Annotated in this window: 36 protein-coding genes, 1 pseudogene and 1 other annotated feature; all 37 genes and pseudogenes read left to right on the forward strand. The window is 28.4% G+C overall.

Going from position 1 to position 44,053, the window contains the following annotated elements; translation table 11 throughout:
• The first annotated feature begins 144 nt into the window (after positions 1–144).
• Complete coding sequence (locus tag KGF48_RS16005; RefSeq protein WP_227829854.1) at positions 145–1,635, forward strand: 4Fe-4S dicluster domain-containing protein; 1,491 nt, start codon at positions 145–147, stop codon at positions 1,633–1,635.
• Between the two features lie 262 nt (positions 1,636–1,897).
• A complete protein-coding gene (locus tag KGF48_RS16010) occupies positions 1,898–3,394 on the forward strand; it encodes a 4Fe-4S dicluster domain-containing protein (protein WP_227841404.1) in 1,497 nt (498 codons plus the stop codon).
• Between the two features lie 170 nt (positions 3,395–3,564).
• The gene (locus KGF48_RS16015; RefSeq protein WP_227841405.1) at positions 3,565–4,479 is read left to right on the forward strand and encodes an MBL fold metallo-hydrolase; all 915 of its coding nucleotides are present in this window, start codon (positions 3,565–3,567) and stop codon (positions 4,477–4,479) included.
• Positions 4,480–4,599: 120 nt separating this feature from the next.
• Entirely contained in the window at positions 4,600–4,791 is a 192-nt protein-coding gene (locus KGF48_RS16020) for a hypothetical protein (RefSeq protein ID WP_003418667.1), read from the forward strand.
• Positions 4,792–5,013: 222 nt separating this feature from the next.
• A complete protein-coding gene (locus KGF48_RS16025) occupies positions 5,014–5,364 on the forward strand; it encodes a DUF6483 family protein (RefSeq protein ID WP_227436740.1) in 351 nt (116 codons plus the stop codon).
• Between the two features lie 261 nt (positions 5,365–5,625).
• On the forward strand, positions 5,626–7,131 hold the full coding sequence (locus tag KGF48_RS16030; RefSeq protein WP_227840885.1) for a DUF1846 domain-containing protein: 1,506 nt from the start codon (positions 5,626–5,628) through the stop codon (positions 7,129–7,131).
• A 396-nt stretch (positions 7,132–7,527) separates the two neighbouring features.
• Positions 7,528–8,625: a DNA polymerase IV gene (gene dinB, locus KGF48_RS16035; RefSeq protein ID WP_227840886.1), complete on the forward strand. Its 1,098-nt coding sequence runs from the start codon at positions 7,528–7,530 to the stop codon at positions 8,623–8,625.
• A 271-nt stretch (positions 8,626–8,896) separates the two neighbouring features.
• Complete coding sequence (locus tag KGF48_RS16040) at positions 8,897–10,033, forward strand: ABC transporter ATP-binding protein (protein WP_227829848.1); 1,137 nt, start codon at positions 8,897–8,899, stop codon at positions 10,031–10,033.
• The gene (locus tag KGF48_RS16045; RefSeq protein ID WP_227829847.1) at positions 10,026–11,573 is read left to right on the forward strand and encodes a glycine betaine ABC transporter substrate-binding protein; all 1,548 of its coding nucleotides are present in this window, start codon (positions 10,026–10,028) and stop codon (positions 11,571–11,573) included. Before KGF48_RS16040 ends, KGF48_RS16045 begins: the two co-directional genes overlap by 8 nt.
• 252 nt (positions 11,574–11,825) lie before the next feature.
• Positions 11,826–12,692: a cation diffusion facilitator family transporter gene (locus tag KGF48_RS16050; RefSeq protein WP_227868245.1), complete on the forward strand. Its 867-nt coding sequence runs from the start codon at positions 11,826–11,828 to the stop codon at positions 12,690–12,692.
• 139 nt (positions 12,693–12,831) lie between these two features.
• Entirely contained in the window at positions 12,832–13,974 is a 1,143-nt protein-coding gene (locus KGF48_RS16055; protein WP_227840887.1) for an aldo/keto reductase, read from the forward strand.
• A 483-nt stretch (positions 13,975–14,457) separates the two neighbouring features.
• Positions 14,458–15,681, forward strand: coding sequence for a DUF6080 domain-containing protein (locus KGF48_RS16060; protein ID WP_227840888.1), 1,224 nt, complete (start codon positions 14,458–14,460; stop codon positions 15,679–15,681).
• 28 nt (positions 15,682–15,709) lie between these two features.
• The gene (locus tag KGF48_RS16065; RefSeq protein WP_227840889.1) at positions 15,710–16,597 is read left to right on the forward strand and encodes a decaprenyl-phosphate phosphoribosyltransferase; all 888 of its coding nucleotides are present in this window, start codon (positions 15,710–15,712) and stop codon (positions 16,595–16,597) included.
• 21 nt (positions 16,598–16,618) lie between these two features.
• Positions 16,619–17,248 carry an HAD family hydrolase gene (locus KGF48_RS16070; protein WP_227840890.1) on the forward strand — a complete coding sequence of 210 codons (630 nt, stop codon included), beginning with the start codon at positions 16,619–16,621 and terminating at the stop codon, positions 17,246–17,248.
• Between the two features lie 31 nt (positions 17,249–17,279).
• On the forward strand, positions 17,280–17,717 hold the full coding sequence (locus KGF48_RS16075) for a COG2426 family protein (RefSeq protein WP_227829841.1): 438 nt from the start codon (positions 17,280–17,282) through the stop codon (positions 17,715–17,717).
• A 242-nt stretch (positions 17,718–17,959) separates the two neighbouring features.
• Positions 17,960–19,327 (forward strand): MATE family efflux transporter, encoded by a 1,368-nt coding sequence (locus tag KGF48_RS16080; protein WP_227840891.1) that lies wholly within the window; start codon positions 17,960–17,962, stop codon positions 19,325–19,327.
• Positions 19,328–19,539: 212 nt separating this feature from the next.
• On the forward strand, positions 19,540–20,805 hold the full coding sequence (locus KGF48_RS16085) for a S1 RNA-binding domain-containing protein (protein ID WP_227868246.1): 1,266 nt from the start codon (positions 19,540–19,542) through the stop codon (positions 20,803–20,805).
• A 117-nt stretch (positions 20,806–20,922) separates the two neighbouring features.
• Positions 20,923–21,642, forward strand: coding sequence for a phosphatase (locus KGF48_RS16090; protein ID WP_227840893.1), 720 nt, complete (start codon positions 20,923–20,925; stop codon positions 21,640–21,642).
• A 20-nt stretch (positions 21,643–21,662) separates the two neighbouring features.
• Positions 21,663–22,109, forward strand: a complete 447-nt coding sequence (locus KGF48_RS16095) for a hypothetical protein (RefSeq protein WP_227868247.1) — start codon at positions 21,663–21,665, stop codon at positions 22,107–22,109.
• 156 nt (positions 22,110–22,265) lie between these two features.
• Positions 22,266–22,510: a binding site (T-box leader), on the forward strand.
• A 129-nt stretch (positions 22,511–22,639) separates the two neighbouring features.
• Complete coding sequence (gene leuA / locus KGF48_RS16100) at positions 22,640–24,382, forward strand: 2-isopropylmalate synthase (RefSeq protein ID WP_227829836.1); 1,743 nt, start codon at positions 22,640–22,642, stop codon at positions 24,380–24,382.
• Positions 24,339–25,616 (forward strand): 3-isopropylmalate dehydratase large subunit, encoded by a 1,278-nt coding sequence (gene leuC / locus KGF48_RS16105; RefSeq protein ID WP_227829835.1) that lies wholly within the window; start codon positions 24,339–24,341, stop codon positions 25,614–25,616. The genes leuA and leuC overlap by 44 nt, the downstream gene beginning before the upstream one ends.
• Before the next feature lie 14 nt (positions 25,617–25,630).
• The gene (leuD, locus tag KGF48_RS16110; protein WP_227829834.1) at positions 25,631–26,122 is read left to right on the forward strand and encodes a 3-isopropylmalate dehydratase small subunit; all 492 of its coding nucleotides are present in this window, start codon (positions 25,631–25,633) and stop codon (positions 26,120–26,122) included.
• 6 nt (positions 26,123–26,128) lie between these two features.
• Positions 26,129–27,199, forward strand: coding sequence for a 3-isopropylmalate dehydrogenase (gene leuB, locus KGF48_RS16115; protein WP_227829833.1), 1,071 nt, complete (start codon positions 26,129–26,131; stop codon positions 27,197–27,199).
• A gap of 308 nt (positions 27,200–27,507) precedes the next feature.
• On the forward strand, positions 27,508–28,023 hold the full coding sequence (locus KGF48_RS16120) for a PaaI family thioesterase (protein WP_227829832.1): 516 nt from the start codon (positions 27,508–27,510) through the stop codon (positions 28,021–28,023).
• A 355-nt stretch (positions 28,024–28,378) separates the two neighbouring features.
• Entirely contained in the window at positions 28,379–29,455 is a 1,077-nt protein-coding gene (locus tag KGF48_RS16125) for a pyridoxal-phosphate-dependent aminotransferase family protein (protein WP_227829831.1), read from the forward strand.
• 239 nt (positions 29,456–29,694) lie between these two features.
• Positions 29,695–30,636, forward strand: coding sequence for a D-2-hydroxyacid dehydrogenase (locus KGF48_RS16130; RefSeq protein WP_227841220.1), 942 nt, complete (start codon positions 29,695–29,697; stop codon positions 30,634–30,636).
• Positions 30,637–30,667: 31 nt separating this feature from the next.
• The gene (locus tag KGF48_RS16135; RefSeq protein ID WP_227841219.1) at positions 30,668–31,918 is read left to right on the forward strand and encodes a DUF1015 family protein; all 1,251 of its coding nucleotides are present in this window, start codon (positions 30,668–30,670) and stop codon (positions 31,916–31,918) included.
• A gap of 720 nt (positions 31,919–32,638) precedes the next feature.
• The gene (locus KGF48_RS16140) at positions 32,639–36,181 is read left to right on the forward strand and encodes a diguanylate cyclase domain-containing protein (protein ID WP_227868248.1); all 3,543 of its coding nucleotides are present in this window, start codon (positions 32,639–32,641) and stop codon (positions 36,179–36,181) included.
• A 262-nt stretch (positions 36,182–36,443) separates the two neighbouring features.
• The gene (locus KGF48_RS16145) at positions 36,444–38,378 is read left to right on the forward strand and encodes a YgiQ family radical SAM protein (protein ID WP_227841204.1); all 1,935 of its coding nucleotides are present in this window, start codon (positions 36,444–36,446) and stop codon (positions 38,376–38,378) included.
• 115 nt (positions 38,379–38,493) lie between these two features.
• The gene (locus tag KGF48_RS16150) at positions 38,494–39,489 is read left to right on the forward strand and encodes an MqnA/MqnD/SBP family protein (RefSeq protein WP_227841203.1); all 996 of its coding nucleotides are present in this window, start codon (positions 38,494–38,496) and stop codon (positions 39,487–39,489) included.
• Positions 39,461–40,246, forward strand: a complete 786-nt coding sequence (locus KGF48_RS16155; RefSeq protein WP_227841202.1) for an ABC transporter permease subunit — start codon at positions 39,461–39,463, stop codon at positions 40,244–40,246. The genes KGF48_RS16150 and KGF48_RS16155 overlap by 29 nt, the downstream gene beginning before the upstream one ends.
• Entirely contained in the window at positions 40,234–40,932 is a 699-nt protein-coding gene (locus tag KGF48_RS16160) for an ABC transporter ATP-binding protein (protein WP_227868249.1), read from the forward strand. The genes KGF48_RS16155 and KGF48_RS16160 overlap by 13 nt, the downstream gene beginning before the upstream one ends.
• A gap of 120 nt (positions 40,933–41,052) precedes the next feature.
• Positions 41,053–41,532 (forward strand): Cys-tRNA(Pro) deacylase, encoded by a 480-nt coding sequence (gene ybaK, locus KGF48_RS16165; RefSeq protein ID WP_227829823.1) that lies wholly within the window; start codon positions 41,053–41,055, stop codon positions 41,530–41,532.
• A 184-nt stretch (positions 41,533–41,716) separates the two neighbouring features.
• Positions 41,717–42,556 carry a fumarate hydratase gene (locus KGF48_RS16170; RefSeq protein ID WP_227841200.1) on the forward strand — a complete coding sequence of 280 codons (840 nt, stop codon included), beginning with the start codon at positions 41,717–41,719 and terminating at the stop codon, positions 42,554–42,556.
• A gap of 13 nt (positions 42,557–42,569) precedes the next feature.
• Complete coding sequence (locus KGF48_RS16175) at positions 42,570–43,118, forward strand: Fe-S-containing hydro-lyase (protein ID WP_227841199.1); 549 nt, start codon at positions 42,570–42,572, stop codon at positions 43,116–43,118.
• Between the two features lie 87 nt (positions 43,119–43,205).
• Positions 43,206–43,367: pseudogene (locus KGF48_RS16180) on the forward strand (recombinase family protein); the annotation flags it as partial.
• Between the two features lie 39 nt (positions 43,368–43,406).
• Positions 43,407–44,053 (forward strand): RNA-guided endonuclease InsQ/TnpB family protein (locus KGF48_RS16185; protein WP_413894816.1); only part of this gene is annotated, 647 nt, incomplete at its 3' end.

Raw genomic sequence — 44,053 nt, forward strand, 5'->3', positions numbered from 1 at the left:
ATTATTATATAATAAAACAAAAAAACAGTATATAAATTCGATAAAATAAAAATTAAATATATAATGTTTTACATATATATTAATAAAAGGAAATATTATGCTATAATAGTACCGTATAAAATTATTTACGGGGGTGGTATTAACATGTTTCAATTTGAAACACAAATACACAAATTAAGACATGATGTTTTAACTGCAATAGCTAGGCTTGGAAAAGAAGATAACCTTACAAGAGAAGCAATGGATAATATTCAATATGAAATAATAAAAGGCGAGAAACCTACATACAGATGTTGTGTTTATAAAGAAAGAGCTATAATATCTGAAAGAGTAAATGTAAGTATGGGACTATTGCCAGGTCAAGATAAAATAGATTTAGATACAATGGATGTAGGAGAAGATGAACAAATAATATATATTTTAGAAGCAGCATGTGATAGTTGCCCAATAAACGAATTTACAGTAACTGATATATGTAGAGGTTGTTTAGCACATAGATGTAAAGAAGCTTGTAAATTTGGTGCTATTACACATGTTGGGGGAATGGCTTATATAAATCATGAATTATGTAAGGCTTGTGGAATGTGTAAAAAAGCTTGCCAATATGATGCCATCTCAGAGGTTGTAAGACCATGTAAGAGCGTATGCCCAACTAATGCTTTAGGGTTTGATAGAGAAAATATGAAAGCTATGATACATGAAGATAAATGTTTAAACTGTGGTGCGTGTATGTCAGCATGCCCATTTGGAGCGATATCTGATAAGAGTTTGATAGCTCCAGTAGCTAGAAAATTAGTACAAAAAGAAAAAATGTACGCAGTAGTAGCTCCAGCTATAACAGGTCAAGTTGAAGCAAATGTTACATATGGTCAAATAAAAAATGCTATAAAATCATTAGGTTTTGTCGATGTACTAGAGGCTGCTTGTGGAGCAGATGCAGTTACAGTTCATGAAAGTTTAGAGTTTGCTGAAAGAATGGAAGAAGGAGACTCTTTTATGACAAACTCTTGTTGTCCAGGATTTGTTGGTTACATAGAAAAGACATTCCCAGACCTTGTAGGAAAAATATCTTCTACTGTATCTCCTATGATAGCTAGTGGAAGATTTATAAAAAATTATGAACCTGATGCAAAAGTAGTATTTATAGGTCCTTGTACAGCTAAAAAGAATGAAGCGGCTAAAAAGGAATTAAAAGGAGCTGTTGATTATGTACTAACTTTTGAAGAAATAATGGCACTATTTGAAGCATTTGATATAGACTTAGCTAAGTGTTCAAATGAAGATATAGATGATGCATCAATATTTGGAAGAGGCTTTGGTGCTGCTGGTGGACTTACAAAAGCTATAGAAAATTATCTTGCTGAAAAAGGTATTGGAGTTAATTTCGAACCTGTAAAAATTTCTGGTTCAAGAGAGATTAAGAAGACAATGACTATGGCTAATTTAGGAAAATTAGAAGGAAACTTTATAGAAGGTATGATGTGCGAAGGTGGATGTATAAATGGTTCTGGTAAGTTCTTATCAGGTGCAAAGGTTAAAACCACTTTTGATAGAAAAAATTCTCAATCAACTAAGAAAAGTATTTTAGCAAATACAAAAATAAAAGATTTTAGTGATATAAATCTAGAAAAATAGATTTATAGATAATCATAAAAAATATAGATGAAGAATAGAGTTGTTCTAAGTTGTAATTTAACATTAGGATAACTCTATTTTTATTTAGACTTATATTAATATATTTAAGTACTTAAAATAAAAATTAGATATATAATATTTTGTATATAACTTAACAAAGACCATGCCTATGTTATAATAATTTATGGAAATAAATAAAAAATACAAGATACATAAGAGTATAAATATAGGTGAAATAGGTGGTTTATAGGGAGGAGTACTTATGTTTGAGTTTGAAACACAGCTAAAAAGATTGAAACATGAGATTTTAACAGTTGTAGCAAAACTATCAATTGAGGAAAATTTAACAAAAGAGAACATAGAAAAAATTCCATATGAAATAATTAAAGGAGAGAAAGCAAGATATAGATGCTGCGTTTATAAAGAGAGAGAGGTAGTTCTTGAACGAGCACAACTTGCACTGAGTTTGACACCAAATACTAAATATGAAAATATAAATCCAGATTCAGTAAATTTAGGCTCCAATGAGCAAATTATGTATATAGTGGAAGCTGCATGTGATAGATGTCCAATAAATGAATTTACAGTAACAGAACTTTGTAGAGGGTGTTTGGCACATAGATGTAAAGAAGCTTGTAAGTTTGGAGCAATTTCTTATATAAATGGAAGAGCTTATATAAACCATGATTTATGCAAAGCTTGTGGAATGTGTAAAAGTTCATGTCAATATGATGCTATCTCAGAGGTTATAAGACCATGTAAAAGTGTATGCCCAACTGGTGCGTTAGATTTTAATAGAGATACTATGAAAGCTATGATACATGAAGATAATTGTATAAATTGTGGCGCATGCATGTCAGCTTGTCCATTTGGAGCAATATCTGACAAGAGTTTGATAGTACCAGTTGCAAAAAAACTTGCAAGAAAAGAAAATATGTATGCGATAGTAGCTCCAGCAATAACAGGTCAAATTGATAGTAACATTACATATGGACAATTAAAAAATGCTGTAAAATCACTAGGATTTATAGATATGATAGAAGCTTCTTGTGGAGCAGATGCAGTTACAGTTCGTGAAAGTAATGAATTCATTGAAAGAATAAAATCTGGAGATAAGTATATGACAAATTCATGCTGTCCTGGGTTCTTTAAATATATAGAGAAAATGTTCCCAGATGAAGTTGATAAAATATCTTCTACAGTATCACCTATGGTAGCCACAGGAAGATTCGTAAAAAAATTTGATTCTGATGCTAAGGTAGTATTTATAGGTCCATGTACTGCAAAAAAGAGTGAGGCAACTGAGGAATGTTTAAAAGATGCAGTGGATTATGTACTAACTTTTGAAGAACTAATGGCATTATTTGAAGCTTTTAATGTAGATTTGTCAAAATGCTCAAATGATGATATAAATGATGGTTCAATTTTTGGAAGGGGATTTGGAGCGTCTGGTGGGCTCACAAAATCAATACAGAATTATATTGCTGAAAAAGGTATCAGTTTTGATTTTGAGCCTATAAAAGTTTCTGGACCAAGACAAATTAAGAAAACAATGACAATGGCTAAATTAGGTAGATTAGAAGGTAATTTTATAGAAGGAATGATGTGCGAAGAAGGCTGTATTAATGGAGCTGGTAAATTCTTATCAGGTGTAAAAGCTAAAAATACTTTTGATAGAAAAAATGGACAATCAACTAAGAAGAGTGTTTTATCTAATGATAAAATAAAAGAGTTTGAAGATTTAAATTTAGAAAGATAGTATTAATTGATATTTTAAAAAATACTTAGTTACAATTATAAAACTAAACTATTTGTTATATTTAATGCCACAAATATGCCTAGAATTTGCCCTTTTTCTAGGTGTATTTTATTATGTCAGCATTGCTATACTATAAATATGTAATAAATAAAATTTATAGGAGCTTTTGGATGAAGAAAATAATATTAAAAGACATCATGTTTTTAATTACAACGGTATCTTTGATTGCAGTGCTATTGATTGTAGTAAATGTAACTGCTAATGGTAAGACAGAATCAACAAGTAAATCTTATTTAGATAGTGAGAAAAATAGTATGAGTCAAAATAATATTCAAAATGATATAGAAAATACTGCATTTAAAACTACTATACTAAATACTGGAAAGTCAGATTGCATATTAATTGAGATAGGCAAGAAAGCTATAATGATTGATACAGGAGAAGATAAAGATGGTGAACAAATAGTTAATAATTTAAAAGAAAAAGGTATAAATACGCTTGATTATCTAATTTTAACTCATTTAGATAAAGACCACATAGGTGGAGTTGATAGTGTGTTGTCCAGTGTTAAAGTGAATAATTTAATACAAGCAAATTATAAAAAAGATAGTAAACAATATGATGAATATATTAACTCGCTTAAAAAAACTGGTATAGAGCCTACAGTATTGAAAGAAAAAATGAATATTGTAATCAATAAAGCAAAAATAAGCATACAGCCAGCTTTAAAAAGTAATTATGAGAGTTCAAACGATTACTCGATAATCACTAGTATAAATTATGGAACACATAACTTTTTGTTTGCAGGAGATGCAGAAGAAGAACGTTTAGCTGAATTTATAAGTAAAAATACTTTAAAATACGATTTTGCGAAAATTCCTCATCATGGAAGGTATGATAAATTAAGTGAAGCATTTTTAAAATCTATTTCACCAAAATATGCTGCTATTACTTGCTCACAGAAAAAAGAACCTGATGAAGAAGTATTAGAAATATTAAAAAAATTAGATATAAAAACTTTTCTTACTTCTAATGGAGACATAGTTATAGATAGTGACGGAAATAAGTTAAGTGTAAGTCAATAGTGTTTTCTGAAAAATTGTATAAAAAAATTTAAAAAAATCATTAGCAAATATGAGACCTTAAACATAGTATATTTTAGGAGCTGAAACTCCACATACAAAATAACTAGGAGGTAACATATTATGTTGGATAGATTTTTTGGTGAAGGCGGATTTGGCGGATGTGCTTGGTGGATAATAATATTATTTTTCTTATTCTTAGCATTCCAAGACTGTTGGGCTGAAATGGACTTATGTGCATGGATACCTTTCTTAATATTATTATTAATACTTTGCGAATGTGGTGATGTTTTTGATGGAGGATGTGGATGCTAAAAAAATCAATTTAAATGATTTAAAGAAGCTTATGGTGGGTATAAACAAAATACCAAACCAATCACAATCTAGTGTTTGAAGGTAGTCGGATATCCCCCGCTACCTTCTTTTTTTATTATTCAAAAATTATTTATTCATTATTTTATTTACATACAATAATTTTCTCTAGAAAGTTTGGTATAATTAAAAAGAAAATAAATTTTATTTATAGGAGATGTAAATATGGCTATAGTGGATAAGATTTTCAATGAGATAAAACTTATGGTTGCAAGATTCTTATTGGGGAAAAAATACAGTGAATATGAAGAAAAAGATTTAGTATATAATACTGAAGAAGAAGTTATATTAATAACTTTAAAAAGATTAGTTTTCCAGGGAAATGTGAATGAAGCAGAAGAAATTTTATTTGATAAAGCTAAAACTGTAAATAGTGAAAATATGCAGTATATAGCAATAGAATTTTATACTATGCTTATGGAAAAAACTGATGAAGAATTAGAGGCTATGAATTTTTCTAAACAAGAAGTTTATCAAGGTATAGAAGATATTAGGAAGGTTTTAAATTTAGAATAAAGTATGTATAAAAATATTAAAATAAATTAATGTTAAGATGAGAATATTATATTTAAATATATAAAATATAATATTCTTATTTTATTAATAATATAAGTATATCTTATTTACCATAAAACTATCTTGAAAAAAATTAATCTTAAATGTATAATATTACTTTGAGTGAAAAAGTATTAACATTTTTTTATAAGATGTTTTACTAAAAAAATATATATAAACATACTGTTATCAAAAAGAAATTTAATTTAGTGAGGTGTTAAGATGAAAATAGGATTTGACCACAAAAAATATTTAGAAGAGCAGTCTAAATATATCTTAGAGAGAGTAAATAATTTTGACAAGCTTTATTTGGAGTTTGGAGGAAAATTAATGGGAGACCTTCATGCAAAAAGAGTACTTCCAGGTTTTGATGAAAATGCAAAGATAAAAGTATTACAACATATGAAAGAAAAAGTTGAAGTTGTAATTTGCGTGTATGCAGGAGATATAGAAAGAAATAAAATAAGAGGTGACTTTGGTATCACTTATGATATGGAAGTTTTAAGATTAATAGATGATTTAAGAGGTTATGAACTAGATGTAAATAGTGTAGTAATCACTAGATTTGAGGGACAACCTGCAACGACTGTATTTATAAATAAGTTAGAGCGTAGAGGAATCAAAGTTTATAAACATTATCCAACAAAGGGATATCCTTCAGATGTTGAAACTATAGTTAGTGATGAAGGATATGGAGCAAATGATTATATAGAAACTACAAAGCCAATTGTAGTAGTAACAGCACCAGGACCTAATAGTGGAAAACTTGGTACTTGCTTAAGTCAGTTATACCATGAAAATAAAAGAGGAAATGTAGTTGGATATTCTAAATTTGAAACATTCCCAGTTTGGAATATACCTGTGAAACATCCTTTAAATATAGCTTATGAGGCAGCTACAGTAGATTTAAAAGACGTAAATATGATAGATTCATTCCATCTTGAAACTTATGGTGAAATGTCAGTAAACTATAATAGAGATTTAGAGTTATTCCCAGTGCTTAAAAAAATAATAGAAAAAATAACTGGAAAAGAATCAATTTTCCAATCTCCAACTGACATGGGTGTTAATAGAGTTGGTTTTGGAATAATAGATGATGAAGTAATAAGAAAAGCTTCTATAGAAGAAATTATAAGAAGATACTTTAAAACTGCCTGTGAGTATAAAAAGGGACAAGTTGATAAAGGTGCTTATGATAGAATGAAAATGATTATGGAAGAACTTAACTTAAAGCCAGAAGATAGAAACGTTGTTTTACCTGCTAGAAATTACAGTAATAAGTTAAAAGAAAATGCTGATAAAAATGATACTTGTCCTGTAGTGTCACTAGAATTAGAAGATGGGACAATATTAACTGGTAAAGGTTCTGACTTAATGAATGGAACAGCAGCAGCAGTACTAAATGCAATTAAACATTTAGCCAATATATCTGATGATATGCATTTAATATCACCTGTAATATTAGAGCCTATTATAAATTTAAAAACAAAAACTTTAGCAAGTAGAAATGTTTCACTTAGCTGTCAAGAGGTTTTAACTGCTCTTAGTATTTGCGCTGTAACTAATCCAACTGCACAATTTGCTATGGAAAAGTTAGCTTTATTAAAAGGGTGTCAAGCTCATTCTACTACTATATTAAATAGAGATGATGAACAAACATTTAGAAAGCTTGGTATAGATGTAACTTGTGACCCAGAGTATCCTTCACAAAATCTTTACTATAGCTAAAAATATAATTATACAAAAAAATATGGGCTGTTTTAAAGTAATAGTTTGAGCAGTCCATTACAATTATAATAAAATCAGTAGACTGTCTTGTATAAGGCAGTCTTTTATTTTTAAAACATCCCATTTAAATTAATATATATACTGTTATCCATAAGGAATTTTAATTTAGTTCCTTGGAATACCTATTGTAAAGCTTTTACCTAGTTTTTGCAAGTGTTTTTTATGATTTTTTATAAATTATATTGAATTAGTTGATTATAAACTATTTTAGTAAGAGAAAATATTGATATATAAATAAAATAAATGAAAAAATAGCATAAAGAAACATAAGTTTGGTATAATTAAAACAGTGATGTAAATAAATTTAATCTACTTATACTTTAAAAGGTGATAATAATGGAGCTTCATAGAAAAATAATTCATATAGATATGGATGCTTTTTATGCGTCTATAGAACAAAGAGACAATAAAAAATTAAAAGGTAGACCTGTGGTTGTTGGTGGAAATCCACAAAGCAGAGGAGTAGTTGCAACGTGTTCTTACGAGGCTAGAAAATTTGGCATACATTCAGCTATGCCATCCGCTGTAGCTTATAATAGGTGCCCATATGCAGTTTTTGTAAGACCTAGATTTGAGGTCTATAAAAGTGTATCAAATCAAATAAGAAATATATTTTATAGATACACAGATTTAGTAGAGCCACTATCTTTAGATGAAGCATATTTAGATGTAACGAAAAATAAAAAGAATATTGATTCATCAATTGAAATAGCAAAGCAAATTAAAAGAGATATATTTAAGGAAGTTGGACTTACCTCTTCAGCAGGTATCTCATATAATAAATTTCTTGCTAAGATAGCATCAGATTTAAAAAAGCCTAATGGACTGACTGTAATAAATGAAGAAAATATTCAGGATTTTTTAGATAAATTGCCTGTAAGTAAATTTTTTGGTGTTGGAAAAGTCACTTCAAATACTCTTAAAAATTTAGGTATAAAAACAGGATATGATTTAAGATGTTTAGATTTATTTGAACTTGAGAGTATATTTAAGAAGAGAGGATATGACTTATATAAATTTGCGAGGGGTATAGATGACAGACCAGTAGAGCCAAATAGAGTTAGAAAATCTGTTGGAGCAGAGACCACACTAAGTCATAACTTAGATATTGACGAAGAGGAAACACGTAATATCCTTGATGAACTTTGTGAGGAAGTATGCCATAGATTAAGAAACTCTGAGAAATTTGGAAAGACGTTGACATTAAAAATTAAGTATGAGGATTTTACACAGATAACTAGAAGTCTTAGTTTAGAACATTATATTGATGAATATAATGATATAAGAAGTGGTGTTGACAATTTATTGAGAAATGTTGAAATGAATGGAAAACAAATTAGACTATTAGGAGTCACAATATCAAACTTAAGTGATAAAAAAGAAACTTATAAAGACATTACTTTATTTGAGTATATGGATAGTATTCAACTATAACTATTTGTTTAAATGAATGAATTAACACTAGTTTTAATTATATATAATTAAGGCTAGTGTTGTATTATTTTATAGAGATTTTTTTATTATTTTTTATATTTTTTGATTTTGAATATTGTATACACATGCTTGATGTTTACAGTAATGTTTACTAATATGTATTAACCCAAAAGTCGTACTTTGTTTACATAAAGGGGATATTGTGATATAATTATAAAAACAACTTATTGTGATGACAAAGGTTGCTTGTCGAAAGAGGGGATGATAAATTATGATAGAGATAAGAAACGTAACCAAGAAAATGGGAAATAATGTAGTATTAGATGATATTTCTCTAGCCGTTGAAACAGGCACATTGGTGGTTTTAATTGGCTCAAGTGGTTGTGGGAAAACTACTACTTTGAAGCTTATAAACAAATTAATAAAACCTACATCTGGTGAAATATATATTAATGGTAAACCAATTTCTCAAGAAAATGAAATAGAACTTAGAAGGAAAATAGGATATGTTATACAGAACACAGGTCTATTTCCTCATCTTACAATAAAAGAGAATATAGAATTAATTCCACGTCTAAAAAAGGAAAAGTCAGTTGAAGAAATTGAGGCAAGAACTTTACAACTACTTGAAATGGTAGGTCTTGATAGTGATGATTTTCTAAATAAGTATCCTTCAGAGCTTAGTGGGGGTCAACAGCAAAGAATTGGTGTTGCAAGAGCCATTGCAACTGATGCTGAAATAATATTAATGGATGAGCCTTTTAGTGCTTTAGACCCAATAACAAGAACATCTTTACAAGAACAATTATTTTCTCTTCAAGATGAACTGAAAAAAACTATAATATTTGTAACTCATGATATGGATGAAGCTTTAAAGATAGCGGATAAGATTTGTATTATGAAAGATGGAAGAATAGCACAGTATGATACTCCAGAGAACATACTTAGAAATCCAGCAAATGATTTTGTAAAAGATTTTATTGGAGAAGATAGAGTTTGGGATAATCCAGAATATATAAAAGCAAAAGATATTATGATAAAAAATCCTATTGCTGTTAATTCAACAAGAACTGTAACTCAAGGTATAGAAATTATGAGAAGCAGTAAGGTTGATAGCTTACTAATCATAGATAGAGCTAGAACACTAAAAGGTATTGTTACTGTAAAAGATATGAAAGATATTCATGATAAATCGACATTGCTTAGTGATATTATGTCAAGAGAGCCTTTGCATGTAAATGAAGGTGATAATTTAGTGGAAATACTAAATATAATGAACTGTAATTCAGTTGGATATATTCCAGTTGTTTCAAGTGAAAATAAACTAGTAGGACTGATTACTAGAAGTAGTTTACTTTCTGTTTTAAGTGAGCAATTCCTAGAAATGGAGGTGAGTGTCCTTGGGTAATTTTTTCAATTTTATACTATTGCAAAAAGATAAGATTATAGAGCTTTTGATACAACATATGAGCTTAACTGTTACATCCATTTTGATAGCTATACTAGTGGGTGTCCCTTTAGGAATAATTATTTCAAGAATCTCATCTCTTAGAAAAATTGTGCTTGGATTTGTAAACTTAGTTCAAGCAGTTCCATCAATGGCACTTTTGGGTCTTCTTGTACCAGTACTTGGTATAGGAAGCAAACCAGCAATATTTATGGTAGTAGTATATTCATTATTACCAATTGTAAAAAACACATATATAGGTATAACAAGTATTGACCCAGTAGTATTAGAATCTGCTAAAGGTATTGGTCTTACAAGAAACCAAACTTTATTTAAAATACAGTTTCCTTTAGCTTTGCCTATAATAATGGGTGGGGTTAGAATATCTGCTGTTACAGCGGTTGGTCTTATGACTCTTGCAGCATTTATAGGTGCTGGTGGTCTGGGATATTTAGTATTTTCAGGTGTACAAACTGTAAATAACAATATGATTTTAGCAGGAGCAATTCCATCATGTATAATTGCATTATTAGTTGATTATTTATTTAGTAAGATTGAAGTTGCAGTTACTCCAAAAGGGTTAAACCCAAAGGTTCCAAAGAAAAATTATATAGGACTTAAAGTAGTGTCTGCTATAATAATTATTGCAATGTTATTTGTTACTTTTGGTTCAAGTTTTTCAAGCAAAAAAGAGACAATAACTATAGGCTCTAAAGATTATACAGAACAACTTATTCTTGGTAATGTTTATGCTGAATTGATAGAGAAAAATACAGACCTTAACGTTAAAAAGAATTTAAATCTAGGTGGTTCTTCTGTTGCATTTAATGCTATTAAGTCTGGTGAACTTGATATGTATGTAGATTATACAGGTACACTTTTAGTAAATGTAATGAAGCATGCACCAATTAAAGATGCTGATGAAGCATATAAAGTTGTTAAAGATACTATGGAAAAAGAGAATCAATTAACTTTACTTGACCCTATTGGATTTAACAATACTTATACATTGGCCATGATGCCTAAAACTGCGGAGAAGTATGGAATAAACACTATTTCTGATTTAACTAAATATAGTAGTGACTTTACTTTCTCACCAACTTTAGAGTTTGAAAATAGAGAAGATGGTTTTGTAGGTATTTCTAGAGATTATGGTCTAAAATTCAAAGATGTAAAAGCTATGAATGGAAGTTTAAGATATACAGCTTTAGACAATGATGAATCTCAGGTTGTAGATGCATTTTTAACTGATGGTCTTATTAAAAAGTTTAATCTTAAGATATTAGAAGATGACAAAAACTTCTTTGTTCCATATTATGCAGCTCCATTAGTGAGACAAGATACTTTAAAGAAATATCCTGAGTTAGAGAAAGTGATGAATATGCTTTCAGGAAAAATAGATGAAGAAACTATGAGAGAACTTAACTATCAAGTTGATGAGCTTGGAAAATCGCCAGAAGAAGTTGCTCATTCATTCTTAGTTAAAGAAGGTTTAGTATAGAAAATTAATAGTTTATATTATGAACTTAAGTTATAGATAGTATTTTAAATACTATCTATAACTTATTTTTTTGTATACAAAACCTATATTATAGTTTTTAATTCATAATTAATTTTTAAATTGAATGAACAAGTACAACCAACTTTGAATATAAATATAGTAAGTGTGCTTATATACAATTTGCTTATCTAGTCAATTGATATTGATACATAGTCTTTTTTCGATTAAGTCGAAGGGAGGAGGTATACAGTTATGGATAATTATAAAAAAGTGAAGCAAGTGTTATGGATAATTTTATTTGCCAATTTTGCTGTAGCATTATTAAAAATAATTATTGGTAATAAAATTAAAAGCTATAGTATGACAGCAGATGGGTTTCATTCTCTGTCAGATGGAGCATCTAATATAGTAGGATTAATAGGTATTTTTTTTGCATCTAAACCAAAAGATAAAGATCATCCTTATGGGCATAAAAAATTTGAAATTATAACCAGTTTATTTATTAGTGGTATGTTATTTGTTATAGCAGTTAAGATAATTCTTAGTTCTATATCAAGACTAGCAAACCCAGTTACACCTTCTATAACTATAGAAAGTTTAATCGCTTTAGTCATTACTCTTTTTATAAATATTTTTGTCTGTATATATGAATATAGAGTTGGAACTAAACTGAATAGTTATGTCTTGATTTCAGATTCATTGCATACAAGAAGTGATATATTTGTGTCTTTAGGAGTATTGGTTACTTTAGTTGGTGTTAAGTTAGAATTTCCAGTAATAATAGAATCTGTAGTTCCTATTATTATTTCTGGGTTTATAATTTATTCAGCTTATGGAATATTTAAACCATCTATTGGAATTTTAGTTGATAGAGTAGCTGTAGATGAAGAGTATGTAAGGGAGATTGTATTTGAATTTAATGAAGTGAGAGATGTGCATAATATTAGAAGTAGAGGTAGTAAGAGTGTTATTTATATTGATATGCATGTAATGGTAGACCCATTTATAAGTGTAGAGCAATCTCATGACTTAACGCATAAAATTGAGAAACAAATACAAGAAGAAATTAATGAAAATGCTCAAGTAATAGTGCATATTGAACCTTTTTATAGTTTTTAATTTGACTATGAAGACCTAAGTATAAAAATTTATAATTCATAAAAAAAATATTATACCATAAATATTTTCTGAAAATATTTATGGTATAATATTTTTTATAGAGAAATTAAGTCTTAATATACCTAAGGAGGAATTTATTATGAGATACGTTGAATATGGAAAGACTGGGAAAATGGTTTCGGTAGTTGGATATGGAGGATTAAGATTTGATTTAGAGAAAAGCGACCAAGAAAATGCTGACTTAATTAAATATGCATATGAAAAAGGCATTAATTATTTTGATACAGCACCAGGGTATTGTGATGATAGAAGCGAGGATATATTTGGACTAGCATTTAGACAAATGATAAAAAGTGGTAAAACAGATTTTTACGTATCTACAAAAGGGAAGCCAAAAGAATACGACACAGCAGAAAAAGCAATTGATGCTGTAAAAAAGTCAATAGAGCGATTGGGCGTATCTAAAATAAATTTCTATCATATATGGAATATTAGAAAAATGGAACATTATGAATTTGCAATGAGACCTGGAGGTCAGTATGAGGGTCTATTAAAATGTAAAGAAGAAGGATTGATAGACCACATAGTATTTTCATCTCATCAGCCAGGAGATGAAGTCATAAAAGTTCTTGATGAAAATAAGTTTGAAGGTGTTACTATGGGAATTAATATATTAAACTTTCCATATAGATTAAAGGGTGCTAAACATGCTGTTGAAAATGGATATGGTGTTGTCGCTATGAATCCATTAAGTGGTGGAACTATTCCAAAGTACAATGAAGAACTTTCTTTTCTAGCAAGAGAAGGTGAAAGTACTGTAGAATCAGCTTTAAGATTTAACATAGGAATTCCACAAATAAATATATCGTTAATAGGAGTTAATAAAAAGCAGGATATAGATGATGCTTGTAAAATTGCAGATGAGAACAAAATATATTCAGATGAAGATATATATGATATTGAAACTAGATTAAGTAAAAATATGAATGAAATATGTACAGGTTGTGGATATTGTAAAGTATGTCCAAAAGATATAAACACTCCAGCATATATGCTTTTCTATAATGAAAAACAGATGTTTAAAAAGAGTGATGAAGAAATGATAAAATCGGTTTATGGGCTAGCACATTGGAATTATACAATGAATAGTAAAGCAAAAGCTAAAGAATGTATAGCTTGTGGAAAATGTGAAATTGAGTGTACTCAGCATTTACCGATAATTGCTAGGTTAAAAGAAATTAAACAATGGGAAGAAAATGGAGTTAATAATGTTACAGTATAATCAATTTATAATGTACTTAAAATTTGTATAGTATTTAATAATAGCTTAATTTATAAGGGGGTGTCTCAAAATGAACTTTTTAGTTCATGAGGCACTCTTTTTTGTATGGAATCAAATATATTTTCATCATTTCAACAATGAAAAAGAGGCTTATCTGTATTTTGAGACAGCCCCTTATATTATGCTTTGATTTATTGTAGTGAAATTTATACTAACTGACAGCATCTATTTTTATATTGAATCATTCCAATATTTTACATTGAAATCACTTGCAAACTCTAATTTTATAGGCTTCGAATATATATTACACAAATAATTTTTATTTAATTATAGCTTTTAATAAAGTAAATATTGTGGTTGTAAATAAGGAATTATTCAATTACAATAAAACAAGTAAGGATATTATAAAAATGATTATTATAATTAAAAGAATAAATTGTAGGTAGTAACAAATCCTATATAATGAATGGAGGGTGATATATATTGAAAAATAATATATTTAAATATAAAAATGAGATGTTTTTATTTATATTAGTCACAATAACTTATTTAATAATAACGATAGCATTCTTTTCTAAAACTACAATATTTTATGATTTGAACAACACTTATGATGTATTATTAGATACAGATACAGGTGTACTATTCAATTTAAATGTATTTGCTATAAATCAAGATAATAGCAAGCATGTATTATTTTCAGCTATTATATCAATTTTTGCATATCCAATATATTTACTATGTACCTCAATAGCAAATCCAGGGACAACCGATTTTAATAGTGCTTATGGATTTGGATTGATTTGTCTGCAAATAATAACTAGTGCTACATCTATAACTTTGGTTTTTAATCACATCAAAAAAATAAAGATGCAGAGGTTAACTTTAATTTTACTTACTATGATAATGATATTTTCTTTTCCACAACTATTTATGACATTAAATGTAGAAAGATTTATATATAGTCAGTTTACATTAATATTTTTTATATTTATTGCAAATAAAATGAATGGAAAAAACTCTTATTTAGTAGAATTAGCAGCTATCCCATTATTTGGAATAACTATTAGTAATATATATTTGTATTTCTTTAACTTAATATTTGAATTTAAGCTAAAAATAGGTAAAATTTTAAAACATTTAACTACATTTATTATAATGGCATATATTTGTGTAGTTTCAACAAAATCTTATGAAAGTTTTATGAATCTTGGAAATGTAATACAATATGATACAAAGTTTATAAGTGGAGAGCCTTTTTTAGAAAAAATTGCAATGATTATAGAAAGATTATTGTATTCAGTTTTTTATTTTCCTGGAGCGGAGATTAAAAAAGGACTATTTTTGCAAAATGGAGAAGTTGCAACAATACCAGTTATTCTTACTCTATTAGCATTTTGTTTTTGTGTTTTAGCAGTTATTGAGAACTCAGAAAAAAGAGTTCCTAAGTTGTGTATGGGAATAATTTTATTTAATTTAGTTTTACATGGTATAATAGGGTACAATTTGACTAACTCAAGTATTATGACTATAAACTTTAGTTTTGCTGTTATAGTTTTATTAGCTTACTTTACTAAAGCACTTAGAAAAAATGAAAAAAGCATGTACAATATATTTTTATCATTGTTGTTAGTCACTATAATAATTAGTAATCTAAATGGATTTATAGAAATTTTAAATATTGGGATAAAATCATATCCTGTTTAAAAAATAATGTTGAAAGGGTAGTAAGTTTATGAAACAGACAAATACAATAATTAATCTTCTTACTAAAATTTCAGATTATATAAGATTAATGAGAATAAAGCAGTATATAAAGAATTTATTTATATTTGCTGCTATAATATTTTCAAACAATATACTAAATATAAGTCTATTGTTAAATACATTTATAGCTTTTGTGTGTTTTTGTTTGATATCATCATCAGCATATGCACTAAATGATGCTATAGATATGGATAAAGATAAAAAACATCCTAAAAAACGTAATAGACCAGTAGCAAGTGGAAGAATAAGTAAAAGAAGTGCGAATATATTATTTGTTGTTTTAGCTCTAATTTCAATTTGCTTGTCAACGATTATTAATTTCAAACTGACTATAATTCTCATTTTATATTTGATAAATAATATATTATATTCTCTTAAGTTAAAGAATATAATTCTATTAGATGTGTTTTCTATATCTCTTGGTTTTATACTTAGAGTTTATGCAGGATGTGTAGCTATAGATGTTAGATTATCAAACTGGATAATATTATGTACATTTTTTTTATCTCTGTATTTAGCTCTTGGAAAACGTAAAAAAGAAATAATATTTTTAAAAGATGATGCAATTGAGCATAGAAAAATACTAGAAGATTATGATATAGAAAATTTAAATCAAATGATGATAGTGATATTAAGTTCTACAATTGTATGTTATGCATTATATTCTACAAGTAATCCAGAAAAGCCAGATATGATATTTACAACAATATTTGTAGTTTATGGTGTACTTAGATATAATTATATAATTAACACAACAAATGAAGGAAATCCTACTGATATTGTACTAAAAGATAATGCTTTAAAAATAAACGTAATCTTATGGGTAATTACATGTCTAATAATATTAATTTTTTAGTGATAGGATGGGAAAATATTTATGAAAAAAAGTGTATTATTGCTCGATATAGATTATACTGTGATAAATACTGATAGTATGGTAGACTTTTTTATTTATTCTTTAAAAAATAAAACACTTAAGACTATTATAAAATTGCCATACATAATTTTTACTCTAATCATGTATTTGGTTAAAATAGTCCCTTTGAAAAAAGCAAAAGAGGCAATCTTTTATCCAATAGTAGATTTTAGCGAAGATGAGTTAAAAGATTTTTTTGATAGTTGTATAATGAAAAAAATTAATGAGTCTATGAAAAAAGTAATTTATAAAAACAAAGAAGAACATAATGTTGTAATTATGATAACTGCATCTCCATATGCATATATGAAGTACTTTAAGTACTATGATTTTGCAGATGAAGTTATAGGTACGGAACTATTTTGTGAAAATTCAAGATACAAAAACCAATTCATTGGCGAAAACTGCAAGGGAATTGAAAAAATACAGAGAATAAATGCTGTATTAGATAAACTTGGAATTGAGATTGATTATGAAAATTCATATGCATACTCAGACTCCAAAAGTGATTTACCTATGCTTTCCTTAGCTAAAAATGCATTTTTGGTTAATAAGAAAAATGGTGAGGTTATAGAACAAATAAATTCGTAGCTTTATATCACTTAGAATAGGAGGGGATAGTTTGGGATATTTGCACATATTAATTTTGTCTATGGTTCCTGTAACAGAATTAAGAGGAGCCATTCCTATCGGCATTGCAATGGGCTTAAATCCTATATGGGTTTATGTATTTAGTGTGATTGGTTCTACTTTGGTATCAATTCCCTTGATATTGACGTTTAGACACATATTGCAATTTTTGAGAGGGAAAAAGTTATTTAAGGGACTTGCTAACACAATTGATAAAAAAATAAATTCAAGAATGAAGAAATTAAAAAGCGTTTCAATAATAGGTATAATACTATTTGTAGGTATACCACTTCCAACAACAGGAACATGGACTGCATCTGCGATAGCCTCAATACTAAAAATGAGAATAAAAGATGCTTTTATAGGGGTATTTTTGGGAAATTTATTGTCTGGAGTTATAGTATCAGCCCTTTCTCTACATATAATATAAAACTATCCAATAGTATATTTGGATAGTTTTTTTATGAAAGTATGTGAAAAATATTTTTTATTTAGGCAAAATATTTAAATTCATTTGGTATTAAAATATTTACTATGATAAAAGAAATATAGTATAGTATTATTTATGAGGAAATTAATTTAAACTTGCCTATCAATAAAATAAAGTTTTTATATAAAATGTATTTTTAATAGTAATAGATTTAAATATTAATTTATTAAGGAGGTTTTAAGATGGAAAATTCAAATACTGATTTAGGTCGTGAGAATGTGGGCAAATTGCTTTTTAAATTGGCTACACCAGCTATTATTGCACAAATTGTAAATGTTTTGTACAACATAGTAGATAGAATCTTTATTGGTAGAATGGAAAGTGGAGAAGTTGCTATGGCAGGTGTCGGAGTCGCATTTCCTATAATAATTATAATAACTTCATGTAGCTATTTAATTGGTATGGGGGGAGGTCCTCTAGCTGCTATAAAAATGGGTGAACAGGATAATGATGGAGCAGAGAAAATAATGAGTAATAGTTTTTCTGTGTTAGTTATTTTGGCGATACTTTTGACTATAGGCTTTCAAATTGGAAAAGAACCCTTACTTTGGCTATTTGGAGCAAGCGAATCTACAATTGGATACTCAATGGATTATTTGAATATTTATTTAATAGGTACAGTATTTGTTCAAATTTCATTAGGTATGAATACTTTTATAAATACTCAAGGATTTGCGACAACGGGTATGATTACGGTTGCTATAGGAGCTTTGATAAACATAATACTAGACCCAATTTTTATATTTGGATTTGGTATGGGAGTAAAAGGAGCAGCATTAGCCACTATAATTGCACAAGGAGTTTCTGCTATTTGGGTATTGGTATTTCTATTTGGAAAGAAAAGTATACTTAAGATAAAAAAGAAATACATGATGCCTAAAGCAAGTATTATTTTACCAGTATTGGGACTAGGAATTTCTCCTTTTATAATGCAATCTACAGAGAGTTTAGTGCTTATAGCATTAAATAGCAAATTACAGATGTATGGAGGCGATTTAGCAGTAGGTTCAATGGCAATAATGAGTAGTATAATGCAAATTCTTATGCTTCCTAACATGGGATTTACACAAGGGGCACAGCCGATAATAAGTTACAATTATGGTTCAGGACAGATTGATAGAGTAAAAAAGACCTTTAAGTTATGTTTATTGTCATGTTTTACATATTCTGCAATTTTGTGGATTCTACTTATGATATTCCCTACGGTTTTTGTCAGTATATTTAACAAAAATCCACAATTACTTAGTATGACTAGTTGGAGTATAAAAATATATTTTGCTGGTTCTTTTATGTTTGGAATACAAATAGCTTGCCAGCAAACATTTTTAGCGCTTGGAAAAGCAAAAATATCTTTAATTTTAGCTCTTCTTAGAAAAGTTGTGCTTTTGATACCTTTAATATTTATACTTCCAATGTTTTTTGATGAAAAACTTTTTGCTGTACTTTTAGCAGAGCCAGTTGCCGATATAACAGCAGCTACTATTACAGCAATTTGTTTCTTTATATTTTATAAAGGTTCTCTATCAAAACCTAAAGCAATACAGGAGTAAAATCTAAATAGTATAAGGTTTTTAGGAGCATATCTTATTAGATAAAAATTAAAATTTGTATTTTAATTTAAGAAGATATTTTTTATAATTTACAAAGATATAAACTAGAATTAAAATTTAAAATTATAGTAAGAAAAATGTAAGTATTTGCAATATTAATGGTATAATATTTACAGATATGATAATCAATAAGAGGAAAGGATGTTTATATAATGGAAAATGATTTAACAATGCAAGAGCTACTTGAGCAACAAGAGCAAGTGTTCAGCAAAGTGAAAGTTGGGGAATTGATAACTGGAAAAATAACTGCAGTGAGAAATGACGAAGTACAACTAGAATTAGGTTATGGGTTTGATGGAATAATACCTATAAGTGAATTAAATATAGAAAAAAATCAACCTATAGAAGATTTGTATCATATAGATGATGAAATAACTGCTATAATAACAAAAGTATCTCAAAAAGATGGAACAATAACTTTATCTAAGTTACAGTTAGATAGAAAAAAAGATTTTGCTGATTTACACAAAGCTTATGATGAACATAGAATAATAACTGTAAATGTTGAAAAAAATATAGAAAAAGGTGTATTTGCTAATTACAATACATATACATTTTTTATACCAATTTCTCAGCTTGACACAAAATTTATTACAGATACGTCTAAATTTGTTGGTCTTAACTTAGAAGTATATATAAAAGAAATGGATGCTAGAAAAAATAGATTTGTAGCATCTCATAGAGACGTATTACAAGAACGTATAAATAAAGAGAGAGAAGAAAGAAGAGTTCAAATTAAGGCAGAAAAGGAAGCCGAAAGAGCTAGAATTAAACATGAAAGAGAAGAAGAAAAAGCTCGTATTAAATTAGCTAAAGAAGAATTATTTAATTCTCTTGAAGTTGGTCAAAAAAGAAATGGTAAAGTAACAAAGATAATGCCTTATGGTGCCTTTATAGATATTGGTGGAATTGAAGGATTAGCACATATAAATAACCTAGCTTGGGCAAGAGTTGAAAGTGTTGAAGATGTTGTCTCTGAAGGCCAAGAAGTGGAAGTTTATGTATTAGATGTAAATCAAGAAACTAAAAAAATTGCACTAGCATTAAAAGATATAAACAACGACCCATGGGATTTAATAGCAAAAGAATTACAAGTTGATGATGTTGTTAATGCTAAAGTTCTTAGAATTATAGAAAAGGGAGCCTTTGTTCAAATCAAAGAAGGTGTAGATGCTTATTTACCAATTTCTGAATTGAGTGATACTAGAGTAGCTAAAGTTACTAATGTTGTTAATATTGGAGACGAAATTAAAGTTAAAATTCTTGATTTTAAACCAAAAACTAAGAGAATGTTAGTTTCAATAAAAGAGGCAACTAGAGAACCAGAAGAAGATATAACAGAGTTTTTAGAAGTAGAAGAATCTCTAGGAAGTATTGGAGAATTATTTAAAGATAAATTTAAAGACTTAGAAATATAAAATAATCAAAAAGGGGGGCTGTTTTAAAACATTACTCTGTCTATTTTGACAGCTTTAGTTTTAAAATAGCCCTTTAACTATCTACAAAATTTATATAAGATATTAGGAGGAAAATTAATGAAAAAAGCTATTATAGATGTACATTGTCATACTTTAATAAGTGGACATGCACATAGTACTTTTAAAGAAAACGTTGAAGAAGCAATTCAAAAAAATATAAAATATTTAGGTATATCAGATCATGGTCCTAATATGCCAGGAGGACCACATCCATTTTACTTCTATAATTTACATCTACTTCCACGTCAAATACAAGATTTAAGGATTCTTAGAGGTATAGAAGGAAATATCATGGATTATGATGGAAACTTAGATGTTCCAGAAGATATGCTACAACATTTAGATTATATAATTGCAAGTTTGCATAGACCTTGTATAGCTTCAGGTACAAAAGAAGAAAATACAAATGCTATTTTAAAAGTGATGGATAAACCTAAAGTAAAGATAATTGGGCATCCAGATGATAGTAGATACCCTTTAGATTATGAGTCTATAGTAAAAAAAGCAAAGGATAAAAATATTCTTTTAGAAATAAACAACTCTTCATTAAGTTCGAATTCTCATAGAACTGGAACTTGGGAAAATGCAAGTGAAATGTTGCTGTTATGTAAACAATATGGTGTAAGAGTTATTCTTGGTACAGATTCTCATATATGTTATTCTATAGGTGAATTTGAAAGTGCAGAGAAAGTTTTAAAATCAGTAAATTTTCCAGAAGAACTAGTAATAAATTATCATGAAGATGAAATTGTAGAGTTTTTTAATATAAATTTTTAGAGTTTTAGGAGTGAGAAAATTTGAGTAAAAATAAGTTTATCTATATGAATTATTATGACAATGGTTATTTCAAAAAGGGAATGATTATAAATATGGTTTTAGCCCTTATAATCTTGGCCACAATTTTTATATATTCAACAACATTTTTATATCTTTTATGTATAATAACAGCAGTTTTTCTTTTTAAACAAGGTCGTGATTTTTCAAATAGATATAAGGGAAAAGTATATCTTACTCTTGATAATCATTCAATATCAATAAATAATCAATGTATCTTCAGTATAAAAGCTAGAAAAAATCAAAAATTTAATTATAAAGTAATAGAAAAAATAGAAGTGACAAAAAATATATTAAATGTATATGCTGATAATTTTAATTACAAAGTTAGATTAAATGCGTTGAGTTTGGAAGATGAAAAAAAATTATTGAGTATAATAGATGAAAAGATAAAAAAATTTAAGGAGTAATACCATACTATTTTCAATCGTTAGCATGATTTAGAAGATTACTTGACAAAAATAAATAATAAAAAAATACAGATAATTATTTTTTTGTGTTGACAATACATTTTAATGTGTATATAATAACTATTAAATCAAAATATTTAGAAAATTTAAATGATTTAAAAAGCGATGAATAGAAGTAGTAAGGAGCATGAAACTTCCAGAGAGCTAAAGTATGGTGTGATTTAGCAGTTGATAATTCTGAACTTGTCTAGGAGCTGTTTCCTAAGTTTTAAAATTTAGGATAACCGTATTTCCACGTTACAGGAAAAATAGTTATTATAATAATTAGTAGTAACTATTACTAAGGGAGCTTTTTAAAAAGCTAAATAGAGTGGTACCGCGAGCAAAACCTCGTCTCTAGTTTTACTAGAGATGAGGTTATTTTTATTCTAATGATAAATTTAACATTTGTACTTATGAATTAAAAAGGGGAAGAATTGCGTCGATATAAGGTATACTGAATACAAAAAACAAAGAAGAGGGGGAATAACATGAAATATGGAAAGTATAAAAAATATAATAGAATGAAAATGACAAATCGTAAATGGCCAGATAATGAAATAACAAAAGCTCCAGTTTGGTGTAGTGTCGATTTAAGAGATGGAAATCAATCACTACCAACACCTATGAATGTAGAAGAAAAAGTCAGAATGTTCAAAATGATTTTGGATACAGGATTTAAAGAAATAGAAGTAGGTTTTCCATCAGCATCAAATACAGAGTATACATTTTTAAGAAAGTTAATAGATGAAAATATGATTCCAGATGATGTAACTATACAAGTACTTACACAATCCAGAGCTCATCTTATAGAAAAAACATTTGAATCAGTAAAAGGATGTAAGAAAGCAATAATACATTTATATAACTCTACATCTGTTCTTCAAAGAGAAGTGGTTTTTAATATGAGTAAACAAGAAATCATAGATATAGCAGTTGGGGGAGCAAAATTATTCAATGAAGAAGCAAAAAAATATCCTGAAACAGATTTTATTTTTGAATATTCACCTGAAAGTTTCACAGGTACAGAAATGGACTATGCACTTGAAATATGTGAGGCAGTTATAGATGTGTGGAAACCAACACCACAAAAGAAAGTTATAATAAATCTTCCATCAACAGTAGAAATGGCAACACCAAATGTATATGCAGACCAAATAGAATGGTTTTGTGAAAATATAAGCTGTAGAGATTCTATTATAATGAGCTTACACACTCACAATGATAGGGGGACTTGTACAGCGGCAAGTGAGCTTGGGTTATTAGCTGGAGCAGATAGACTTGAAGGTACATTATTTGGAAATGGTGAAAGAACTGGAAATATGGATATAGTAAATGTGGGTCTTAATCTTTATACACAGGGAATAAATCCAGAGTTAGACTTCAGTAATATCGATAAAATGATAGAAATATATGAAGATTGTACAAAACTTACAGTACATGACAGACATCCATATGCAGGAAATCTTGTACATTGTGCTTTTTCAGGTTCTCATCAAGATGCTATTAGAAAAGGTATGATAGCAATTAATACTAGAAATGATGGTTGTTGGGAAGTTCCATATCTACCAATAGACCCTCATGATATAGGTAGAGAATACAAAGAAATTATTAGAATAAACAGTCAATCAGGAAAAGGCGGAGCTGTTTATATAATGGAAACAGATTATGGTTTCATGATACCTAAAAATATGCATTCTCATTTTGGAAATGTAGTTAAAATGGAATCTGATAGAATAGGAGAAGAACTTAGTAGTGAATCAATATTTAACTTATTTAAGAAGGAATATATTGATGTTGAGAGTCCTTATAAAGTTAAGAAGTATAAGATAAAATCAATGGATGAAATAAATTATGAGAATGATGATTCTGATGATACTAATATGATTGAGATGACTGCAAGAGTAACCTATATGGGTAATGAACAAAGAATTGTTGGAATAGGAAATGGTCCTGTAGATTCATTTAACAACGCATTAAAACAATGTGGCATGAAAGATTATAAATTTAGATATTATTGGGAACATGCATTAGAGGAAGGTTCACATTCAAGAGGTGTAGCCTATGTTGGAATAGAACATAATGATAAAGTTTATTTTGGGGTAAGCATATCAGAAAATATAAACACAGCAGCTATTAATGCTCTTATGAATGCAATAAATAAAAGTTATATTGAGGAGGAAGCAGAAAATGGGGATGACTATGACGCAGAAAATCTTAGCGAAACATGCTAATTTAAATGAGGTTAAGAAAGGACAATTGATTGAAGCAAACCTAGATATAGTTTTAGGAAATGATATAACATCACCAGTAGCTATTAGAGAGTTTGAAAAGTTAGGAATTGAAGAGGTTTATGATAAGTCTAAAGTGGCAATAGTTTTGGACCATTTTACACCTAATAAAGATATAAAGAGTGCAGAGCAGTGTAAGTTTACAAGAAGTTTTGCAAAATCCAAAGGAGTGGTCAATTTCTTTGATGTAGGAGATATGGGAATAGAACATGTTCTTCTTCCTGAAAAAGGTATAGTAACAGCAGGAGATGTAATCATAGGTGCCGATTCTCATACTTGCACATATGGAGCATTAGGCGCTTTTTCCACTGGCGTAGGTTCAACTGACATGGGAGCTGGGATGGCTACAGGAAAATGTTGGTTTAAGGTACCTAGTGCAATAAAATTTGTCCTAAAGAATAAGCCAAATAAATGGATAACTGGAAAAGATGTGATACTTCATATAATAGGGAAGATAGGTGTTGATGGAGCACTTTACAAATCTATGGAATTTTGTGGAGATGGAGTAAGTAATCTATCTATGGATGATAGATTTACTATTTGTAATATGGCAATAGAAGCAGGAGCTAAAAATGGAATTTTTCCAGTAGATGATAAAACTATAGAATATATAAATTCACATAAGTGTACAACAACAGAAAAAGTTGTAAATGTATACGAAGCAGATGAAGATGCAATTTATGATGAAATATATGAAATTGACTTAGCTGAATTAAAAGAAACAGTAGCTTTTCCACATCTTCCTGAAAATACTAAAACAGTAGATGAGATTGAGAAAGATATAAAGATAGACCAAGTTGTAATAGGCTCTTGTACAAATGGAAGAATATCAGACCTTGAAATTGCAGCTGAAATCATGAAAGGTAAAAAAGTTGCAGATGGAGTTAGAGTAATGATATTTCCTGGAACTCAAAAGGTATATCTTGAAGCAATAGAAAAAGGCTATATTACTACCTTTATAGAAGCAGGAGCAGCTGTTTCTACACCAACATGTGGACCATGTCTTGGAGGTCATATGGGTATACTTGCAGCAGGAGAAAGGTCAGTTTCAACAACAAATAGGAACTTTGTAGGAAGAATGGGTCATGTTGATTCAGAAGTGTATCTTGCTAGTCCAGCTGTAGCAGCAGCATCAGCTATAACTGGAAAAATATCAAAACCATCAGAAATAATTTAAGGGAGGTAAAGTTTATGATTGCTAATGGAAGGGTTTTTAAATTTGGTGATAATATAGATACAGATGTAATAATACCAGCTAGATATTTAAATATAGCTGATTATAAGGAATTAGCAACGCACTGTATGGAGGATATTGATGATAAATTTGTATCTAAAGTAAAGGTTGGAGACATTATAGTTGCAACTAAAAATTTTGGGTGTGGTTCATCAAGAGAACATGCTCCAATCGTAATAAAAGAAAGTGGAGTATCATGTGTAATTGCATCAACTTTTGCTAGAATATTTTTTAGAAATTCTATAAATATAGGGCTTCCAATACTTGAATGTGAGGAAGCTGCTAATAGTATAGAAGAAGGCGATACTATAGAAGTGGATTTTTCAACAGGTGTAATAAAAAACATAACAAAAGGAGCAGAATATAAGGCAGAACCATTTCCTGAGTTTATGCAAAATATCATAACAAATGAAGGTCTAATTAACTCAATAAAGGTAAACAGGGGGTAATGGTGTATGAATTGTAAAATAGCAGTCATAAAAGGTGATGGTGTTGGGCCAGAAATTATAGAAGAAGGTATAAAGGTCTTAAATAAAATCTGTTATAAATTTAATCATAAATTTGATTGTGAATATGTATTGGCTGGAGGATGTGCAATTGATGAAACTGGAGAACCTCTACCTGATAAAACTGTTGAAATATGTCGAAAAAACGATGCGGTATTACTTGGAGCTGTTGGAGGTCCAAAGTGGGATAAATGTAAGGGAGATACAAGACCAGAAGCAGGTCTTTTAAAATTGAGAGAATCCTTAGGTTTATTTGCAAATTTGAGACCAGCAACTATATATGAAAGTATAAAGGAATCTTCACCACTTAGAGCAGATATAGTAGAAAAAGGCATTGATTTTGTTGTTGTGAGGGAGTTAACAGGGGGCATTTATTTTGGAAAACGTGGAAGAAAGATTATTGATGGTGTTGAAGAGGCTTATGATGTAGAGGTATACAATGAAAATGAAATAAGAAGAATTGGAAGAAGGGCTTTTGAAATCGCTAGAAATAGAAAGTATAAACTTGTCAGTATAGATAAAGCAAATGTGCTTGAAAGTTCAAGACTTTGGAGAGGTATTATGGAGAGCTTAGCTAAAGAATTTGATGATGTAGAGCTATCACATATGTATGTTGATAACGCTGCTATGCAAGTTGTAAGAGACCCTAGCCAATTTGATGTAATAGTGACTAATAACATATTTGGAGATATAATATCTGACGAAGCATCCATGGTTACAGGTTCTATAGGTATGTTACCATCTGCATCACTTCGAGAAGATAGCTTTGGAATGTATGAGCCAATACATGGGAGTGCTCCTGATATAGCTGGAAAAGATATTGTAAATCCAATTGCAACTATTTTATCTGTGGCAATGATGTTAAGACATAGCTTTAATCTAGAAGATGAAGCTAAATGCATTGAAGATGCAGTACAAAATGTACTTAGAAAAGGATACAGAACTAGTGATATATATAATAGTATAGGAACTGTTGTTGGGACAAAGAAAATGGGAGAATTAATAGTAAATGAAATTTAGAATTATAGTTTAATTTATATAATACAATTGGGTCATATAATTGGGGGAATTAGTAAAAAATTTATTGTGGCATAGTTTTATATTTAGGGTATAAGATATATTTTATTTTTAAAGCACGATGTGATTTTAGGTAATTTTAATTACATAAAATCATATTGTGCTTTTTTTAGAAAATAATACTTTGGATTAAGATTTTAATGCTGAAATAGCCTATTTTTGCTTATTAGAAATTTGCAGGGATTTAATTAATATTATATAATATATTTTAGTATTATGAATATTAAGTGGCTATCAATATTAGTTAGGAGATGGAGTTTTTGGGAAAGTATAAGGTTTTAAAAAAGCAAAATAGTAGTAAATCTTGTTTAGTTTGTGGAACACAAAATGAATTAGGACTAAAAGCAGATTTTTATGAACTTGAAAATGGAGAACTTGTATCAATTTGTAATACAAAAGATTGGCATCAGAGTTATCCAGGGAGAGTTCATGGAGGTATGTCTGCTGCAATATTAGATGAGACTATTGGAAGAGCTGTAAGTATAAATGATGACCAAATATGGGGTGTGACAGTATCTTTGGAATTGAAATATAAAAAACCAGTACCAACAGATGCTACTATAAGAGTAGTTGGAAGGATAACTAAAGAAAATAGAAAATTATTTGAAGGTACAGGGGAAATAATTTTGCCAAATGGAGAGATAGCAGTAACAGCAACTGGAAAATATATGAAGATGCCTATTGGTCAAATAGCAGAAGGTGATTTTTCTGATGAAGAATGGTTTTTTGCTGAATCAGAAGAAAAAGTTGAATATATTGAACTTTAAGTAATTACATATTTGCTATGTCAAATGATATATCAAAAAATATAAAATTAAAAAATATAAGATAAAAATAACTTAGCTATACTAAAAAAAAATTCTTATAATAGCATTAAATTTATACGCTAAAAAAAATAATTTATATATTTAAAAAGTGTATTTTTTTTGGTGAATAAATTCAGAAAATTCAAACTAATGATAAGGTGCAAAATGGATGATTTCACAAAATATAGAAAATAAATTATATATAAAAAATAATTTTTATGTTGACATACTTAATTTAGCTTGATATTATAGATATTAAAAATAAGGACAGTAAACACACTATCCATATTACAAACTAAAAAAGGAGGGAATTATAATGAGTAAGAAATTATTTATTCCTGGTCCTATTGATGTTAGAGCAGAAGTCTTGGAAAAGATGGCTACACCAATGATAGGGCATAGAGGGAAAGATGCATCTATACTTCAAAAAAGTATAAGTGAAAAAATGCAAAAATTATTCTATACCAACAACACGATACTTTTATCCACGTCGTCCGGAACTGGTTTAATGGAAGGCTCCATTCGTTCCTGTACATCCAAAAAGGCAGCAGTATTTTCCTGTGGATCCTTTGGTGATAGATGGTACAAAATGGCAGTGGCTAATAATGTCCCAGCGGATATATTTAAAGTTGAATTAGGAGAGGCAACAACACCAGAAATGGTTGATAAGGTGCTTTCTACCGGAGAATATGATTTAATAACCGTAACTCACAATGAAACTTCAACTGGAATAAGAAATCCAATAGAAGAAATTGGAGAAGTTGTTAAAAAATATAAAGATGTGGTCTACTGTGTAGACACTGTAAGTTCAGCCGGTGGAATAAAAGTCGAGGTTGATAAGATTGGAATAGATATTTGTATAACATCATTACAAAAAGCACTGGGATTACCACCAGGAATGTCTATTTGCACATTTTCTCAAAAAGCAATCGATAGAGCTAAGCAAGTACCTTTTAGAGGAGTTTATTTTGATTTGTTAGAAATGTATGAATACTTAATCAAGAAAAACTACCAATACCCTTCAACACCATCTCTTTCTCACATGTTCGCTTTAGATTTCCAATTAGATAATATATTAGATGAAGGCCTAGATAACAGATTCAAACGACATGAAGACATGGCAAACTTAGTTAGAATCTGGGCTAAAAAACACTTCCAAATTTTTACCAATGAAAATCACTTATCCAATACACTTACTGTTATAGAAAATACTCAAGGTATTAGTGTATCAAATTTAAATTCAAAATTACAAGAACGAGGATTCCAAATAGCAAATGGTTATGGCAATTTAAAAGAAAAAACTTTTAGAATTTCACATATGGGTGACTATACTGTCGAAGATGTACAAGAATTATTAAATAATATTGATGATATATTAGGTTTTAATAAGTAATATTACAAAATTATGTGTATTTTAAGTTAAATTTAAAATATATAAAATAAAATGTGTTTTATGAAAATTACATATTAAATTTTTAACAAACATTAATAAAATTTGATATGACTTTAATAAAAAATATTTTGAAAATTATATGAATAGAAAGTGTAATTAAATAAAGTTTTTTAGTGATGAAAATACTTTAAAAAATAAAAATTGGAAAAATTAAGTGAATATAATTGGAGGCGTTTGTTATGTATAATATATTAATTACTGATGGAATAGAGAAAGATGCAGCGAGAAAATTGAGAGAGTTAGATTTTAATGTGATAGAGGAGTTTTATGAAAAGGATGTTTTAGGAGAGAAACTTAAAGATGTTGATGTACTTGTAGTACGTTCAGCTACTAAGGTTACTAAGGATGTAATAGACAAAGCATTAGAAGGTAAAAAGTTAAAATTGATAGTAAGAGGTGGAGTAGGATTAGACAATATAGATGTTAAATATGCAGAAGCTAATGGCATAAAAGTTATGAATACTCCAAATGCAAGTAGTATATCTGTTGCAGAACTTACAATAGGTCAATTATTTGTACTTGCAAGATTCATAAATACTGCAAATGTAACTATGAGAGATGGAAAATGGGAAAAGAAAAAATACAAAGGTACAGAAATTAATGGAAAAACATTAGGACTTGTAGGTTTTGGAAGAATTGCAAAAGAAGTTGCAAAGAGGGCAGAGCTATTAGGTATGAATGTTATATATACTGATATAATGGGTGAAGCGCAAGGCTTTAACAAATATAGATTCTGTGATATGGAAGAAGTTTTACAAAAAGCAGATTTCTTATCTTTACACATACCTTTTGATAAGAATAAGGGGGCAGTAATAACTGAAAAAGAAATAAATAAGATGAAAGATGGAGCTTATTTAATAAACTGTGCAAGAGGAGGTTTGGTTGACGAAAAAGATTTACTAAAAGCATTAGATGAGGGGAAATTATCAGCAGCAGCTATAGATGTTTATGAGCAAGAACCTACATTAAATCTAGATTTAGTAAATCACCCAAGAGTTTCTCCTACACCTCATATTGGTGCATCTACAGTAGAAGCTCAAGAAAGAATTGGAGAAGAAATTGTAAATGTGATTCAAGACTACTTTCTTGACTTCAACAATCTAATAGGGGTAGCATTATAAAATATTTTATACAATTAGGAGGAATTTAGTAATGGCAACGATTAAACCATTTAAGGCGATTAGACCAAATAAATATATAGTAGATAAAGTAGCAGCACTTCCTTATGATGTTATGAATAGTGAAGAAGCTAGAGAAATTGCAAAAGGGAATCCATATTCATTTTTGCATATAGATAAATCAGAAATTGATTTAGATGAAAATATAAATTTATATGATGAAAAAGTTTATTTAAAAGCACGAGAAAATTTGGATGAATTTCGAAAACAAGAAATTCTAGTAAAAGATGAAAAAGATTGTATATATATATATAAACAAGTTATGGATGGCAGAGCTCAAGTTGGTATAGTTGCATGTATATCAGTTGATGAAAGTTTAGATGGAACAATAAAAAAACATGAGTACACTAGACCAGAAAAGGAAGTTGATAGAACTAATCATATAAAATACTGTGATGCTAATACGGGAACTATACTTGTAACTTACAAACATCAAAGATTAATAGATGATATGATAAATGATTTTATGGATAATCATGAACCTTTATATGATTTTGTAACAGATGACAAGATAGAGCATACAGTGTGGAAGATTGATAGTGATGATATAATATGCAATTTAGTAAATGAATTTGGAAAATTAGATTATTTATATATTGCAGATGGTCATCATAGAACAGCTTCAGCAGAAAATGTAGCTAAAGAAATGAGAGCTAAAAATCCAAACTATACTGGAAGAGAAGAATTTAATTATTTTATAGCAATGATTGCACCAGATGAAAATCTAATGGTTTTAGATTATAATAGAGTTATTAAAGACTTAAATGGTTTAAATGAAGAAGAATTTATAAATAAAATAAAAGAAAATTTTGATATAGAACAAATGGAAGGTAAAGAAAAATATAAACCTGACAAAAAAGGAACTTTCGGGATGTATCTAGGTGATAAATGGTACAAAATGAAGGCAAATAAGAATTTGTTAGACATAGAAGACCCAGTTGACTCATTAGATATTTCTATACTACAAAATTATGTGATTGATTCTATTTTAGGAATTGAAAACCCTAGAGTAGATAAGAGAATCGATTTTATTGGTGGAATTAGAGGTATTGAGGAATTAGAAAGAAGAGTTAATGAAGATATGAAGGTAGCGTTTGCAATGTATCCTACTAGTATTGAGGATTTAATAAGCGTAGCAGATGCAGGCAAGATAATGCCAGCTAAGTCAACATGGTTTGAACCTAAGGTAAGATGTGGACTATTCTTACACGAAATAAATGAATAATTAATAAAGTTAAAGGCTAAAAAGTAAACTTTACTACTTTTTGGCCTTTAATTTTTTATTAAAAATAATAGTATATTAATTGTAAATTATAAGAGATAATTTTTCTAAAAAAGTTATCTTTTTTTAGGTTTCTATATGGGAAAAATTTACATTTGACAGGAATACAGCAATATTGTGTGTTATAATTTAGAATGGAAATTTGTACAGATAGTATTTATGATAAACCTTGAAAGCTATTTTTTATTATTATAGACTATATTGTTATATGAGCAAAAGTGGAAAAATAAAAGGATATTAAAGTGACAGGCTAGAATTATTATTCGGAAACTAAGTTTCAAGTATGAGTATGAAACTTATACTTAGTTAAATTGTTTGAGGTGTTTATAAGCATGAAAAGAATTATAAGGAATTTATTAATATAAGTATTATAAAAGAGAATAATTTTTATATATTAATTAATATATAATTATTAAAGGAATGTAAAATAAAAATTTTATAGATAAATTTAAATATATGTTGTTTGATTCTAATATAGGAAGAAATAAAATATGTATTAAAATAGGAAGAGATAATATAAATAAGTGCAAGGGTTTACAAAATAGCTTAACAATAATTTGATTTATAGTTGTGAGGTTTATTTTTTCTTTAAATCACTTCCTATTGAAGAATTAAATAATATAAACATATAATATATTATATATAATGAGGATGTGAGTATGGGTGAACAGACTAAAGCCAAAACTTTTAGGTATTAGTGTCTTGTTTATTATAATTATTTTAACCTGTGGGGCTATTTTTAAGTTTAAGTTTAAATTGGATAATACATTGAAAGAGACCACATATACATATTTGTCAGAATTTACAGAGCATAATATAATTAATCTTAAGACAAAACTTAGTGGTCAATTTGACATGCTTGAATCTATTGCTAGTTTTATGGGAAATTTAGATAATATAAATAATGAGATGATGATTAATTTAATGGAGTCTGGAGTAAAGCGAAGTTCTTTAATTAGAATGTCTATTTCTGCACTAGATGGAAAAAGTTATTCTAATGATGGAATCATTAGTAATGTAAAAGATAGAGATTATTTTAAAAAAGCTAAAAATGGTGAAAGAAATATATCAGAATCTTTAAAATCTATTATTGATAAAAAAGAAATAATAGTTTTAGCTACCCCTATTTATAAAGATGGAAAAGTAGCAGGTGTTTTAAGTGGAGCTTATGATTCAACAAAATTAAATGAATTGTTGGGGTTATATGCATTTGATAAAAAAGCACACGTTTATATTGCCAAAAAAAATGGAGATGTAATTGCTCAAAATTCAAATGAAAATAGTAAAATATTATCATGTATATTTAAACTTTTTAATAATGATAATTGTGATGAAGTAAATTGTTTAAAAGATATAAAAGAAAATATGAAAAATAATAAATCTGGATATTCTAACTATAATTTAGATAATAAGAAATTTATGTTAAATTATCAACCACTTGGAATTAATGATTGGTATATTTTTTCTGTTGTACCAAATGAAGTAGTATCTATTCAGTCAGATAATATTTCATTTGATGTATATATATTTGCGCTAGAAATATTATTAGTTATATTAATTTTTGTGGTATATATAGCTTATATTATAAATAACAATACTAAGACTATTATAAATGAAAAAGAAAAATTCAAGGCACTTACTGATAATATATTAGGTGGTGTTAAAAACTGCTTGAAAGATAAATATATGACTATGACCTATGTAAGTCAGGGGTTTTTGGAACTTACAGGTTATTCTGAAGAGGATTTAGATATAGTTTTTAAAAACAAATTTAAAAATATGATTTATAAAGAAGATGTAGACAAGGTTAATAGTATTGTTTTGAATCGATTAAAAAGACAGGATAAAATTGAAGTTGAATATAGAATTGTAAAAAAAGATGGAAGTATAATTTGGGTTTTAGATAGAAGCAAATCTATAAAAGATAGTAAAGGGAATGAATATATACAGGGAGTTTTAACTGATATAACAGAACTCAAGAAAATACAAGAAGAATTAGACTCAAAAATGTTTGAAATAGAGACTATTAATGATAGCATTGTTGGTGGAATAGTGATAACTGAGATAAATGATGATTTTGATAGTATATATTTAAATGAAGGTTATTTAAATATGATTGGATACACACGTAAACAGTTAGAAGATGAATTAGATAATAAATTAATTAAGCTGATTTTCAGAGATGATAGAGCTGGAATGATTGATGATATAAATAAGCAACTTAAAGTAAATGATACATTTGCATGTGAACGAAGAGTTGAAAAACGAGATGGTAGCATTATATGGATTTTATTAAAAGGAAGAAAAATAGTTGATGAAAGTGGAAACTCAGTACTATGTAGTGTAATTGTCGATATTACTTCTGCTAAATTATTAGAACAAGAGCTTAAAAAGAGTGAAGAACGTCATGAGATTATTATAAAGCAGACACAAAATATTATAGTTGAATGGAATATAGAAAAAGACCAAATGAGTATTTCTCCTAATTGGTATAATAAATTTGGCTATGACCCTATAACTAAAAATGCAACTAAAAATATAATCAAATCAGTTGACATATATCCTGATGATATAGATAAGTTTATTTCATTAACCAATCTTACTTCATCAGGCAGTGAATATGAGGAGTGTGAGATTAGACTTAGAGTTAGAGATACTACTTATGCATGGTTTAGTATAAAAGCAACGACACTGTTTGATGATAATGGAATACCTTATAAAGTTGTAGGTAGTTTAACTGATATTGATGAATCAAAGCGAGAAGCTGAAAAATTAAAAGAGAGAGCGGAAAAAGACCCACTAACAGGCTTATATAATAAAAAAGCATCACAAGCACTTATAGAAGAATATATAACATTGGATAAAAACAGACAAGGGACTTTAATGATTATTGATATTGATGACTTTAAAGGTATAAATGATAATTTAGGTCATTTATATGGTGATGCTGTATTAAGTGAAATTGCAAGTGATTTAATAAATTTATTTAGAGCATCTGATATAGTAGGAAGAATTGGTGGAGATGAGTTCATTGTTTTTATGAAAGATATTTCTGAAACAAGAGATATTATGAACAAAGCAGAGGAATTGGTCAAAACGTTTGAGAGGTCTTTTGTAGGTAAAGGATATAATTATAAAATATCTTTGAGTGTAGGAATTGCTAGATTTCCAAAAGATGGCATAGAGTACATGCAGTTGTTTAGAAATGCAGACATAGCTCTTTATTCAGCTAAGGGGAAAGGAAAGAATCGTTATGCCTTGTATGATAAAAAAATTGATAAAGTACAATACATAGCAAATACAAGAAATACAGATGAAAATACCAGTATAGAAAGGTCTTTTAAGGAGCATATTACAAATTATATATTTGATATACTGTATGAATCAAATAATATAGAAATGGCTGTAAATTTGATTCTTGATATTGTGGGTAAACATTTTAATGTGAGTCGTGTCTATATATTTGAAAACTCGGATGATAACCTCTACTGTAAAAATACATTTGAATGGTGTAATGAAGGAATAACACCAGAAATTGATAATCTTAAGAATATTTACTATGGTCATTTAGGTAATTATCTTTTAAATTTCAATGCAGATGGATTGTTTTATTGTAATGATGTTGATAATCTCAATAGCGATTTAAAAAATTTGCTTAAAGCACAAGGGATATGTTCAATATTACAATGTAAAATTTTAGAAGGTAATGAATTTAGAGGTTTTGTAGGATTTGATGAATGTTCATATAATCGTATGTGGACTAGTGATGAAGTGGATACATTGACATTTATTTCTAAGATGCTCAGTATGTTTTTATTAAAAATGCGTATCCAAAGTAAGCTAGAGAACTCTTTAGAAGTTCAAAAGTCTGTAATGGATAACATGGACATATGGGCTTATGTTGTTGATAGAAATACATATGAACTGTTATTTATCAATAAAAAGATGCTTGAGTCAGCACCAGATACACATGTAGGTGATTTATGTTATAAAGCACTATGGAACAATCAGAATAAACAATGTAGGAAATGCCCTATGAGCTGTTTAAAAGATGGAACTGATACTTATAAATCATTTATGCGTAACAGAAAGTTTGGTGTAAATGTAAACATAACAACAACTGCTTTAAAATGGTTTGATGGTAAAGATGCATGCTTAATATTTGGTAGTGAAGTAAATAGTGTTGAGTCTGAAGCAAATATTTAGATGAGCTTCTTGTAAAGATTTCCTAACTAATTGAATAAAACGTTTAAATTACTGTATTATTGAATAAAACGTTTAAATTACTGTATTATAGATTTACTTAAAATCACAATTTTGATTTATTGAACCTAAAACGTTCATATAAATTATTTAAGTTGTGGTTTTAAGTATTTTTTGTGTTATAATTAAGCGTTAAGAACAAAATTAAAAGATACTTTTAATTTTAAGAAAGTATTTGTTAAATATACATTGAGCAGGTGATGATATGGAAAATAGGTTTTTACCAATAAGTAAACAAGATATGATAGATAGAGGATGGGAAGAGCTAGACTTTGTGTTGGTTACAGGTGATGCATATGTAGACCATCATAGTTTTGGTACAGCAATAATATCTAGAGTTTTAGAGAATGCTGGATATAAGGTAGGTATAATAGCACAACCAGATTGGAAGACTACAGATGATTTTATGAAATTAGGAAAGCCTAGACTTGGGTTTTTGGTTAATGCAGGGAATATGGATTCAATGGTGAATCATTACTCAGTGAGTAAAAAGCATAGAGATAAGGATATGTATTCTCCTGGTGGAAAAATGGGTTATAGGCCAGATAGAGCTACAATAGTCTATTGTAATAAAATAAGAGAAGCATATAGCGATGTTGCAATAGTAATAGGAGGAATTGAAGCTAGTCTAAGAAGATTTGCCCATTATGATTATTGGAGTGATAAGGTTAGAAAGTCAATGTTGATAGATAGTGGAGCAGACTTATTAGTTTATGGAATGAGTGAAAAGCAGATTGTGGATGTAGCTAATGCACTTAATGATGGATATGACCCAAAGTATATTAGACATATTGATGGGACATGTTATGTTTCAGATACATTAGAAGAAATATACGATAACTATATATTGATTCCCTCATATAAAGAAATATGTGAAGATAAAATGAAATATGTAGAGGCTTTTAAAATTCAATATGATGAACAAGACCCATTTAGAGGAAATATAATTGTTCAACCTCATGGAAGTAAGTATTTAGTTCAAAATAAGCCAGAGAAGCCTCTAAATAGAGAAGAATTGGATGAAGTTTATGGATTACCATATCAAAAAACATATCATCCTGTATATGAGAAATCTGGTGGTATACCAGCTATAGAAGAAGTAAAATTTAGCATAGTAAGTTCAAGAGGGTGTTTTGGTAGTTGTTCATTTTGTGCAATAACATTTCATCAAGGAAGAGCTGTTCAAAGTAGAAGTGAGAAATCAATTATTGATGAAGCAGTAGGAATAACAAAATTAAATGATTTTAAAGGATATATACATGATGTTGGAGGGCCAACAGCTAATTTTAGAAGACCAGCATGTAACAAACAAATTACTAAAGGTGCATGTAAAAATAGACAATGTTTATCTCCATCACCATGTAAAAACTTAGATGCAGACCATAGTGAGTATCTACATTTACTTAGAGCTGTAAGAAAATTACCTAACATAAAAAAAGTGTTTGTACGCTCTGGTATTAGGTATGATTATGTAATGGCAGATAAAAATAATAAGTTTCTTAGAGAGCTAATAGAACATCATGTAAGTGGTCAATTGAAGGTGGCTCCAGAACACATATCAGAAGAAGTTTTAGAATATATGCAAAAGCCAGCAGGAAAAACTTATGATAAGTTTAGACAGAAATTTTTTGCTATAAATGAAGAGTTAGGTAAAAAACAATATTTGATACCATATTTAATGTCTAGTCATCCAGGGTCTACATTAAATAGTGCTATAGAGTTAGCTGAATATTTGAGAGATACTCATTATCAACCAGAGCAAGTTCAAGATTTTTATCCAACTCCTGGAACACTGTCAACTACAATGTTTTATACAGGAATAGACCCACTTACAATGAAGCCAGTTTATGTTCCAAAATCAAAACGTGACAAAGCAATGCAAAGAGCTTTATTACAGTATAGAGCACCTAGAAACTATGATTTAGTATATTCTGCATTAGTTGAAGCTGGAAGAGAGGATTTGATAGGTTTTGGACATCGATGTCTGATAAAACCAAAGGATGAGAAACCTTATTTTAATAGAAATAATTCTAATAAAAATAAGTCTAAGACTTCTACTGAAAATAAAAAATATAATGCAAATAATAGAAACAATAAAAAACAACAAAAAAGTCCAAGTAAGAGAAAGAAAAAATATTAAAATAGAGTATAGGTAAATAAAAATATTTAAATAAGAAGGATTATTCGATAAATTAACAGAAATTAATATAAATAAATATAATTATTTTATAAAAAGTTAGTTTTGGGAGGACGAGATGAAAAAGTATATTTATATAATGTTATCAGCAGCATTAAGTGTAATTTTTTTAGTGGGGTGTTCACAAGGACAAAATGAAAAGCCAAAAGAAGAACCAGCAGTTGTTAAAGAAGTAAAGGTGGCTGTTCCAGATGGATTGCCAGCGGTAGCAGTAGCTAAATTAGCAAATGAAAATCCAGCAATTAAAGATGGATATGAAACAATGTATAGCATTGAGAAAACACCAGAAGCAATTTCTACTAGAGTAATGAAAAAAGATGTAGATATAGCTATAGTTCCGTCAAATATGGCTGCAATAGCGTATAATAAAACTTCAAGTTATAATATAGTTGGTACTGTAGGTATGGGGTCGCTTTATTTAGTATCAACAGATGATATAAAGGATTATTCTGATTTAATTGGGAAAGAAGTTGGATGTACAGGGAAAGGTCTTACTCCAGATATAACGATAAGAAGTCTTTTATCACAAAAGGATATAAGTCCAGCAGATATAAATTTTAATTATGTAAATTCTGCAAGTGAACTAGTACCGTTATTGGCTACAGGAAAAATTACAACAGGGATTGTTCCAGAACCTGCACTTAGTGCTTTAATGTCCAAGAATCCAGATATAAAAATTATAAAAAGTTTAAATGATTCATGGAAAGAAGTAAGTGGTTCAAAAGATGGATATCCTCAATCTACATTAATTATAAAATCTGATTTTTTAAGAGACAATAAAGAATTTGTAGATTCTTTTTTAGGACAATTATCAAATAGTGTAGATTGGGCAAATAAAAATCCTGAGGAATTAGGTAAATATTCTGAGAAGATAAAGATATCTACTGAACCTAAAATAATAGGAAAAGCTCTTGAAAGGGCTAATTTAAAGTACATTCCAGTTAAAGATATGATTAATGATTACAAAAACTACTATGAAAAATTAGCTAACTTTGATGATAAGACGGTAGGAGGCAAAGTACCAGATGAAGCAATATACTTTGTTGAAAAATAAGAAAATTAAAGAACAATTTATAGACAAATTAGAGGTAACACTTTCTTGTGTTATCCTCTTATTTTTGTGGCAAATTATTGCTTTAAAAATTAACAATGATATATTCTTACCAACAATAAATCAAGTCTTTGATAGTATTAAAGAAATCGTATTGAATTCTAATTTCTATATAGACATACTTTATTCAATAGGTAGATGTTTTTTTAGTTTTTTATTTGCTTTGATTTTTGCTATCATATTGTCAATAATAGCATATTTAAGCAGGATTTTTAGAAATTTATTAAAGCCAATTAATGCTCTAGCACGTTCAATACCAACGATGATATTAGTAGTAATAGCACTAATTTGGTTTGAAAAAGATAGTACACCTTTTATAGTTGGGTTTGCTATAGTTTTTCCAATATTATATGATAGTGTTTTAGGAGCAATATTGAATATTGACAAGAATTTATTAGAAATGGCAAGTGTGTATAAGATAAGGTTTATAGATAAGGTATTGAAAATTTATTTACCAGCTATAAAATTTCAAATTATATCTATATTAGTATCGACATTTTCACTAAGCTTAAAAGTTGCTATAGCAGGAGAGGTATATAGTCAACCTACATATGGTATTGGGACTATGATACAAACTGAAAAAATTAATTTTAATACATCTGGGATATTTGCATGGATAATTATAATAGTTTTAATTTCAGTCATTTTACAAGTAGCTCAAAAATTTTTGTCAAGGAGAGCTTTTTTATGGAAAAGATAAGGTTAAGTATTGAGAATATAAATAAAAAATATGATAATCATATTATATTTAAAAATTTTAATATTGATTTTTACATAGATAATGTTAACTGTATACTTGGGAAGTCTGGATGTGGGAAAACTACTCTCTTAAATATAATAAGTGGTATTATAAAAAATGATACTCATAATTTAAATATTAAAGAAAATTCAAATAAAATTGGGAGTAAGTTAGAGGTAAGTTACATATTTCAAGAAGACAGGCTAATAGATTGGCTAACTGTAGAAGAAAACATAAAGATAGTTGTAAATAAATATTACAGTAAAACTCAACTAGATAAAATTTGTGATGAATATTTAGATTTGGTTGGAATTATTAAATATAAAAATTTTTATCCTCAGATGCTTAGTGGGGGCATTAGACAAAGAGTAAACATTGCTAGAGCTTTTATTTATCCATCAAAGACTATTATAATGGATGAACCTTTTAAATCAATTGATGCAAAGAATAAACAAATAATAATGGATAATTTTAAAAATATACTTAAAAAAGAAAAAAGAACTGTGTTATTTGTAACTCATGATATTGAAGAAGCATTATTTTTAGCAGATAATATATTTATTTTAGGAGACTCTCCTATGATAATAAAAAAAGAACTAAAAAATTCTAGTGAATTGGAAAAAAATGAAGTTTTGAAGTTAATATAGAGTTATAATAATATTGTTGTTTTAAAATATAATTATTTTAACTATAATACTCTATTAAAATAGTACAGAATATTCGAAAATATAGATAATGTTCGTATTTTATAAAAAGGAAGTGAATGTATGATTAAAGTAAAAACTAATGCTATGAGAATTTTAGATTCAAACAAAATTGATTATAAGGTACTATCTTATGAAGTCAAAAGTGAACATGTAGATGGTGTTGAGGTAGCACATGATATAGGAAGAGATGTAAATGAAGTATATAAGACTCTAGTAACTCAAGGAGTTAGTAAGAATATTTATGTATATGTAATACCAGTACATGAAAGTTTAGACTTAAAAAAAGCTGCAAAAGTAGCTAAAGAAAAAAGTGTGGATATGATTCATGTAAAAGATATAAATAAGCTTACAGGATATATTAGAGGTGGTTGTTCTCCTGTAGGGATGAAGAAGCTTTATAAGACTTTTTTAAATGAAAGTGCAAAACAATTAGATACAATTATAGTAAGTGCTGGTAAAATAGGATACCAAATAGAATTATCGCCACTTGACTTACAGAAACTTATAAAAGTAGAGTTTGCAGATTTAATAAAAAAATAGGTATTGTAGATAGAAAATTAATGACAAAAAAATTATATAATTAATAAAATAAATAATGACTTAAAAATAAACATTTAACTACTATTATGTAATTGATATAAAAATATTGAGAAATTTTAAAAATGATGGTAAAGTGTAAATATGATTACGAATATTTTTTATAAAGTAATGGAGGGATGTTCGCTTGAGGAAGATAAAATCTGAACAAATTGTTGAACAAGTAAAAAAACTTTGCATAGAAGCTAGTTTATACTTAGGAGATGATGTCTTAAGCTGTATAAAAGAGAAAGCTAAAACTGAAAAAAGTGAAGTTGGAAAAAACATATTAAATATATTAGTTGAAAATGCTGAAATAGCAAAGAAAAAAAATATACCAATATGTCAAGATACTGGTATGGCTGTATTTTTTGTTGAAATAGGACAAGAGGTTTTAGTTGAAGGAGATACAATTACTGACGCTATAAATGAGGGAGTAAGACAAGGATACGAGGAAGGATACTTGAGAAAATCTGTTGTAAGTCCAATTAGCAGAATAAATACAAAGGATAATACTCCTGCCATTATTCATTATGAAATGGTAAAAGGTGATGAAATTAAAATAGAGTTTGCTGCTAAGGGATTTGGAAGCGAAAATATGAGTAAAATGAAGATGTTAAAGCCATCAGACGGATTAGAAGGAATTAAAAAATTTATTATTGATACAGTTTCAGAAGCTGGACCTAATCCATGCCCTCCTATGGTAATTGGAGTTGGTATAGGTGGAACAGTAGATAAATGTGCTCAAATAGCTAAAAAAGCACTTTTTAGAGAACTAGGTGAATTTAATGAAGATGAAAATATTGCAAAATTAGAAAGTGAACTATTAGCCTCTATTAATAAATTGGGTATAGGACCTCAGGGGTTAGGAGGAACTACAACAGCTTTAGGTTTAAATATAGAGACTTTTCCTACACATATAGCAGGTCTTCCTGTTGTTGTAAATATAAACTGCCATGCATCGAGACATAAAAAGGTAGTAATTTAGGAGGAAAAATAAAATGATAAAGATAACTACACCTGTAAGTGAGATTGATATAGCTAAATTAAATTGTGGAGATACAATTAGTCTAAGCGGTATACTTTATACAGCAAGAGATGCGGCTCATAAAAGATTGATAGATTGTATAAATAAAGGTGAAGAGTTACCATTCGATGTAAATGGTCAAGGTATATACTATGTAGGTCCTACTCCAACAAAACCAGGAGAAGTTATAGGAGCAGCAGGTCCAACGACGAGTTATAGAATGGATGATTTAACTATACCTCTTTTAGAGAGAGGTCTTAGATTGATGATAGGTAAAGGAAAAAGAAGTGAAGAAGTTATACAAGGCATGGAGAAGTATGGAGCAGTTTATCTTGCAGCAATAGGAGGAGCTGGTGCATACATTTCAAATTCGATAAAATCATGTGAAATTATTGCATATGAAGACTTAGGTGCTGAAGCTATAAGAAAGATTGTAGTAGAAGACCTTAAACTTACAGTAGCTATAGATAGTTATGGAAATAATATCTACGAGCAAGGACGAGCAATTTATGAATGTAAATAAATTTTGAAAATTTATATAAATACTAAAAATACAAAACAATTTAATTGTACACATTTTAAGGAGTTGTACTTAGAAAATAGAAATATATTTAAAACTTATGAACAATATCTAGAATATACAGGAATACATAAAGAAACAGATAATAGAAAAATAGTTATTTATACAAGGGTTTCAACCTCTAATCAAAAAGATGATTTAAAAAATCAAGTTGAATTTCTTAGACAATATGCCAATTCTAAAGGAATAATAGATTAAGAAAATACAAGAAAAAGATTAGAGAGGATGAAAATGTTGAAAAGAGCATACAAGATAGAGATTAACCCCTCTGATGAACAAAAATATAAAATACACAAAACTATTGGTGTATCAAGGTTTATATACAACTTCTATATTGCTCATAGTAAAGAGATTTATGAAAAAGAAGGAAAATTTGTGAGTGGTATGGACTTTTCTAAATGGATAAATAATGAATATGTACCTAATAATCAAGATATGAAATGGATTAAAGAAGTATCTTCTAAAGCTACTAAACAAGCTATTATGAATGGGGATAAAGCCTTTAAAGATTTTTTTAAAGGTGCTAAAGGCTTTCCTAAGTTCAAGAAAAAGAAAAATCAAGATGTAAAAGCATATTTCCCTAAGAATAATAAGACTGATTGGACTGTTGAAAGGCATAGAGTTAAAATACCTACTCTTGGGTGGGTAAGATTAAAAGAATTTGGATATATACCAATAAATTCAATAGTTAAAAGTGGTACAGTAAGTCAAAAATCTAATAGATACTATGTATCTATATTAGTTGAGGAAAATGATATTCGAGTATCTAAATGTACTAATGAAGGAATAGGTATTGACTTAGGAATTAAAGATTTTTTAATATGTTCAGATAAAAAGAAGTTTAAAAATATAAATAAAACTTCTACAGTTAAGAAAGT

Source organism: Clostridioides sp. ZZV15-6388 (assembly GCF_020657755.1).
In the GTDB taxonomy this organism is placed as follows: Bacteria; Bacillota; Clostridia; order Peptostreptococcales; family Peptostreptococcaceae; genus Clostridioides.

What these genes read in the sequence shown, in the direction of transcription:
- KGF48_RS16015 (WP_227841405.1), top strand. Translation starts at nt 3,565, where the DNA reads ATGAAGAAAATAATATTAAAAGACATCATGTTTTTAATTACAACGGTA.
- KGF48_RS16130 (WP_227841220.1), top strand. Translation starts at nt 29,695, where the DNA reads ATGTATAATATATTAATTACTGATGGAATAGAGAAAGATGCAGCGAGA.
- KGF48_RS16125 (WP_227829831.1), top strand. Translation starts at nt 28,379, where the DNA reads ATGAGTAAGAAATTATTTATTCCTGGTCCTATTGATGTTAGAGCAGAA.
- KGF48_RS16085 (WP_227868246.1), top strand. Translation starts at nt 19,540, where the DNA reads ATGGAAAATGATTTAACAATGCAAGAGCTACTTGAGCAACAAGAGCAA.
- leuC (WP_227829835.1), top strand. Translation starts at nt 24,339, where the DNA reads ATGGGGATGACTATGACGCAGAAAATCTTAGCGAAACATGCTAATTTA.
- KGF48_RS16020 (WP_003418667.1), top strand. Translation starts at nt 4,600, where the DNA reads ATGTTGGATAGATTTTTTGGTGAAGGCGGATTTGGCGGATGTGCTTGG.
- ybaK (WP_227829823.1), top strand. Translation starts at nt 41,053, where the DNA reads ATGATTAAAGTAAAAACTAATGCTATGAGAATTTTAGATTCAAACAAA.
- KGF48_RS16160 (WP_227868249.1), top strand. Translation starts at nt 40,234, where the DNA reads ATGGAAAAGATAAGGTTAAGTATTGAGAATATAAATAAAAAATATGAT.
- KGF48_RS16065 (WP_227840889.1), top strand. Translation starts at nt 15,710, where the DNA reads ATGAAACAGACAAATACAATAATTAATCTTCTTACTAAAATTTCAGAT.
- KGF48_RS16055 (WP_227840887.1), top strand. Translation starts at nt 12,832, where the DNA reads ATGAGATACGTTGAATATGGAAAGACTGGGAAAATGGTTTCGGTAGTT.
- leuB (WP_227829833.1), top strand. Translation starts at nt 26,129, where the DNA reads ATGAATTGTAAAATAGCAGTCATAAAAGGTGATGGTGTTGGGCCAGAA.
- KGF48_RS16090 (WP_227840893.1), top strand. Translation starts at nt 20,923, where the DNA reads ATGAAAAAAGCTATTATAGATGTACATTGTCATACTTTAATAAGTGGA.
- KGF48_RS16040 (WP_227829848.1), top strand. Translation starts at nt 8,897, where the DNA reads ATGATAGAGATAAGAAACGTAACCAAGAAAATGGGAAATAATGTAGTA.
- KGF48_RS16120 (WP_227829832.1), top strand. Translation starts at nt 27,508, where the DNA reads ATGGAGTTTTTGGGAAAGTATAAGGTTTTAAAAAAGCAAAATAGTAGT.
- KGF48_RS16030 (WP_227840885.1), top strand. Translation starts at nt 5,626, where the DNA reads ATGAAAATAGGATTTGACCACAAAAAATATTTAGAAGAGCAGTCTAAA.
- KGF48_RS16005 (WP_227829854.1), top strand. Translation starts at nt 145, where the DNA reads ATGTTTCAATTTGAAACACAAATACACAAATTAAGACATGATGTTTTA.
- leuD (WP_227829834.1), top strand. Translation starts at nt 25,631, where the DNA reads ATGATTGCTAATGGAAGGGTTTTTAAATTTGGTGATAATATAGATACA.
- KGF48_RS16070 (WP_227840890.1), top strand. Translation starts at nt 16,619, where the DNA reads ATGAAAAAAAGTGTATTATTGCTCGATATAGATTATACTGTGATAAAT.
- leuA (WP_227829836.1), top strand. Translation starts at nt 22,640, where the DNA reads ATGAAATATGGAAAGTATAAAAAATATAATAGAATGAAAATGACAAAT.
- dinB (WP_227840886.1), top strand. Translation starts at nt 7,528, where the DNA reads ATGGAGCTTCATAGAAAAATAATTCATATAGATATGGATGCTTTTTAT.
- KGF48_RS16050 (WP_227868245.1), top strand. Translation starts at nt 11,826, where the DNA reads ATGGATAATTATAAAAAAGTGAAGCAAGTGTTATGGATAATTTTATTT.
- KGF48_RS16155 (WP_227841202.1), top strand. Translation starts at nt 39,461, where the DNA reads ATGAAGCAATATACTTTGTTGAAAAATAAGAAAATTAAAGAACAATTT.
- KGF48_RS16145 (WP_227841204.1), top strand. Translation starts at nt 36,444, where the DNA reads ATGGAAAATAGGTTTTTACCAATAAGTAAACAAGATATGATAGATAGA.
- KGF48_RS16175 (WP_227841199.1), top strand. Translation starts at nt 42,570, where the DNA reads ATGATAAAGATAACTACACCTGTAAGTGAGATTGATATAGCTAAATTA.
- KGF48_RS16010 (WP_227841404.1), top strand. Translation starts at nt 1,898, where the DNA reads ATGTTTGAGTTTGAAACACAGCTAAAAAGATTGAAACATGAGATTTTA.
- KGF48_RS16080 (WP_227840891.1), top strand. Translation starts at nt 17,960, where the DNA reads ATGGAAAATTCAAATACTGATTTAGGTCGTGAGAATGTGGGCAAATTG.
- KGF48_RS16150 (WP_227841203.1), top strand. Translation starts at nt 38,494, where the DNA reads ATGAAAAAGTATATTTATATAATGTTATCAGCAGCATTAAGTGTAATT.
- KGF48_RS16135 (WP_227841219.1), top strand. Translation starts at nt 30,668, where the DNA reads ATGGCAACGATTAAACCATTTAAGGCGATTAGACCAAATAAATATATA.
- KGF48_RS16025 (WP_227436740.1), top strand. Translation starts at nt 5,014, where the DNA reads ATGGCTATAGTGGATAAGATTTTCAATGAGATAAAACTTATGGTTGCA.